Genomic DNA, 57671 nt, shown 5'->3' on the forward strand with positions numbered 1-57671 from the left:
CCCGAGTCCCCCCTGCCCCCCTGCTCCCTTGCCTCGACCGAAGGGGTTGGGGATGAATTTCTGTTGTGTCAACTCAGGACGGTTGAGGTAGCCTCGCGCCAACCCTGCACCACCGATATGTAATTCTCCTGGGACACCTACGGGAACTGGTTGCAGGTATTGGTCTAGGATGTAAATCTGCGTGTTGGCTATGGGTCGCCCGATAGAAGTTTTGTTGTCGCTATCTGTGCATTTTGCCACTGTAGCACAGACGGTGGCTTCTGTTGGGCCATAGGCGTTGAAGAAGTTCCTGCCAGCAGACCATTGCTTTATGAGTTCTAAAGAACAAGCTTCTCCTGCCACAATCATGGTTTGTAGTGCCGGGAGTTCCTCAACAGGCAGGACTGCTAACGCCGATGGTGGTAAGGTGATATGGGTGATGCCATAATTGCGTAATAACTCAATTAACTGCATCCCAGGTAGTAGAGAGTCTTTTGTTGCTAAGTAAAGTGTTGCCCCTGATGCCAGACTCATGACAACTTCCGAAATGGAAGCATCAAAACTCAAGGAAGCAAATTGCAGAATATGACTGAAGTTCTGCACACCAAAAGTCTCAATCTGAGCTAAAGCTAAGTTACATAGTCCGCTATGGGCAACCATCACACCCTTTGGTTTGCCTGTGGAGCCGGAAGTGTAAATAATATAAGCTAAATTGTTAGGCGTAACTTGCAATATAGGATTTTCTTGTTTTTGGCGTGTAAATATTTGAGCGTCGCTATCTAAACAGATGAGCTTTGCTTGATGCTGTGGTAGCCTGTCAATGAGTTTTTGTTGGGTCAACAGTATACCAACTTGAGCATCTTCTAACATGAAGTTCAAGCGCTCGGTGGGATAATCTGGGTCAAGCGGCACGTAAGCACCACCCGCCTTGAGAATTCCCAGTAGTCCTACCACCATTTCTAGTGAACGTTCTACACACAACCCGACTAGCACATCTGCTTTTACACCCACAGACTGCAAGTAATGTGCTAATTGATTCGCGCAACTATTTAACTCATCATAGGTGAGTTGTTCTTTCTCATACACCACTGCCACTGCATCTGGGGTGCGCTGTACCTGCGCCTCAAACAACTCATGGATACACTGATCAAAGGGATAGTCTGTTTGGGTATTGTTCCACTCGACGAGTAACTGTTGTTGCTCAGGTTTTGTCAGCAAGGGTAATTGGGAAATCGACTGGTATGGGTTTGCTACAATCCCCTCAAGTAATGTGACAAAATGATTTGCCATCTGCTCAATGGTACTGCCGTCAAACAAATCGGTGTTATATTTCCAGATTCCTTGGAGCGCTTCTGTTGTATCAAAAAATGTCAAAATTAAATCAAAAGAAGTCGCTTTTGACTCTGGAGTTAGTGTCTTGACAATTAACCCATCACTATCGGTTATTGATACTTGTCCCTCATTTTGGTGGGAGCGATCCCAAACGATCGCTACCTGATAAAGTGGAGAACGGCTAGGGTCGCGTAATGGTTGCAGTCGCTCTACTAATAAAGGAAAGGGATAGTCTTGATTTTCTAGCGCACCTAACACACAAGAGCGCACTCGCCTCAGCAACTCTCTAAAGGTAGGATTTCCAGACAAGTCGGCTCGTAAAACAACTGGACTGGTAAAGTAACCAATAATCTTTTCAAATTCTTCAAGGCTGCGTCCAGCCATTGCAGAGCCAATTAGAATATCTTCTTGATTTGTGTAGCGTAGTAATAGTACCTGAAATACTGCCAGCATAACTGTGTAAACAGTTACACCTTCGGCTATTGCTAATTCTGTGAGCTTGTGGCTCAGTTTTTCGTCTAAAACGAAAGGAAAGGAAGCACCTTCATAAGTTTGTACTGGTGGTCTTGGTCGATCTGTTGGTAAATTTAGTATCGGTAACTCCCCAGCTAACTGCTCGCGCCAGTAATGCCACAGGCGTTCACCTTGCTGGCTTGCTAACATACGGGTTTCCCACTGTACATAATCTATGTATTGCAGGTTTTGGGGTGGGAGTGTTACTTCTAAGCCGTTGTTGATGGCTTGATAAATCAGCCTCAGTTCACCCGTCAGCAATTCCAAAGACCAGAAATCCACGACTATGTGATGTGCCGTGATTAGCAAAATCACTTCTTTTGCCGTCGATGCATCTGTTATAATTTCTCGAATTAACAGATGAAAGCGGATTACAGGCCCGTTGCTGAGGTCGAAGGGGCGATCGCTCTCACTCAAGAGCCAGTTTTGCAAGTCTTCTTGGCTCCAGTTAGCCGCTGTTTGCACAGTCAAGCAGACTTGTTGATTTTCTTGAATCGTTTGTACTGGTTCACCGTACTCCACGGTGTAGATAGTTCTCAAAACTGCATGGCGCTCAATTAAGGCTTGAGCTGCCTGTTGCAATGCTGCAATGTTGACATTAGATACCAATTGTGCTGCATAGGCAACATTGTAAGCTGCACTATCGGGTGCTAGTTGGTATAAAAACCAAAGTGCTTTTTGCCTATGGCAGAGAGGATAAGTTTGCTTTTGCAGCAGGGAAATAATTTCTGGCTTATATTGCTTAATTTCCGCCAACAACTCAGGGGTTAATGCATCTTCTGGAGCATCGTAGCAGAGTTTACCGTCCTCAACCCACAATTCTATACCTGCTACCAAAAGATTTTGAAGGAACTTGATTAAATTCATAACTCACCTCTAATCCTGGTCTGGTTTGTAGATGTGGTAGGTACAACAAAGGTTTTGGAAATGGAATTAACCTCGAAAAGTTGCTCGCTGACAATTTTTGTTAAACTAACGACACTGAGATTATCCAAGAATTTAGCGATCGCAATATCCACTCCTAAATCTGCTCTGAGCCGATTTCTGAGTTCGATTACTATTAAAGAATCCAGCCCCATTTGGTTTAAAGGCTCATCAATATTGAGCATCGATGCACTTGTTCCTAAAGCTTTGGCGATTTGCTGTTGCAGATAAGCAATTAACAGCGATTGACGTTTCTCTGTTGGAGCTATCTTTAACTGGTTTAAAATCTGAGGCTGTTGGACTACTTTCTGCTCAGTTAGTGTTTGTTTCTGGACTTTTGCCGCTAATTCAGTAAGCAACGCAGGGTAGTCACCCAATGGAAATTGCTCAAGCAGTTTCGACCAGTTAATCTGAATTACTCCAACTTGAGTGATATCTTGCTGCACTACTTGTTCGAGGATTTGTAACACCTGTGGCGCTGAGAACGGCTCTACTCCTTGAGCCATCAACTGGGCAAAGCGTCTGTCACCGACAACACGCGTCATACCCACCGTAGACCAAGGCCCCCAGTTTATACTTAGCGCTGGTAAACCGAGTACCTGGCGATGGTGTGCCAAAGCATCTAAAAATGTGTTTGCTGCTGCATAACTGCCTGAGCCGGAAGAACTAAATATAGAGATAGCTGAAGAAAAAAGTACAAACAAGTCCAAAGGTATATCTTTGGTTAGGGTATGTAAATTCCATGTACCGCTCACTTTGGGTGCAAAAACTTTAGTAAATCGTTGCCATTGCTGTTCTTGTAACAAGCGAGCTTCATAGATACCTGCGGCATGGATAACACCCCGCAACGGCGGTAAAGATGTTTTGATTTGAGTTAATAAACTAGCGACTTGCTCTTTTACAGATACATCAACTTGGACTACTACAACCTCAGTTCCAGTTTCTTCTAGTGTCCTTAAAGTTGCTTGAGCAGTTTCATCAGGGTGACTACGCCCTACTAAAACTAGATGCTTTGCTCCATGCTCTACCATCCATTGAGCTATCAGTAAACCAATTCCACCAAAACCACCCGTGATTAAATAGGTAGCATCAGCTTTGAGGCGCAAAGAGTTTTTGACAATTTTATTATTACGTACTAATCGCTGAACATACCTTTGTCCGTTGCGAAAAGCTATATGAGTTTCATTAACAGTTGGCTTGTGTGAAAAAATTTCGGCAAATAATGCTTGTGCATTGTTATTTCCTACAGGGTCTAGATCTACCAGAGTACAGTTAAATTCTGGATGCTCATCTTTAATTACTTTTCCTAGTCCCCACATAGGTGATTGCGCTACTCCCCCAAGTGTAGCTTCTTCACTCACTCGTTGTGCGCCTTGCGTCACCAGCCACAATGTAGGAGACGGTGAAAATCTTTGATTAATCAAAGACTGCACTAGGGATAAGACACCACCACATCCTATTTGTGAAGCAACCTCTAAGTCTGTTACTGTCAGAGCGTCTGCTGCAACTGTATTTAAGCCCCATAAATAAACTACTCCACGCCAGGCAGTTTTATCTTTTGCCGCTTGTTCAAGTAGTAGCTGAAAGTCTTTTGGTGATGTAGGGTTGATGCTGAACTCTTGGGCTGTTTTCTGTTTATATTCCTCACCAGGGAAGACGAGAGTAGCAGCTTGTTGTTGCGAGCATAAAAGTTCACTTAACTGCTGACCAATACCTTGATTGTCAGCAAAAATTAGCCAATTTTCTAGTGCTATTTTGCTTTGGTTTGGTTTAGCTGATTGAGCAATAATGACCGCTTGTTGTGATACAATTCCCTGATAACTTGGAGCAATGACAGTTGCATTTTGAAAGCCATTACTATGCAGTAACTTCTGCCAATTGTCAGTTGTCAGCAATGGGTAGTTGGGACGTAACTGCAAATCAGTAAATTTCCACCATCCATCTGTTAGCCCAAAAATTAAATCTAAACAGCGTGCTTTACTAGTTCCTTCTAATAGCAATAACATTCCTTGAGGAGCTAATAATTTGTGTACGTGCTGCAAAGAGACTTGCAAATCTTGAGTAGCGTGCAACACGTTAGCTGCTACAATTAAATCGTACTGATGTTCACTAAATCCTTGTAATTGTGGGTCTTTTTCGATGTCTAATAACTGATAGTTGACAAAGGAATAATTTTGAAACTTTTGTTTTGCCTGAGCAAGGAATAAAGGAGATAAATCAGTAAAGACATATTCTGTTTGCTGGGCATTAAAAGATGGCAATAGGTAGGAGGTGGTTCCGCCGGTGCCGCCACCAATTTCTAATACTCGCAGTTTACACCCTGGTGGCAAATCTTTTACTACTGATACAATGGCCTGCTGCATCAGGGTATTCATCACTTTTGCCACTGGTGAATCCTGATATAGCTGGGTTGCTGTAGTTAAATCACCTTCGGGAAATAGCAAATCTAGCGGATTAAGTTCTCCTCGCAGCACTTGTGCTAGATTCGACCCGCATCGCTGCAATAGGGTAAGTGCAGCAAAGGCATCTGGGTATTGAGATAAAAGGCTAGTTATCTGCGAGTCAGGATGCTGTATCTTTGGCAGTTTTACTACATACCATTGTTCGCCCTGGCGCTGGAGGATTTCAACTTCTACAAGCATCTCCAACAGCCGAGCCATTAGCCGCGAATGTTGGTTAACTACACCCAATTGTTGTGTGATGTCTGCAAGACAAAATTGTTGCCCCAACTGAAAGTTGAATCCCATTTCTTGGAATGCTGTGATGACATAGGCAATACTCAAAGCTTCCAGTTGAACTAATGCTTCTTGATATAGTTGATTTTCTGCCGATATTAACTGCTGTGTTTGAGGTAAGAGGCGATCGCCTATTTCTTTGGCAGTAGGTATATAATCTGCAATTGACTGCTGGATACTACCTTGCGATCGCCACACTATTTCGTAACAGCAATCTCGGATAAAATCTGGTATTTGGTATTGTTTGTGTTCTCTGATTAAAACTGCTAATAGTTCAGGTAATAATTTTAGTTGTTCTTGTGAGAAATTCCCTGCTTTCTGTACTAGCTGAGTTAACTGTTCAGTATCTCCTTGTTCAAGAAAGTTAGTAATCGGAGTCTGGATATTTTCTGGCAATAAAGACTCTGCTTGTTGATATCTTTGTGCGGAAGTTGGAATCCAGTAGCGTTGCCTTTGCCAGGGGTAAGTTGGCAGGCTGATCAGCTGTCGCGCATAACCTCTTTCCAAGCCAGACCAGTCTACAGCTACTCCACAGACATATAATTTTCCTAAACTCTGGAGTATTTGCTGCCAATCATTTTGTCCTTGACGCAGACTAGGAAGCCAAACACCTTCTTTTTCAGGAAAACAGTTGCGCCCCATTCCTAACAAGGTAGGTTTTGGCCCAATCTCCACAAAAATTTCATAACCATCAGTATGAAGTGTTTTTAAGCTATCGGCAAATTGCACACAACAACGTAAGTGTTTCACCCAGTATTCAGGGGTAATATCTGCTTGAGTTAATCGTTTTCCTGTCAGGTTAGAAATTAAGTCAACTTGAGGTGCATTATATGTGATACTAGCTGCAAATTGATGGAATTCTGTTAGGATTGGCTCTATTAAGGGTGAGTGAAAGGCATGGGAAACTTGTAGTTTTTTTGTCTTAATTCCCTCTGCTTCTAGGGCAGTACAAATTGACTGAATTGCCTGCTGTTCGCCAGAAATTACAGTATTTTGTGGTGAGTTTTTAGCAGCAAATACGACTTTTGTATAGTCTATTTTAGTAATTGCACGTATAGTGTCTGCCGCCGCAAACACTACAGCCATCTCTCCCCCTGGCGGTAATGTCTGCATCAAACGGCTTCTTGTGGCAATCAGCTTTAGTCCATCTTCTAGGCTGAAGACTCCCGCCACACAAGCAGCAACATATTCTCCTAAACTATGACCCATGACGGCGTTGGGTACGACACCCCAAGATTGCCAAAGTTTGAAGAGTGCATATTCAATGGCAAATAAAGCAGGTTGGGTATAGGCGGTCTGGTCTAGTGGCGAAGTCTTTGTTGGTTCGGGGTAAAGAACTTTAATTAATGACTTGTCTAAATAGTTATGTAAAATTTCCTCACAACGGTCTAGGGTTTGCCGAAAGACGGGCGCTGTTTCGTATAGTTGGCGTGCCATGCCAATATATTGCGAGCCTTGTCCAGTAAATAGAAATGCCACTTTCGGAGGCTTCTTATTCTTTACTTGACCACTAACAACTGTGACAGTCTCTTGTGAAGTCGTAAAGGCATTTAGTTCCTTTTGCAACTGCACAATAGAATCAGCGACAACAGCGAGACGGTAGTTAAAGTGAAATCGCTTTGTATTAGCAGTAAAACAAACATCTGCTAACGATATCTCAGGGTGGTTGTTCAAGAACTCCTGATAACGATGTGCCAGTTCCAAGAGAGCATCTTCACTTTTAGCTGACAGGGTAAGAAGTTGTACAGGATGTTCAATGACGTTATTCTTGGGAATTTCTGGGGGTGCTTCTGTTAACACTACATGAGCATTTGTGCCGCCAAATCCAAAGGAACTAACCCCAGCTATTGCCAAATCATTTCCTTGGGGCCACGGTTCTAAGGTTTGTTGAACTCGTAGGGGCAGTTTATCAAAGGGAATATAAGGATTTGGCTTTTGAAAATGCAGGTTTGGGGGAATTTTTCGATGTTTGAGAGACAACGCTACTTTAATTAACCCAGCAATTCCGGCTGCTGCTTCTAAATGTCCAATGTTGGTTTTTACTGAACCTACACGACAATAATTTCCAGGGTGTCGGCCTTGTGTTAGTACCTTTCCCAGAGCTTTCATTTCTAGAGGATCGCCTAAGCTCGTACCTGTACCATGAGCTTCAATGTACTGCACCTGACCTGGTGAGATGCCTGAGTTTTGGTAGGCAGAGCGCACAACGGCTTCCTGTGCCTGGGGATTGGGGGCTGTAAGTCCATTGCTACGCCCATCTTGGTTAATAGCACTTCCCTTAATGACAGCGTAAATGCGATCGCCATCAGCCACAGCTTGCGATAGAGGCTTTAAAATCACTACACCTGCCCCCTCGCCACGAACGTAGCCATCTGCTCGTTCATCAAAGGTTTTGCAACGTCCATCACAAGCCATGAACCCTGCTTTGGCAAAGTTAACGGTAGCTTCAGGTAACAATAAGGCATTCACTCCTCCAGCCACAGCCAAGGTAGACTCTTGATTCCATAAGCTCTGACATGCATAGTGAATCGCAACGAGTGAAGAGGAGCAAGCCGTATCAAATGCTACGCTTGGCCCCATAAAATTAAACAAGTAGGAAATGCGGTTAGCGGCGATGGAATGAGAAGCCCCAGTACTCATATACATGTCTTCGGTGGCATTATCCCAGGTCAATACAGAAAAATCTTGTGATGATATTCCTATAAAGACACCTGTGTGGGTACCTTGGAGATGCTCTGGTATTTGCCCAGCATCTTCTAATGCTTCCCATGTGACCTCCAGCAACAATCGCTGTTGGGGATCTATGCTCATCGCTTCCCGTGCAGAAATACCAAAAAATTTAGGGTCAAATTGATCTATCTGTTCTATAAAACCACCCCAATAAGTTTTTGTTTTATCTAATTTTTTTGTATTTGGATCTAAGTGCCATCGAGAAGCAGGCATTTCTGTAATGGCATCTACACCGTTGCATAGCAACTGCCAAAAAGCTTCCGGATGATTGGCTTGAGGAAAACGACAGCCTATGCCTATGATTGCAATTTCTTCTTTATTCATTGTTAAGTATATGTTTTAAAATAAGAATTATTTATGAATTATTTACAACTGAAAGTTACAGGCAGAGATTTTAAGCCCCGCAAGGCTAAATTCTTTCGCCACTCTAAGTTGTCTGAAGCTAACTGTAAATCAGGAAATTGTTGCAGCAGTGTGTTAATAGCAATTTGAGCCTGAACGCGTGCAAGGGTGGCTCCTAAACAGTAATGAATACCATCTCCAAAAGCAAGGTGATTATTCTCAGTTCGATTAATATTTAACCGATCTGGGTCAGGAAATTGGGCTGGATCTCGGTTAGCTGCTCCTAAGCAAAGAAGTATTTTTTCACCTGCTTGAATTGTTTGGTTGCCTATTTCTATGTTTGCGATCGCAATCCGGTTTGTGAGTTGAACTGGGCTATCGTAGCGAAGTATTTCTTCAACAGCATTTTGAATCAGTGTTGGTTGCTGTTTGAGCTTTTCCATTTCTTCTGGATGGCGAAGCAATGCCAGCATTCCGTTACCTATTGTGTTGACTGTGGTTTCTTCACCTGTTGCAAATAACAATATACAAGTTGACAATAGTTCTTCTTCGCTGAGCTTGTCACTTTGCTCTCTAGCTGCAATCAAGGCACTGATTAAGTCTGGTTGTGGATTTTTTTCTCGTTCGGCAACAAGAGTGCGTAAATACTCTTGAAACTCATTGATAGCCTGATTCATGGCTTCATATTCTTCTAATGACACCAGTGCATCTAATATGCGAGACAAAACATTAGACCACTGATGAAGCTGGTCTTGAGCTTCATTCGGTATTCCCAACATGCTACCAATTACAGTTACAGGCAGTGGACTAGCAAGGTCGGCAATAATATCTATATTTCCTGTGTTCTGAACTTTGCCCAGCAACTCATTCACAATTTGCTGGATACGGGGACGCATTTGTTCAACTACTGTAAAAGAAAAGGCTTTTGTGACTAAACTGCGTAATCTCGTATGATCCGGCGGATTCATATAAAATAAGAATCTATTGCTGATAGAAGCTAGAGCATTTAAATTCCTGCCTTTGTCTTGGAGGTATTGGTTTTTTTCTTTAATTAATTCTGGCTTGTCATGGCTACAAACACGACCACTTTTTAAAATTGCTTTCACATCAGCGTAGCGGGTCAGTACCCAATCACCATCAACAAAGTATCGGTGTAAAGGTTCTTCACTGCGGAGGTGATGGTAAGTTGGATAAGGATTAGCGCGAAATTCTCTGTTCAAAGGATTGAATTTGAATCTTTTGACGGGACTGAGTTTTTTTGTCTGATTATTTGTGTTGGAAGTTACGTTCATTGAATGCATCTTTCTAAACTGCAACTGGAAAAGTTGTTGATTGCAATAATTGATATTCCGCTGCTAAATACTGGGCTAGCACTTCAATGTTGGGGTACTCCCAAAAAAGAGTAGGTTCAAGTTCACAGCCAAGCCATTGTGCTAATTCACCTGTTAAGCTAACTGCTACTGCGGAATCTAAGCCATATGTAGCAAAAGGCTCTTGAATGTCTATTTCATCGGGGGACACTTTCAAAGACAAGGCCAAATGAGAAACTAGCCAAGTGGCGATCGCTTCTTCTGTAAAAGCTGGTGAGAAGGATTCGCCATCGGCTGGCGATTCTTGTGAATTTTGCACTTCTTCCCACAGGGCTTCTACTTCTTGTTGGAGTTGTAGTGAGTCTATTTGTTGAAGATTTGTTGTCCAATCTCCGACGACATCCAAACTTCCATTCAAAAAACCATCCCGACAAGCATGGCGCTGAATCTTACCGCTGGATGTTTTCGGGATACTGGCTGGCTTCACTAGTACAACAGCATAGACTTGTAGCTCGTGCTGCTGGAATATTGCTTGACAAATTGTCTTAGCTACTTCATCCACATCTAGCTTTTGTAAGTAACTTCGCTCTATTTCTTGAACAATGACTAGCCTTTCAATACCTTCTACCTGCACAGAAAATGCTGCACCGCAATTCAAACGCAGTGCTGGATGGCTCTTGTGGACTGTCAATTCAATATCTTGAGGATAATGATTTTGCCCTCGAATAATAATCATGTCTTTGATGCGACCTGTGAAGAATAACTCGCCATCAAGCAAAAATCCTAAATCTCCAGTGCGAAGAAATGGCCCTTCTTTTGTGTCTTGCAGTTGTGCATTAAAGGTATGTTGAGTTTCTTGAGGTCTTTGCCAATAGCCACCAGCCACACTCGGCCCACAAACCCAGATTTCTCCTATTTGTCCATCTGGACACTTAGTTAATGACTCAGGGTTAACAATGAGGATTTTTTGGTCTAACCAACTCTTACCCACACCAACAATTGCTCTAGTATCCTTTTGCTCTGTTGCGGCAATTTCTACTAGGTTTTGCTGCAAAGCTTTTTCTTTCACAAACTTAGTAACTGGTGGAGCTATTTTTAAACCCCCAGACACTATTAAAGTTGCTTCCGCCATTCCATAACAGGGGTAAAAAGCACTTCTTCTAAAGCCACAATCTTTAAAGGTGGCTGAAAACTTTTCAATAGTTTCCGCACGCACAGGTTCCGAACCGTTGAAAGCAACTTCCCAACTGCTTAAATCAAGCTGCGATCGCTGTTCTTTCGTAATTTTGTCAACACACAAATCATAAGCAAAATTAGGCCCGCCGCTAGTCGTTGCTTGATAGCGAGAAATTGCCATTAACCACCGTAAAGGTTTCTGAAGAAATGCCGTAGGTGAAATCAAAAAGCTTGGCATGCCTAAATACAATGGCTGTAGTACATTCCCAATCAGTCCCATGTCATGAAATAAGGGCAACCAACCAACAAATATAGTTTCTTGTGTATGTTGAAATGCTGTCTTAATCATTTCCTGGTTGTGCAGCAAATTCTCATGACTTACCATCACTCCTTTCGGTGTCCCTGTAGAACCTGAGGTGTACTGGAGAAATGCCAAAGTGTCGCTAGTTATTTTTAAGGGTTGCCAATTTTGTCCAAAGTTGTCGTTAAGCTTTTCGGTAGCTATGTAATTCAAACCTGCTAGGTCTGGTTCTTGTTTTAAGCTGTGTTCAATATTAGTCAGAACAGATGTTGTTGTAAGGGCGAAACTAGCCTGGGCATCTTTCACAATCGCTTGCAACCTTATCATACGTTGATTACGACGCGGTGGATATACGGGAACTGCTGTAACACCTGCGTATAAACACCCGAAAAAAGCGATAATGAAGTCTAATCCGGGTGGGTATAAAAGCAGCGCTCTTTCTCCAATAGCTTTCATGCTCTGTAACTTGGCAGCAAGCGATCGCGCTTTTTGGTCTAATGCTTGATAAGTTAAGCTAACTTCTTCTGTTTCCCCATCTACCAAAAACGTATATGCTATTTGCCTTGGTTGCTGTAGCGCTCTTTTGTGTAATAGGTCAACCAAAGTAGCTTCAGCAAGAGTAGGCTGTAAAAATAAATTGTTGTTCATCAGCTCCCCTGTCTCATTATAAGTACGCAACAGTAAATTGAGAATAATTTTATATAGAAGCAAGTTTATGTTGATAAACTTGAACTTGTATAGCGTTTCCTAGTCTGGTGAGCTACAGTAGCAATGGATAAACCAATTGCGAATATCATTTCAAGAGACTTTACTAAAGGCTATTTCAATCATTTTGCTATAGAGAAGGATAATTTATAGCACCGAGAACCGTAGTACATTCTTAATGTTTGACCAGCAATTTCCGCGCTTATGAAAAATCAGGATAATATGGCAGTCAATAAAAAATTAATTTAGCTTTGGCAGCCTCAATTAAACTTTTAATTTCTTTTCCTTGATGATGGAACAATTATTTAGAACAACATAAGCACCTTACTAAAGCAGTTAGTAACAAAGTTTTAATGGTTAACTTTGTCTATTAATTATGAGTGTTCCTCAAGTTGATAAACTCAATTATCCTAAATGTAAATTCCTTAATAGAAATCTTTGCTGAGCAATTTACTGGTTGTTTAAATTATTGTAGTGGATTCCCGCACTTACATCAACTTACATGATAATAAGCAAACAATCAAGTAGTTTGATAAAATATTTTGCTTTTCCTACTTTCCCAAAAATATTAATCTTAAAAGTAAGAAAAGTGGGAAAAGTAGGAAAAACTGAAAAAATCAATCTATACCATATTCCACCACTCATGAAAGGTTCACGGTAGGGGCTTCAAAAGTACGCTTTTACAATACAAATAGTCACATCCTGAATATTGACATGCTGTATTATTTCTTAACATAATAAATTTAAATACTACTTCTAGTAGTTGACAAATTCTCTAGAGAAGATTGCAACTATCGCAGTGCAGAGATTCGCTCTTGTGGTTTATTCATAAGTTTTTGAAGGATTGATACAAAGCATCCCACTTTTCCTACTTTCTTACTTAATTTAATAAGTCCTTTTCTAAATCAATATTGACATACTGTATTATTTCTTAACATAATAAATTTAAATACTACTTCTAGTAGTTGACAAATTCTCTAGAGAAGATTACAACTATCGCAGTGCAAAGATCCGCTCTTGTGGTTTATTCATAAGTTTTTGTTAGTTTCACTCTTCCACGCGGATATCTCTGCATCATCTCCCTCACCGCCACCGCCTCACCAGGAGCCGTATACACAACCCCAAGAGACATCGCCAGCGCAATACGCTGCTTCCTGAACCAGCGCTTATACGCGTTACTTTTCGTTATAACGATATTCTTTACCTTTGCCCCGCTCTTGCACGAATTGATAAATAACCCCGTTGGATTCTGACACCATCCCTCCGTAAGCGCCTTTTTCACCCGTGCGATCGCTTCACTGTACTCAGCTGGTAAAATCCGTTCTTTGGGGAATGGAGCGCTCTTGGCATCCAAATCGAATGGCACTAAGTTTATTTTTATCTGTTAAGGCAAGCTGGGGGTGCTGGGGGAGACAAAAAACAAGTAATTTTTATGAGATTTTAGTGTTAAAGAATACTTTATTTTCCTCTTTTCTCCCCCAGCTTCCCCAGCTTTTCTTAGTAACATTCGCATCCAAATCATTGTCAGGACTTACGCAACTGGCACAAGCGATCGCTAATTACTGGTACTTTAGTACTACAGAACTGACGCAACTGACACAGGCGATCGCTAATTACTGATACTTTAGTACTATAAAAAGGGGTTTTTGAAATCAGCCCTTTTTGGAATTGTTGATAGTAACTAATCAAGTAGATTCCGAAAAAGATTTTCAAACTATTTATAAAATCAAGCATAGTTTGCTTTCTAATTATTTAATCGAGCAACTAAAACGTCCAGATGTTGCTATGTCGATAGCTTAGTTTTTTTAGGCGCTCCGCACGCCATTGCTTATGCCAGTTGCGTAAGTCCTGATTAGATAGTATTAGTCGAGACATTGGTTTGAAGGCAAAAGACGAATGCTATGCGTAATGGGAGCAAGCGTGAATAAAAGTGCTTTTGCCCTCCCCCAACAGTCAATGGTCTATTGAACAGTACCGATAGCAGATTTAAGTTGAAGTTTAATATTTGTACCCTTTTTGAGGACAACTTCTCCACCAGGGCTAGATAAAACGAAAGCAGCCGCAGCCGCACCACCTGCTAGTCCACCATGCTTGAACTTGGCTTTATCACCAAGAAAATGACCTGCAACTGCACCACCTAAAATAATTCCTGCATTTTGAATGAATTTACCTTTAGTTTTTGTTTCGAGTTGAGTGTTTATTAAAGTTGCGTCAATGGGATAAGATGAGCCATCTTTAAGTGAAACATCGTCAAAAACCAAATGCAAACTAGCCTTCTTGCCTTTAGCAGCTTTGACTACATCTTCTAAATGTCCTTGAATTTGACCATCTTTAAGAATTGGATTGCCTTTGAGTAAGGAATTCTTAATTTTTAAGACAAAACGGTCATTATTTTGGTTTTTACCTGTAGATATTTCTTGTTGAAGAACAGTATCAAAACTCGTTCCAGCAGGTACGGTTATTTTTTGATTGTTAGGCTGACTAGACGCACTATCAACTATTGCAGTTTTATTGTTAGTAGAAGTAACGTTAGTCTGGCTACTTGTTTTATTACAAGCTACCGTAGTACTTAAGAGAACAGCACTCAATAGTAATGGGAACAGATTTTTCATGACTGCGTTGTTGATGAAATGGATGAGAAGAATACAATCTTTTGATAAAGACAAAAACTACACAAGCTGAAACTTTGCAATCAAAATATCCTCAATTTCAAACTGAAAATACCAAAAATAAATAAAAATTAACACATCAAAGAGGATAGTGAAGAAAAATAAGTATTTGGGTTTGGTGCTGACTTGAGGGTGAAAATTGGGTGCGATCGCTGTTTTGTATTTTATGTGGTACACCTTTACGGATGTGCTAATTGCAACGAACCTATCACCTCATTGAAGTTTCGTTTTTGTCCTTACTGTGGAACTTCATACAAGGAATCTAAAGATTCTCTGGCTTCTACTAAAACTCAATAATTTTAGTAGTATTTAATACTTTTCATTTCAATCATTACGGTGAAATTTTACGAAGTTTTTAAACTAAGGGATTTACCTTTAACAAGCGTGCCATTCGGGTAGAACCAAGCGCAACTATTTTTGATAAAGTGATGCTTTGTCAAACGCTGTTGGCCTATGTCCCCAGTATCGCTTCCCCAATCGCTGAACAAGGATTTACCTCTCACTGCTCTTGCACCCATGCAAGACGTGACCAACCTCAAGTTTATGAAAGTGGTTGCTGATTACGGCGGCCCTGACTACTTCTTTACCGAATATTTTCGCGTCAATGAAACATCACGGCTAAATCCTGACATTCTGGCAGCAATCACCGAAAACGACACGGGTCGCCCCGTTTTTGCTCAAATGATTGGTGAAAGCATTCCCGACTTGGTAAGAACAGCACAAGAACTCTGCACTTATAATATCGCAGGCATTGACTTAAATATGGGTTGTCCAGCACCGAGAATCTATCGTAAAAAAGCTGGGGGTGGATTGCTAAAAGAGCCAGAAAAAGTCGAACGGATTTTGGCAGAATTACGGCAAGCAGTCAATGATCGCCCTTTAACCGTCAAGATGCGTTTAGGCTTTGAAAATACCGATACCTTTTACACCATACTAGACATCATCAATCGCCACAGTATTGATTTGCTCTCTTTGCATGGTCGCACAGTTCTAGATCGCTATCACGGGCCAGTGAATTATGATTTGATTGCCCAAGCGGTTAAACGAGTCAATTGTCCAGTGCTTGCTAACGGAAATATCTACTCGGCTCCTAAAGCATTATCGGTGCTTTCTCAAACAGGGGCGGCTGGTGTGATGATAGGACGTTGGGCCATTGGCAATCCTTGGATTTTTCATCAAATTCGGCAAGCATTGCGATTTGAGCCGATCATGCCTGTTCCTTTAGTAGAAGTACGCAGCTACATTGATCGCTTATGGCAAACTCCAGAAGCACCCAATATCCCAGAACGAGCGCGTCTAGGTTACCTCAAACTATTCCTCAACTACATAGCTTTAAGTGTTGATGCCCAAGGGCATTTCCTACGCTTGATGCGACAGGCCCAGACTGAGGTTGAATTTTTTCAGATCTGTGATCGCTTTCTTTTGGCTGATACTACGCAGACTTTAGCCTTAACACCTTACTCTGGTATTTAGTTATAGCCGAATGGTTGAGGGTTGAGAAGATTATTTCTTCTCCACAAGTTTAGTTTTAACAGATACAATGGCTCACAAGATCCGTTTGCTCAGGTTGCATTCAACTCTTGCTGCATTGTCCGGGTGGTTATGACTTTAAGGTACGAAGCAGACTGTGTTGTTCAACCTCACCCCCAAGCACTGCGACTAAAAGTGGATTTTTGCTTCTCAAGTGAATAATGGCGCAGTGAGAACAACACAGCCATGAGATAATGCTCTTTTGAAGAAAACTATGACTGCCATTTATATTCAAGACGAAACCGAGTTAGATACCCTACTTGCAACCGAAGCATTATTTGTAGTAGATTGCACGGCTGCTTGGTGTGGCCCATGCAAACTCATTGCTCCGTTGATAGATAAACTGGCATTGGAGTACAGCGATCGCGTCAAAGTCTTTAAGCTAGACCTCGATGCCAACCAAGCTGTCGCTAAACGATTTGGCATTCGTAGCATTCCTGCTGTCATGTTCTTTCAGCAAGGCACGTTGGCACAAACAATGGTCGGTGTTAAATCTTACGAAGAATTTAGCAGCGCCCTCGAACAGTATTTGGGATAATTATATTTAAGCGTTTGCGCGAATAAAAAAATGCTTAGAATCTTCTTTTTCAAAGTTATTTAAACTTGTTTTGGAGAAATCATTGATGACTATTTCCATGTATCAAGCTTCAATCCCTGTTTTTATTCACACACTCAATAATCTCATAGCTATTCTCGAAAAAGGTGCTTCATATGCAGAAACCAAAAAGATAGATCCTTTTGTATTGCTCAATAGCCATTTACACCCAGAAGAAAGCAATAGTAGACAATTTTGGTCATTATCATAACAACAAATCACAAACTGTATAATTAGCCATGTGGCTCATAATCATCGGAAGAGATCACAATGATTGCCCTGCCTGGAGTTGCCATTCAACGCAAAATCTATGAGAGTTCGGCATCTCTGGTGTATCGGGGACTCGGAGTGCAAGATAATCGATCGCTCATCGTCAAGATGCTTAAGCAAGATTATCCCTCTCCTCAAGAACTGACCCGCTACAAACAAGAATACGAAATTACCCGATCTCTGAACATAGCAGGAGTAATCAAGGCTTACAGCCAGCAGGACTATCAACGCACCCTCGTTATTCTTCTAGAAGACTTTGGCGGAGAGTCCCTAGAGCAATGGATGCAAAAATTTCCAGATTTCTGCCCCATACCTTTATCCACTTTTTTAAGTCTAGCAATCAACCTTACTGATATTCTAGGCAGAATCCATGCAGCCAATGTCATTCATAAGGATATCAATCCTGGAAACATTGTTCTCAATCTGGATACAGGCGTTGTTAAAATTATTGACTTTGGAATTGCCACCCAATTTAACCGCACGAATCCGACTTTCAAAAGTCACTATGTTTTAGAAGGCACACTCGCCTACTTGTCTCCAGAGCAAACAGGACGCATGAACCGTTTGCTTGACTATCGCACAGATTTTTACTCGCTGGGTGTCACATTCTACGAATTGCTTACTGGACACCTGCCCTTTACCACAAAGGACACACTTGAGCTAGTTCATTGTCATATTGCCAAACAGCCACCTCCACCTCATGAGTTGAATGCAACAATCCCCAAAGCGGTTTCAGATATCATTATGAAACTGATGGAGAAAAATGCAGAAGATCGCTATCAAAGTGCTTGGGGAATCAAGGCAGATTTAGAATGCTGTGCTAATAAATTAAAAGAAATCGGTCAAATTGATAGCATTCAATTGGGTTTGCAAGACGTTTGGGATCAGTTTCAAATTCCTCAAAAATTGTATGGAAGAGACAAGGAAGTTGCAATGTTACTAGAAGCTTTTGACCGCGTTGCTTCTTCAAACAACCATACACAAAAAACTTCACAACACGAACAAAAAGACAACTCAACCTTCAAAGTTGAAATGATGTTAGTATCTGGCTATGCTGGAATTGGGAAATCAGCATTAGTGCAGGAAATCTATAAACCAATCACCCAAAAGCGCGGTTATTTCATCTGGGGTAAATTCGATCAATTTCAACGCAGTATTCCCTACAGTGCGATCGCCGATGCTCTGCAAAAATTGGTGCAGCAACTACTGGGCGAACCAGAGGAGCGGTTACAACAGTGGCGATCGCAACTTCTAAAAGCTTTAGGAAGCAATGGCCAAATCATCATTGACGTGATTCCGGAAGTTGAGTTAATTATTGGCAAGCAGCCGCCCGTACCGGAAGTTGGTGCAACGGAAGCTCAGAACCGCTTTAATCGCATCTTTCAAATGTTTGTGCGGGTATTTTGTTCAAAGGAACACCCGCTTGTCATCTTTTTAGATGATTTGCAGTGGATAGACTCAGCAACGCTGAAGTTAATTGAGTTGATGCTGCTTGATGAGCAAACCCAATTTCTATTTTTAATTGGAGCCTATCGAAATAATGAAGTAAATCTAACGCATCCGCTAGTATTAACTTTGGAAAGACTGCGAAAACAAGGAGCAGGGCTTCAGGAGATAATCCTGGCACCATTAACGCTGGAGCCGTTAAGTCAGTTAATTGCCGAGACGCTGCATCGGGATGTAGACACCGTTAGTTCTTTAGCCCAGTTGGTGTTGCGTAAAACCGAGGGCAATCCTTTGTTTGTCAATGAATTTTTGAGGACACTGTATAGCGAAAATCTGTTGACCTTTGATGTTGAAAATTTAAGCTGGCAGTGGAATATTGCTCAAATTCAAGCTCAAAATATCACTGATAATGTTGTGGAGTTGATGCTTCACAAGTTGAAGAAACTGCCAGATGTCACACAGCAAATTCTTCGGTTAGCTGCTTGCATTGGTGCTGAATTTAATTTAGATACTCTATCGATTGTTTGTGATAAAGCACCTGAAACGGTTTTTCAAGATTTACTAGCAGTAATACAAGTTGGATTAATTCAACCCCTATCTGAATTAGATGAAAACTTGTTAGTTCAGGAATATAAGTTTTTGCACGATCGCGTACAACAAGCTGCCTACGAATTGATTGATGAGGCGTATAAACAAATTGTTCATTTACAAATTGGGCGCAATCTGCTAGAAAAAAGATTACCACAGCGACTATCAGATAGGCTATTTGAAATTGTCGATCATTTGAATCACGGGATTGAGCTTGTCAGCAATCAACCAGAAAGAAATGAAATTGCCAAATTGAATTTGATGGCAGGTCAGAAAGCAAAAGCTGCGATCGCTTATAGTATGGCGAAAAAATATTTAGCCACAGCAAGAGTTTGGCTAGCAGCTTCTAGCTGGCAAACCAACTATGACTTGACCTTAGATTTATATTTAGAAACAACAGAAGTTGAGTACTTGTGTGGCGATTTTGAGCAGGTAGAATCCTGGGTGGCGATCGTTGTGCAAGAAGCCAAAAATATTCTTGACATCGTTAAAGCTTATGAAGTCAAAATTCAAACTGACATGGCACAAAGTCAGCCATTAAAAGCGATCGATACTGCATTGCAAGTTTTACAGCAATTTGGCATCAGTTTTCCCAAACAGCCAAGTCAGTCAGATATTCAGATAGAGCTAGACACAATTACATCACTTGTTGGCAATCAGCCGATTGCAGACTTGAGCCATTTACCTGAAATGACTGAGCCGGAAAAGTTGGCGGCGATGCGAATTCTATCAAGCATCATGATTGCTGCTCAAATAGCTGCTCCTGAATTGATGCCGCTATTAGCAGCGAAACAGGTCAACTTGTCAATCCAGTATGGCAATGCGTTTACCTCTGGTTTTGCCTATGCCAACTTTGGGTTAATTCTTTGTGGGATGGTCGGGAATATCGAGTCTGGCTACCAATTTGGACAACTTGCTTTGAGGCTGTTGTCACAGTCTCATACTCATTCACTCACAGCTAAGACATTTTTCATTGTATATGTCTTCATTATCCACTGGAAAGAACATATTAAAGAAACATCCCAGCAATTACCAGAAGGTTATCAAAGTGGTCTAGAAACTGGAGATTTAGAGTTTGCCGCCTATTGCGCTCACACTTATAATCTACAATCCTTTATTGCTGGTAAGGAACTCGTGGAACTTGAACACGAATTGAGAACTTATGGTGAAGCAATTCATCAAATTAAACAAGAAACTCCACTTGCTTGGAATGAAATATTTCACCAGTCCGTCTTAAATTTCATGGGACGTTCTGTCAGTCTCACTCGTCTAATTGGTGAAGCTTACAATGAGGAGACTAGACTGCCACAGCATGAAACAGATGGAGCCGTAATTTTTCTCGTACATTTCAATAAACTTTTCCTCTGCTATCTATTTTCTGATTATTCTCAGGCACTTGAAAACGGGAGGAAAGCCAAAAGACATTTACTCAAAGCAAGAGGGACAGCCCTTTATCCTTTGTATTACTTTTATGACTCTCTGGCAAAGCTCGCAACATACCCCGAAAGCAGCGATCAAACGCAGGCGGAAATTATCAAAAACGTTAGTGCTAACCAAGAGAAAATAAAACACTGGGCAAGTTATGCGCCAATGAATCATTTGCATAAATATCATTTGGTACAAGCAGAGACGGCAAGAATTGTAGGTCAGTTTTTTGAGGCAGAAGAATTTTACGAACAAGCTATCCAAGGAGCCAGAGAAAATGGATATATCCAAGAAGAAGCGTTAGCTTATGAATTGGCTGCAAAACATTATTTGGCGCGAGGTCGGGAAAAGTTTGCCCAAACCTACATGAAAGAAGCTCACTACTGCTATGAGCGTTGGGGAGCGATCGCAAAGGTCAAAGATTTAGAAACTCGCTATCCGCAGCTATTTCCTCAGTCATCAAGTATGACTTACACGTCAATTACTAAAGGTTCTAAAACTACTTCTAACAGTTCATTCATTCCGTTTGATTTAGCAGCAGTACTAAAAGCATCACAGGCGATTTCGAGTGAAATCGAACTAGACAAATTACTCAACTCCTTGATGAAAATCCTAATTGAAAATGCTGGCGCACAAACCGGATTTATAATTTTGGAAAACTCAGGAGAATGGGTAATTGAAGCTGCTTGTGAACTCAATGATAGTGATGGATTGAATGTTTATAATACACAAGTGTTGCAATTTATCCCGTCTGCAAATCATCTACCTGAATCAATTATTAATTATGTGATTCGTACTCATGAATGTGTCATTTTAAATGATGCTACTCGTGAAGGTAATTTTATTAATGAGCCATATATTCAACACAATCAAACTCAATCAATCTTATGTTTACCTATGCTCAATCAAGGTAAGCTAGTGGGCGTGTTGTATCTAGAAAATAAATTAGCGGCTGGGGCATTTACATCAGAGCGATTTTCCGAAGGAGACGCTACGCGAACGCAAGTTTTGAATTTTTTATCGACACAGGCAGCGATCGCAATTGAAAATGCCAAACTTTACTCAAAGCTACGGGCAAGCGAAAGTCAGATGGCTCAATTTCTAGAAGCGGTTCCGGTGGGAGTAGGAGTTGTAGATACGCTAGGTCGCCCTTGCTACGCCAATCAACAGGCAATTCAGCTATTGGGCAAAGGGATTGTGCCTTCCGCAACACCGGATCAACTTGCAGAAGTTTATCAACTTTATCTGGCGGGAACAGATCAACCATATCCAATTGAGAACCTGCCAGTGATGCGTGCATTGAGCGGTGAACGCAGTAGAATTGACGATTTAGAAATTCGCCAAAACAACGTCACCATTCCAGTTGAAGGGTGGGGAACTCCCATTTTTGATGAACAGGGAAATGTGATTTATGCGATCTCAGCTTTTCAAGACATCACAGAGCGCAAACAAACAGAACGACTGCTAGCCGATTACAACCGCACCTTAGAGCAACAGGTAGCAGAGCGAACGGCGGCTTTACAAGAAAGCGAAGCCACACTGCGCGAGCGAGAACAGGAATTACGACTGATCACCGACGCTCTACCCGTATGTATCTTTTATACAGATTCCAATCAGCGCTATCGGTTTGTCAACCAGACCTGTGAGGTATGGTTTGAGCGTAGTCGAGATGAAATTCTCGGCAAGAGTAACTGTGAAATCTTGGGTGAAGCGGCTTATCAAGTTGTTGAGCCGTATATCAAGCAAGCACTGGAAGGGCAGACCATAACCTATGAGGCAGAACTTTCCTATCCGTCTGGCAAAAAACATATCAGTGCTACTTATATTCCCGATTGCGATCGCAATGCTCAAGTGAAAGGATACTATGGACTGATCACAGATATTAGCGAACAGCGAAACGCTGCATTGCGCGAACGTAAACGTGCTGAAGAAGCGTTAATTTTAGATGAACGCAACCGCATGGCACGGGAAATTCATGATACGCTGGCTCAAGCGTTCACCAGCATCATCGTTCATTTAGATGCCGCCTCCCAACGCCTCAAGCTCGATCCAGATGCCGCCCAGTCACACTTAAAAACCGGGCGGATCTTGGCGCGTTCTGGGCTTGCGGATGCGCGTCGCTCGGTAGAAGCACTCCGCCCGCAGATCCTAGAAGAAGGAGATTTGTATAGCGCACTCAATCGTCTCGCTGCTCAGATGTTTTCCCATACCTCAGTGCAGGTAGTCTGCGAAGTTATTGGTGAACCCTATGCTTTACCGAACGAGGTGGAAATGAATTTGCTTCGCATCGGCCAAGAAGCGTTAACCAATGCGTTTAAGTATGCGAATGCAAGCGAAATTCGCGTTGAGTTGCGCTATGAGCGATGCCTGCGGCGGACTACGCCAACGCAGTTCATCTTGGAAATCAAAGACAATGGGCAAGGCTTTGAAAGCAGCAATTTGTCGGTCAGTCGAGGCTTTGGGTTACTCGGAATGACCGAACGTGCTGAACGGATTAGAGCAGGATTGACGATTCATAGCAACCTTGGACGAGGGACAGAAATTGTAGTGAGAGTCCAAACGCCATGACGCAGCCGCACCGCTCACCCACTCTACCTGACTCCTCTGTGATCCGCGTCTTGATCAGCGACGATCATCCATTTATGCGAGAAGGTCTAGCAGCCGTACTCGAATATAAACCGGATATGACCGTAGTTGGACAAGCCTGCAACGGGTACGAAGCCGTAGAATTGTTCCGCCAACATCAACCCGATGTCACATTGATGGATTTGCGGATGCCGGAGATGGACGGCGTTGAAGCGATCGCTACCATTTGTGCTGAGTTTGCCGATGCCAGAATTATTGTCCTCACAACCTACGACGGCGACGAAGACATCTATCGGGGATTGCGAGCAGGCGCAAAAGGCTATGTCTTAAAAGATGCAGAACCAGAGGAACTACTGACAGCGATTCGGGTAGTTCATAACAGCCAACAGTACATCCCCCCTGCCGTGGGCGCAAAACTAGCAGAGCGGTTGCGGAGTCCAGAATTGAGCGATCGCGAGTTGGAGGTGCTGCGCCTGATGGCAACGGGCAAGAGCAACTTAGAGATTAGTACTGCCTTAGCGATCGCTGAGGGAACTGTCAAATTTCATGTTAAAAATATTTTGAGTAAATTGGGAGTGAGCGATCGCACTCAAGCCATGATTGTTGCTCTCAAGCGCGGTATCATCACACTTTGAATATGCTCAAAACAATTCACCTGCGGGTGTAGCCGTTCGTTAGCAAAGAACAACCTGGCGTTAAAAATATCGTTTTGCTCACACACTTATTGCCAAAATTTTGGAATTACTCGCCCGGTTCGAGTTGCGTATTCTTGATACTGCTCTCCAAAAGTATCTATCATCATCTGTTCTTCTTGAGGTACTCGTACCAGATACATTGATAAAAATGCTAGCAGATAGGACAATCCACACAACCAATTTTGTAATAGCAGCACTTGAGCCATTCCCCAAAGCCAAAATGCTGCATAATGATAATATTTATGAATATTAAAAAATTATTAAATAGTGTACTTGTCTAACTAATTTATCCACCTATTACCTGCTCTTAAGGATAGGTTATTCCTAGCCCTGAGAGTATGTTAATCCCTATCCCTATTGCTAGTGAAAAAACTTCTCGCAGGGGATGTGACAAAGGGGGAGCAATTTACATATTCTCAAAATTAAGAAACGATATTCAATTTCTTACTGTTCTTTCTAGCATTTTCATCGCCAAGATGCTATCCACAGACCGCATAAAAAACGATGAGTCAGACAAGCGATGGTGACAGGCTGCTCATACCAGTTTCAGAACACGACCATACCCAAGGAGGAATGAATGCGTCAGTCATATTGGTGGAATACGGTGACTATCAATGTCTTTCCTGTGGTGAGGTTAACAGGATGATTCAAGAGATTCAACAACAGATCCAATTGTGCCTTGTATTCCGTCATTTCCCCCGCACACACCTTCATCCCCAAGCACAAAAGGCAGCACAAGCAGCAGAAGCCGCCGCCGCACAAAACAAGTTTTGGCAGATGCACAATCTTTTATTTGCGAATCAATCCGCACTTGACAATGGACATCTTCTAGAGTATGCAAATCAAATACAGCTTGACATCGATCAATTCCTTCAGGACATGACAGACCATGTTCATGCTGAACGGGTTACTCAAGACATCCAAAGTGGTAGACAAAGTGGTGTCAGTAGTACGCCAGCTTTATTTGTCAACGAAATTCGCTACAGGGATGCCTGGGATATAGAGAGACTACTCACAGCGATTCTCTAAAAGAGAGGCTACGCCAACGCCCAAGCTAGAAATTCTCACTTAAAGTGAGCAGTCCGTTGCGGGGGTTCCCACGCCACTTGCTCCACTTGGGGAAACCCCAAGACCGCAGTGGCTCCCCGTTGAAGGAACTGCGAACCCGGAGGGTGAAACGGCATAACAGCTAACCAGGCTGACTTAATGAGGAAAAGATGCCAATGAACGCTCTAGAAATTGTCAAGCAGGCTTACATTTACCTAAACGAAAAAGATATTCTTCATTATTTTTCTCTGATGTCTCCTAATGTCGAGTTCTATCAAACAGAAGAACTTCCTTGGGGCGGTCACTATCATGGCTTTGATGAGAGCAAGATTTTTTTCTCCAAGTTTTCGCCACTGATTGATTCGACCGTCGAAATATCTCACTACATTCAAGCTGGCGAGCAAATAGTTGCGATTGGCAAGACGGGTGGCGTAGCAAAGCTAACTGGGAAAGAGTTTAGTTGTAACCTGGTTCACATTTGGACAGTCAAGGAGGAAAAAATTGTTCGATTAGAAGTTTACATCGATACTGATGTGATGAAAGCCGCACTAACATCAGCCTAACCAGTCGTTTTAATTCGTCTTAAAAATGTTTCACTTGAAGCGGGAGGTTCACAGATGAGGATTTTTGTTGCAGGGGCAACGGGAGCGATCGGTCGTCCGCTCATCGCGCAATTGCTGGCGCAAGGACATGATGTAGTTGCGTTGACCCGTTCTTTAGAAAACGCGCAAACTTTAACCGAACAAGGTGTAGAACCAGCGATCGCAGATGTATTCGATGCAGATGCTGTCAAAGCGGCTATCATTGGCGCTCATCCGGAAGTAGTGATTGAACAACTCACCGCTTTACCCAAAACCTACACCGCCGAATCTATGAGTGCAGCCGCACCATTCAACCAGCGTATTCGTCTAGAAGGGGGTGCTAATGTGCTAGCAGCAGCCCAAGCAGCAGGTGTGCGCCGTTATCTCAGACAGTCGATCGCATTCTGGGCAGTTCCTGGTACTGGATTGGCAGATGAAGAAACACCGCTATCCTTGGATGCTTCACCCGCAGTTGCAGCAGATGCTCGCACAGTAACTGAGATTGAGCGTCGTCTGCTCGAAACGCCTAATCTAGAGGGGATTGTCCTGCGTTATGGCTTCTTCTACGGGCCTGGCACTTGGTTTGCTGCCGATGGCGACGTTGCAAACCAAGTACGACAGCAACAATTCCCGATTGTTGGGAATGGGGAAGGTGTGTGGTCGTGGGTTCATGTTGAGGATGTGGCGATCGCTACAGTGGCGGCCGCAGAACAAGGCAATCCTGGCATTTACCTAATTACCAACGATCGCCCCTTAGAAGTGCGCGAGTGGCTCTGTGCCTATGCCCAATGGCTGAATGCGCCACCACCGCCGCAGGTATCAGTTGAAGAGGCGTTGCGAATCGGTGGTGCAGATGCCGTCTACTATGGTACGCAAATGCGCGGCGCATCAAATGCTAAGGCAAAACGCGAACTAAATTTTCAGCCTCGACCGTTGGAATGGATGGTTGACAGCGCCGTAGCTCATGCCGGTTAACAATTTGAGGGAGAAGCAAGATGAAAATTGCTCAATATGGAACAGCAATCGTGGTCATCCACGCGATCGCTAATGGACTACATGGTTTAGCGCATATAGAAATCCCAGTTGCCCTCTGTGTGCTTCAGAGTTCGTTTGTGGGAATTGTGATTTTTCTCGTTCCCATCATTGCAGCCGTTTTACTTTGGACACAGTTCTACCGCATTGGTAGCTGGCTCTTGCTGGGTTCAATAGCAGGATCGCTCCTGTTTGGAATCTACAATCATTTCCTCGTGGTTAGTCCCGATCACGTTTCTCAAGTTTCCTTAGCAGGCTGGGGTCTGTTTTTCCAAGTTACAGCCATCCTGATATTAATTGTGGATGGATTCGGTTGTTGGATTGGTATCTGGGCATTGAAAGCGATTCAGCAACCAGAGAAAGTTATCAGCTAATTATCCAATTTCTTATCACACGGTATCGAACATGAACCACACACTTAAGAATAAACGCGCGCTCATTACCGGAGGCAGTCGCGGCATCGGAGCCGCCATCGTCAGACGTTTAGCCAGTGAAGGCGTTGATGTCGCCTTTACCTATAGTAGCTCGCCCGATCGCGCTAACGAAATTGTACAAGCAGCCCAGGCGCTAGGTGTCCAAGCTCTTGCCATCCAAGCCGACAGTGCCGAAGCCAGTCAGGTGATTGCCGCTGTTGAGCAAACAGTGGAAAAATTGGGCGGCATTGATATCCTCGTCAATAATGCGGGCGTGCTAGCGATCGCCCCAATCGATGATTTCACCCTCGCAGACTTCGATCGCACCATTGCTGTTAACGTGCGCGCCGTGTTTGTGGCAACGCAAGCCGCAGTCAAGCACATGAAAGAGGGCGGACGCATCATCAACATCGGCAGCGCCAACGCCGAACGGATGCCCTTTGCTGGCGGTAGCGTTTATGCCATGAGTAAATCTGCGCTGCAAGGGCTTGTGCAAGGACTAGCGCGTGACCTCGGCCCACGCGGAATTACGATTAATAATGTGCAGCCTGGGCCGATCGCTACAGAGATGAATCCCCCAGAAGGTGAGTTTGCAGAAATGCTTAAAAAGCTGATGGCGCTACCTCGCTACGGTTCCGTCGAGGAAATTGCAGGGATGGTCGCTTATCTAGCTGGGCCGGAAGCTGGTTACATCACTGGTGCAAACTTAATGATTGATGGAGGGTTCAGCGCATAACTGCCCAAGTTAATGCCTAAGTACAGCCCACCATATTTTGGAATAAGTAGCGTACCTCCTGCCATTTTTTAGTTCTGTCGAACTCACGTTAATCACAGGGCATACGAACGCACCTACCATCATGATCGGCGAAAAAGCAGCTGATTTAATTAAAGCCGCAGGTAGCGTTTCTTTGCGATTACAGGAAGCTTCAAGGGGCGATAATAATCACTAAAGCAAGGTTTGGGAGGTACAGACCCCTTGAAGGCGACTTGCATAAAATTGGACTGCAACCTTCTGTTGAGCGCTAATCACTTCCTCAGTAATTGGTTTCATGTCATATTTTCTTCTCGTCAGCGTCAACTCCATAGTATCCACATCAGTAAACAATCTAGCTGCGTAAGTCCTGTCAGATACGGCAAACCTATTATTTATAAGGCTTTTGTGAATTGGTATGATGGGGTGATGGGGAGCAATTTTTTGTGCCAATTCCCAATGCCCAATTCCCAAACTAAAAAGTATCTTGAGAAATATAGCCAGTTCGCAACCATTCATCCATTTCTGGGGGAGGTTGGACGCGGTGGAGTTGCGATCGCAATTCTTCTCCTTCTAAAACTTCTTTCTCCAATAGAGATTCTGCTGTTTCTACTAACAGTTCCCGATTATTTTCGAGAATTGTGAGGGCAATATGATGTGCGCCATCGACAATTTCTTTAACCTCTTTGTCGATTTGTTCGGCAATTGTGGGACTAACTACACGTCGAGGATTGGTTAACCCTTCCAAAAACTGTTGTTGAATCTTCTCAAAGGCAATAGGGCCAAGTTTATTACTCATACCATAAAGCGTCACAAATCTATCTGCCAGTTCTGTGGCTGTTTGAATATCATCACTGGCACCAGTGGAAGTCCTACCAAAAATTAACTCTTCTGCCGATCGCCCTCCCAAAAGTGTAACGATGCGACCGCGAATTTCATCTTCTGTCATCAAAAAGCGGTCTTCTTCTGGTAGTTGTAATGTGTAGCCCAAAGCACCTATACCACGAGGCACAACGGAGATTTTTTCCACGTTTCCAGCACCAGGCATCAGTGTCCCAATCAATGCATGTCCAACTTCGTGATAGGCGACTGTCTTTTTCTCAGTTTCATTTAGCACCCGTGACTTCTTCTCTAGTCCTGTTAAGACTCGCTCAATAGCTTCGTTAAAATCAGTCATTGTTACAGCTTCACGGTTGCTTCTAGCTGCCAAAAGTGCTGCCTCGTTCACTAGGTTGGCTAAATCTGCGCCCGCAAACCCAGGAGTTCGGGCTGCCAACTTCGATAAATCTACATTAGATGCTAGTATCACATTTTTAGCGTGGATTTTCAGAATCGCTTCCCGACCAATTTTATCTGGGCGGTCTACCACAACTTGACGGTCAAACCGACCAGGACGCAACAAGGCTCGGTCTAAAACTTCAGGACGGTTGGTAGCAGCCAGGAGAATTACACCAGTGTTGGCATTAAAACCATCCATCTCAGAGAGTAACTGGTTGAGTGTCTGTTCTCGCTCATCATTGCCACTCATGATTGGGCCGCCGCCAGCTCGTGATTTTCCCAAAGCATCCAATTCATCAATGAAAACGATGCAAGGCGCTTGCTGCTTGGCTTGCTCAAACAAATCGCGTACCCTAGCTGCACCAAGACCGACAAATAACTCAATAAACTCCGAACCAGAAATACTAAAGAAAGGAACTCCCGCTTCGCCTGCGATCGCTTTTGCCAATAATGTCTTTCCTGTTCCCGGAGGCCCCACCAGCAACACGCCTTTAGGAATTTTTGCTCCTAAGCGAGTATACTTGCTAGCATTTTTCAAAAAATCCACAATCTCTTGTAATTCTACTTTGGCTTCATCTACTCCGGCCACATCGTCAAATTTAACGTGCATAGTTCCTTGTGAGTAAATGCGAGCATTGCTCTTACCAATTTTCAACGCTGCGGGGCCACCTATCTGACTGCGACTGAGCAAAAAGCCCCAAACAGCAAAGAAAATCAGCGGTGGCAAAATCCAGCTGAGTAAAGTGGCAAACCAACCCATATTACTGGGAGCTGGCGCAGAAAATTCTACTTGATGCTGTCGCAGAAGCTTTGGTAAATCTGAATCACCAGTCACTGGTATGGTAACAAACGTGCGTAGACGCTTTGCGTCTTGTCGTAAGACATCGCGTTGATTGTCTGGTTTGGCTGTTTGTTCTGGTTTTATTTCATACTCAATACGTTCAGAACTGATGACAGCCCGGCTAACCTTACCAGCTTCTACCTGAGAAACAAATTCACTATAGGGTACTCTGGGATAAAGAGGTTCTCCGAAGAGAAACAAATTCAAAAATATTAGTAATGCGAACCAGAGTATTAAACTAGCCCCAAGCTGTCTAGATTCAGTTGGTTTCACGTCGCGATCGCCATCAGTGTCAACTGGCATAATTGCTCCTATTAATTATTCAGTTAACAGTCAGTAGTCAGTGGTCAGTGGTCAGTGGTCAGTGGTCAGTGGTCAGTGGTCAGTGGTCAGTGGTCAGTGGTCAGTGGTCAGTGGTCAGTGGTCAGTGGTCATGAGAAAATTACTTACTTACTGATCACAGTTGATCGCTTTGCCAATAAATCGCGTACTTCTTGGTCGCTGGTTTGCGAGAAGTCTTCATACCAAAGACCGATCGCATACATTGGTTCGGGTGTTGTCAAACAAATCACTTCGTCTACTTCGGCTCGTAATTGTTCGCAAGTTGTGGCGGGTGCGACTGGAACTGCTACAACAATTCGCTGGGTTTGCTGCGATTGTAATACGGCAATGGCAGCACGCATGGTTGAACTAGTGGCAATACCATCATCTATTAAAATCACGGTGCGATTTTTGACTTCAGCATGGGGGCGATCGCCACCATAGGCGCGATCGCGACGCTGTAATTCCCGCAATTCTTTAGCAGCCACTTCCTCAATGGTACGGTGGTCGATGCCCAAGGAATCCACAACTTCAGAATTTAACACCCTAGCGCCAAAAGAGGCGATTGCACCCATTGCCAGTTCTTCATGAGCGGGAACGCCAAGTTTTCTCACCAAACAAATGTCTAATGGTACATTCAGTGCCTTTGCTACTTCAAAGGCTACTGGCACACCACCACGGGGTAAACCTAACACCAATACATCTGTACGGTTGGCGTAGGCTGTTAGATGCTTTGCTAACATTTGACCAGCTTCAGTGCGATTGCGGAATTTAATAGTCATAATTAACACCTGTTGAGGATGAAGGCAAAGTGAATCCAAATACTTTGCGGTTAACTATGTTCATCCGTTCTGTAAAACCTACCCAAAGCTATACACTGTTTCCTATTCCCTATTCCCTACCCCGTTGGGCGAAGCCGTTCCCGTTCGCGCAGCGTCTTTGTTAGGAGAAGAGTAGGGGTTTGTTGATAGCTCTAGGTCGTTATGATTACTTTTGAGAGGTTAATCTCCTTAAAACAATGACATAGCAGTATCTCTATGTCTAACTTAAAATATAATTTTGAGTAACTTGTGAGTCTTGGTGGCAATGTCCTGTTAATTGCAACAAAAATTAATTAAGCTGTCGCGCCTACAAGTTGCACCATTTTTATTGTAGATAAAAGCTTCACACCCTCTCCCTTTCTCCCCTGCTCCCCTGCTGTCTCAATGTGCAAATTAAATGCTTAACAGCTTATAATTTTTGCGTTATGGTCAAGACTCAGGTCTTGTAAAAGCTGCTCCTCCTGGCAAAGACTGTGGGGCCAAGGTCATTACCGACATGAGAGTTAACTGCATCAGTTCCACATACGCCTCGATGTCAACTTGATCAGACAAAAGCATATCTCGATAATCTTGCTTAATCTGACGCAATTTCTGGAGAGCAACATCTGGATCGGTCTGCAAGGTTGCCTGCCATTCATCTAGCAGCAATAAGGTATCCATGACAAACTTTCTGCGCTGCTTTTCTAAAATCAAGCGGCACTCGTCAGCAAATGTCTGCGTTTTTTGTTGCAGTTGCTCGTAAATTTCTGTTGTCACTGCTCCATCGATAAACCTTAATCGATGCTCCTGTCTTAAATCTTCTATTCCTTTCAATGCCTCTTGAGGATTTTCTGCCAACAATTTCTTAAGTTCAGCAACTCGGTTAACAGTTGTCCCCAGCAACTTTTGAGAACTTTGCTTGCGCCACTGTCTGACTACTAATCCCATAGCACTGGTGAACAGTAAAATAAACACCCCAGATTGCAGGTCACTATTTTTTTGCCAATAACGAATAAAAGCTGCACGCGGGTCTCCATCCTCAAATACCTCCTGTGCTGCTGGGTGAACGTAAAATAATCCCTTTCGTAGCGGTTCGGAAGATTCTGTATTCTGAAGTTCTGGATAAAACTCTGAGTAAGTTCGAGCTGTGGAGATAATTGACCAAGTAACCAGTCCTACCTTATGTCCATCCATATTAGGACGAGTGACCAGAACTGCAGCTGTTGAAATAGTTGATACGTCCTGTTCTGGAACAGATGGCCGTGAAGCGTAAGTTCCCATCGGCAATGTTGCGGTTTGATAGGAACCAGGCTCAAGAACGATCAAGTTATTGATTAAACTTTGTTGAATAGGGATTATCCTGAGATTAGGATTATTTATAAATTGTTGCCGCAGCTTTTGATTCGCACCGAGACTTCCTACGTAGGCGATCGCATCTAGCTGACTAGCGTTCAATTTCTTAAACGCTGTATCAAAGTCCGAAGCATCCTCTTGAATTTTCAACTTGTCGGCTTTGATCAGTTGGCTGGTAGTAAAGCTAATGCCGCTACCAGGTGTACCAATAGCCACTCGCTTACCTTCAAGATCAGCAAAACTCCTCAGCCCTGAGTCCTTTCGGGCGATAATATGTACATACTCATTAGCTAAAATTGCTACTGCTTGGATTTTTCCCTGCCGCATTGCCTGGCTTGCAATATCCAACTGCACCAGAGCAAAATCCACTTGACCTGACAGCAGACGTTGTAGATTTTCACGGGAACCCTGCGAGTCGAGATTGCGAACTTTTAATCCTACCGTTGTCTGAGTAGAATGGCTAATTTGTTCGCCTACGCGGTTATAAAAGCCACCAGCAGTGCCACTGGACAATGAAACACTATCCGGCTGAACACTACAACTGCTCAAAACCGATATCACAGTGCCACTTGCTAAACCACCGAAAATTATAACAATTGCTCTAGGACAACGCCTAGATTTCAATAATGAGCCAAAAGAACTAACTAATTGCTTTGACCAGCTTTGCTTACCAGACAGTTCGGACACTTTTCTCCTGCGGTCTACACCGACCGCTTTCTCTTAATGAAAAAAATTTCAGGGTTACACTTCAGCAATATCATTTATTTGTTGTGTATCCTTACTTTCATAGAGTTTAATTTAGGCAGTTGGAAATTTGCAATACAATGATTGGAAATTGGTGATTGGGAATTGGATTCTACTAGCCTGCCAAAAAGATTTTGACAGGCACAGGGATTGGGTAAGGGGAAAAGGGGCGCATGTTTTTAATTTCTTTCCCTTTCCCCTTTTCCCTTTAAGCGGTCTCCAAGAGTCAAAATTTGCGTGGTGAACTACTACTATTAGTCTCACATCTGGCCCACTACCCATCACCCACTACCCATTACCCATTACCCAGTCCCCAGTCCCTTGATTACAAATTTGGCAAATCTACTGTTTGAAGTACAGTGGTGCAACGGGCATTATAGTCTGAGAAATTCTAAATTTTGCACGAATGTTCATACCTTCCACTGCTTTGACAGAAGCTGAGTTGGAATCAGCAATTGTTCGTAACCCACTGATTGTGTCACCTGATACATCAGTGATGGCAGCAATCGCCCAGATGAGTGGCATTCGTGCTATGTGTTCATCTTCAAGAGAGGCAGATACTGAAATTGCAGCCCTACACCTGGAAGCACGTTCGAGTTGTGTATTGATTGTGGATAACAATGAATTATTAGGTATTTTTACTGAAAGAGATGTGGTTCGCCTCAGTTATCAGAAGCGATCGCTAGACAATCTGGCAATCAGTGAGGTAATGGCACATCCAGTTATTACTTTACAGCAATCTGCATTTACCAATCTCTTTCTGGTGGTGAATCTGCTCCAGCAATATCAAATTCGCCATTTGCCTCTGCTCAATGAGCAAAACGAAATTGTTGGGCTACTGACCCATGAGAGTTTGCGACAAGTATCACGTCCAATAGATTTGCTACATCTACGCCTTGTAGCAGATGTAATGACCTCTCAAGTAATTTGTGCTGCTCCCAGTGTTTCGATGCTGACGATTACTCACCTCATGGCGGAATATCGGGTGAGTTCAGTAGTGCTGGTGGAAGAACGTGTACAACAGACACAAGGAAAACTTTTACAAATACCAATTGGCATTGTCACAGAGCGAGATATCGTACAATTTCAAGCATTGCAACTAGATTTTGAGCATCAAAAAGCACAGGCTGTCATGAGTACACCAGTTTTCTCAGTCAGTCCTAATGACTCTCTGTGGATGGTTCAACAGGTGATGCGGCAATACTTGGTGAAGCGAGTAGTGGTAGTTGGTAGGCAAGGAGAGTTGTTGGGGATTGTAACTCAAACTAGTATTCTCAAAGTACTCAATCCTCTGGAGTTAACTTACTTAATTGAAGCATTAGAACATCGGGTGTGTCGATTAGAAGCGGAGAAACTAGAACTGTTGCAAAATCGCAATGCCGAATTAGAAAAGCAAGTTCAAGAGCGTACAGCTACCCTCAAAGCAAAAGCAGAACGGGAGCGATTAATTACAAAGATTGCTACGCAAATCCGTTCTTCGTTGAACCTACAGAATATTCTCGAAACTACAGTTGCGGAAGTGCGATCGCTCTTAAAGTGCGATCGCGCTGCCATCTGGCAATTCCAAGTTGACTGGAGCTTAGTTGTGGTTGCTGAATCCGTGAATCATGGTTATGTTTCTTACTTGGGTAAATTAATTGACGATACTTGTTTTGGGTCTAATTGGGCTGCGACTTATCGTCCTGAACGGACTCGTGTTGTCTGTGATATCTACACCACACAGATGAGCGATTGTCACCGCCAACTCCTAGAAAAATTGCAAACTCGCGCCAAAATTTTGGTGCCAATTATCGAAGGTAACAATTTGTGGGGATTGTTGAACGTTGTTGAAAGCCATGCACCTCGACAGTGGCAAGTTGAAGAAATCACTTTATTACAACAGCTTTCGACTCAACTGGCGATCGCTATCCAACAAGCTACTGCATATGAAAAACTGCAAACAGAACTAGCAGAACGACAACGAACAGAAGCACATCTACGGCAAAGCGAACAACGATATGCTTCTTTAGCCGCCGCCGCTCCAGTAGGTATTTTCCGCACCGATGCTCAAGGAAACTGTGTTTACGTTAATGAACGCTGGTGTAAGATTACTGGACTGACTCCCGAAGAAGCCAACGCAAATGGATGGGTTAAAGGACTTCACCCCAATGACCGAGAACAAGTTTCAACTGAGTGGTATTCTGCTGCTTTGGAAAATCGTCCTTTTCAGCTAGAGTATCGATTTCAACAACCTAACGGCACGGTGAGTTGGGTATTTGGACAGGCTGTTGCGGAGTATGATGTAGCAGGAAACATTACAGGCTATGTGGGCACAATCACTGATATTAGCGATCGCAAACATGCAGAACAACAACTCATCTACAACGCGCTGCATGATGCTCTCACAGACTTACCCAACCGTAACCTGCTAATGGAACGGCTGGAATTAGCTATTAACCGAGCCAAGCGAATTGAAAATTATCATTTCGCAGTTTTGTTTCTCGATATGGATCGGTTCAAAATCATTAATGATAGCTTGGGACATTTAGCAGGAGATCAATTACTAACTATCATTGCCCAAAAGCTAAAATCTAAAATTCGTGCAGTCGATTTAGCAGCTCGCTTGGGTGGCGATGAATTTGTAATTTTGCTGGAAAACCTAGCAGGAATTGAAGAAGCAATTGTAGTTGCTGAGAGGATTTTAGCAGAATTTCAAGCTCCATTAATGCTCAATGGCTATGAAGTTTTTATTACTACGAGTATTGGTATTGTTTTCGGAAAAGATAATTATCATCAAGCCTCGGATTTACTGCGAGATTCAGATATTGCCATGTATCGAGCCAAAGCTCAAGGTAAAAGCTGCTATAAAATCTTTGATAGTCAGATGCACACTCAAGCACTCATCCGACTCAATTTAGAAAATGACTTGCGTAAGGCTTTGGAACGACAGGAGTTTATTGTCTACTATCAGCCAATTATTGATATCAATCATAACCATCTGATTGGGTTTGAGGCGTTGGCGCGTTGGCAACATCCTACCCTCGGATTTATGACTCCAGGAGAATTTATGCCCATAGCTGAAGAAACAGGGCTGATTGTGCTTTTAGATAGCTTGATACTCTACACTGCTTGTCAGCAAATTGTAACCTGGCAAACTCAGTTTTGTAATCAATTTCGGCTCAAGCTGAGCGTTAATCTTTCAGTTCAAGACCTTCGCCAACCCTCTTTAGTTAAGGATATAAAACACATTCTGACTCAGACAGGCTTAGATGGTCACTGTTTAACTATCGAAATTACGGAGGGTATACTAATTGAGAATATTATTGAAACACTCAAAATCTTAGAGCAGTTAAAAGCACTAGGAATCCAAATCAGCATTGATGATTTTGGTACTGGTTATTCATCGCTCAATTATCTACATCGATTCCCTGTTGATACCTTAAAAATTGATCGTTCTTTTATTCATCACATGCAGGAAGGTAGCCGGAATTATCAAGTTGTCAAAACTATAATCACACTCAGCAATCAACTCGGATTAGAAGTTGTGGCAGAAGGTATTGAAACACAACAGCAGCTTCAATGGTTACAGGAGTTAGGATGTGAATTTGGTCAAGGTTTTTTGTTTTCTCGACCTCGAGCAGCTGATGAGATTGAAGCAATATTTTTGACAGAAAAAATGGAAAAACTATAATAATTTAAATTTTTTAAAACTTCCTGATGAAAGTAATCAAATAATGACACAGAACGACCAGACAAATAAAGTGATTGTGCAAATTGAATGTGTTTTAGCTGAATTGAAATTATTTTTTATTGGACTGGCGCCCTGCTTGAATAAACATTCGAGTAGATAGCGATAAAAAAACATGGGGCCAAATGTACCAAAAAAAGCCCCACCAATAAATTACCCCACACCCCACACCCTACCCCCCACACCCTGTTGATGAATTCTTCACTGGCTGAGGGTCTTTTCAATGCGGCGGTCAGGAATCAGCCACATAACTGCAACCATAATGTACAATGCACAGGCAAACCACGAGTTGACAAAGGCACACGGAATTGCTATGGCATAGAATACCACCGATACCTTTCCTTTGAAGTCTGCACCTAGTGCGATCGCTAGAACAGAATCTTTACCGTGGTGAGAAATCAGGCTCCGGGTCAGAATGAAGTAAGCTATTGCAGCACACAATAGTACGATACCATAAAGTGCAACTGGCAAGGCGCTAAAGTGGTTCTCACCCATCCAGCCTGTGACAAAAGGAATTAACGACAACCAGAACAGCAAATGCAGATTAGCCCAAAGGATACGACCATTAACATGGCGGATCGCCTGTAGCAAGTGATGGTGATTGTTCCAGTAGATACCAAGAAAAACAAAACTCAGCACATAGCTGAGCAATACCGGAATCAGCGGACGCAGTGCAGCCAAATCAGACCCATGCGGTACCTTCAGTTCCAGCACCATGATAGTAATGATGATAGCGAGTACGCCATCGCTAAATGCTTCTAACCTGCCTTTCCCCATCTGTGTACGTACTCCTTCTCTGCTTACTTGAGAGCAAATAAGCATAGCTTAAATTAAAAGCGATCGCTTCGCCAATGGCAAAAGCGATCGCTTGAACTGGGGACTGAGGATATAGAATTTAAACCAGTACACAGTTAACACTTATGAAGCTGATAACTGTTTGTAAACTTTAGTGGGTTGTTGCAGCAGCTCAGTGTATAGTTCGCTTAACTGTTGAGCGACACCATCCCAACTAAACTTTGTAATCACCCGTTGTCTAGCTGCTTTGCCTAGTTGGTTTCTGTAAGCATTGTCACAGAGAATTCGGTCAATTGCTTGTGCAAAGGCTACTTCATCTTTCGCTGGAGCAAGTAAGCCAGTTTTTTCTGGTACAACAGTAAATTGCAGACCACCTACATCACTAGCAACCACCGGAGTTCCACTGGCCATTGCTTCAATTGCCACCAAACCAAAGGGTTCATAGTGGCTAGGAACAACGCAGACATCAGCAGCGGCGTAGTAAGTCGGCAATATTTCATGATCAAGGTTGCCAGGAAAAGTAGTAAATGAACTCATTCCTAGTTCGTTGACAATACTTTCAATGCGATCGCGTTCTATGCCATCACTCTGACCTGGACGACTACCACCGCCAATAATTAGTTGCAAAGGCGCTTTGCCACGTAATTGTGACTGACTCACAGCACGTACTAAGGTTTCAATACCTTTGCGTTGGTCAAACCTGCCTACGTAAAATACTACTTTCGTTTCGGGGTCTATTCCTAATTTCTGTCTGGCTGCTTGCCGTGCAATTGAGCCAAATCTTTTAACATCAGTACCACAGGGAATGATATCAATATTACCTTTAGAAGAAACAAGCGATCGCATGTGTTCTTTTTCTTGCGGACTGGTCGCAACAATTCGTTCAGCTGTCTCTAAAACTTCTTTTTCAACTGCTAGACGAGTCTTAGAAATTAGCGGAATTGTAGATACTGACTTATATTTCACTGCTCCTAAAGAGTGGTAGGTATGAACTTGCTTTGTATCTTGAATTTTCTTGAGTTGCATTCCTACCCAGCTAGAAATCCAGTAATTTGTGTGTACCAATGAATAATGAATACCTGATTGGTTCTGGAATTTTAGCAGTTTTTCAACAAACTCTGGCGCATATCCAAAAATATTATCTCTAGGCACAAACTCAGTAGGGCCAGCTGTTAACCTAATCGTGCGACAATTTTCACTATGTTCAACTACCGTTGCTTGTTCACTACTTGCTCTGCGAGTGAACATATCTACTTTCCACCCCTGTTTGGCTAATGCCTCACCTACCTGACGCACATAAACATTTTGTCCCCCAGCCTCTTCTTTACCAATTTCGATCGCAGGATCGCCGTGAACAGAAATTAAGGCAATGTGCTTACTAATTGTAGAGTTCATAAATGTGTTAGAGCGCTAATTTTAATAAATAGATGTGGGGTGCGGCAGAGGTTAACATTAAGTTACTACCTCGATGCATCCCAAAATTGATAACTAAACTATAATTGATGAAATAGTTGCTCAAATCTATTCTAGGAATGAGTTTGAAGGGTAAAAAGCTTCATTCTTGAGAATTATATTTTTCGCAATTATGCATTTTTTGTGATTTTTTGCCTCTAACTAGAGGTATTTTCATCCTTGGTTGTGGACGAACTAGATGAGTAGCTGACTTGAAATTGCTGAAGAGCAATTGGCTTTATCTTAGCCGAGAGAACGGCATCAAAGCCTTAACAATAGTGTGCTACTCTCGGCTAACGCTACTACAAAGACCTAATTTTATTCCAAAATCAAACCTAATTCCTATATTTGGCAAAAAAAACCAGAATAGGGATTGCATTTGTGAAGCATCTGGATTAATAATATGGATGCGATCGCCAAATTCCTAATGTCTAAGTTAATTGATTTGTATGACAGAAGTCAATCGAAGAGCTTTTTTGAGCAGAGGGAGAATAGAGACTTTTTTTGCGGCTATTAACTTAGCAAAGTTACTTTAGATTTATATATTGTACCAGTTGGGTTATTGACATTTTTCTGGGGTGGGCACTGCTAGCAGCCGCACAGGCGGCGCGCCAATCGCTACGAATCAAACAAACAAGTCAAATCTTCTTCCCTTTTGCCTCCTACCCCCTGCCTGGTGAAAAAAAATTCACTAATTGCTTCGTGAGCGTAGGTTTTTACGCGATCGCCACAAATTACTCACACTTTATACACATTTTTCCTCCTATGTGTTTATAATGCAAGCAGCTACTTGCATAATTCTCATGACAAATTTAGCATCAAGGACTGGACAAACTCGTGCCAGGTTGATTAAGGCAGCAACAGAGGTGTTTGCCAATGCAGGTTTAACTAAAGCTACAACGCGTGAAATTGCTCGTGTTGCTGGAGTCAATGAGGTGACTCTGTTTCGCCATTTCCAGTGTAAAGAGCAACTACTAGCAGCTGTCATCCAGCAGGCTGTAGCTTTACAGGCCGAGTCTTTAGCTCATCAGGATGAATGGACTCAGAATCTATATATTGACTTGAGAGATTATGCAAGGCTTTGCAGCCGGGTAATGGAGGAGCATGAAGCTTTAACTCGGACATTTATTGGAGAAGCGAAGCGATATCCAGATGCAGCTCGTCAGATTGTCTACGAGACTGATAAATTGCTGCGCCAACAGATGGTTGCCTATTTACAGAAGGCTCAAGAGAAGGATGATGAACAGGGTGTGGCGCAACGGGTCTGGGGTGCAGTGAACCCCATACTTAAAAGCAGGGGTTTCAAACAAGGACTTCGTGTTTCTCATACTACGTCAAGCGAAACACATTTTGAGAAAGATTTTCATACTTAAAAGTAGTTGCTCTGTCCCAGGAGTTGGGGCTATTCTTTTCCCCACACCCCACATCCCACACCCCACACCCCGCCCCAACGGGGCTTGGTCAAGTCCGCCGAGATATAGATCTAAGAGCATCTGTGGATAGTTTCGCTGGTATGCTGCTTCATGGGATGCTGCGTTGTAGCGATACCCCGACTAAATTATTGGGCTATAGTCACGAATGCTACATCGACACTTGTGTTGAGGTGTTTGTGCGGGGTATTGGCACTTCGCTAATTAATAAAGAAGATTCCTGACCAACATCAAGCACAATGATGATTACACTCAAAATTGAGTTTTACAAATCATAGGTAGAGAAAACATAGAAAAAAACGACTGAAATATCTTTTATATAAAGCTTTTTCAGTCAAACGTAGATTGCTAAAGTCTAAATCTAAAAGACGAGACAACGAAAGATGCCCGACTCTCAACTCCCTGATTCCCCAGTTTCTATTGAAACAGAACAGCCTTCTGTTACTGATTCCAATCAAGTTCAACAACAACCACCTCAGCCAAAAAAAAAGCGACCTTGGTCTTTAATATTGGGAATTATTTTGTTACTGGTAGGTGGTGGTTTGGGTTGGCGCTGGTGGCAAAATAGCCTTGCCAGTAATCCACCCCAAGGCGCTGGCGCAGCTAGTAAACCAATGGGGATTCCCGTCAAGCTAGCCACAGTGGAGACTGGAACTATACAAGAGACTACCGAGTTAGTTGGCTCTTTGGAGGCTAAGCGCTCAGTGGCACTCAAGCCACGGGTTGAGGGGCGAATTAGTGAAATTGCATTCAAAGAAGGCGATCGCATCCAAAAAGGGCAAGTCGTGATTCGCCTGCAAAGTGATGATGTCCAAGCCCAGCTATTACAAGCAAAAGCCACACTAGAACAATCCCAAGCACGTCTTGCCGAACTCAAAGCAGGTACGCGCACTGAAGAAATTGCCCAAGCCAAAGCTACCTTAGCTCAAGCCAAAGCTCGCCTATCTGATGCTCAAGCCGGAGCGCAACCAGAAGAAATTGCTCAGGCTCAAGCTCAAATTGATTCAGCTAAATCTGATTTAGATTTAGCAAAGGCACGAGCCAGGCGATACCAACAATTGAGACAAGATGGCGCAATTTCTCAAGATACTCTAGAAGGATATCTTAAAGAACAGCGTAGTGCTGAAGCTGCACTGGTTGTAGTCGAGCGACGCTTAGAACAACTCAAAAAAGGCAGACGCTCTGATATTGATGAGCTAGCCGCTGCTGTGGAACAACAGCAACAAAACTTGAGGCAATTAGAAAACGGTTCCCGCCCAGAAGAAATTGCTCAAGCTCGTTCTCAAGTATCTCAAGCAGCCGCCCAAGTCAAAGCCGCCCAAGTCCAATTGCAATATACAAACGTCATAGCTCCTTTTACTGGCATTGTTGGTGATATCCCAGTCAGGGTAGGAGAGTATGTCAACAAGGGAGATGAACTCACCACACTGACCAAAAACGACTCTTTGGAACTTAATCTAGCCATTCCACTAACCCAAGCAAAACAGTTGCGTTTGGGATTACCTGTGGAAATGTTGGATGCTCAAGGCAAAGCAACAGCTACGGGTAAGGTGAGTTTTATCTCCCCAGATGCCAATACAAATTCTCAGTCAGTTTTAGCTAAAGCCTCCTTTATCAATTTCGGAAACCAACTGCTCAATCGTCAGTTAGTACCAACCAAATTGATTTGGGACGAACGTCCAGGAATTTTAATTCCAGTTACAGCAGTATCTCGTTTGGGTGGACAGACTTTTGTCTTTGTTGCTGAAGCCCCAGAAAAACCTCAACCTGGAGGGCCATCTTTAGTAGCTCAACAAAAGCTGGTGAAATTGGGAAGCATTCAGGGAAATAATTATCAAGTACTCGAAGGACTCAAGGCTGGTAACAAAATCGTTGTTTCCGGTATTCTCAACCTCACTAATGGTGCGCCTATCATACCTACATCTGAAGGAAGGGGTGATGCAAAGCCATAACTGTTACAAGGGGTGTGAGAAATAAATTATCCTGAGTTCGACGGAACCTAACCCCAACCCCTCCCCTACAAGGGAAGGGGCAAAAAATCTAGACATTGATACAGAAGAATAAGGTTTTGAAGCCTCTCCCCGCTTCGGGGAGCCAGTGGGGTCTTGGGGTTTCCCCCTTCGGGTTCGGCAGTGACGCTCCTGCGTCGCTAACGCTTCGCTAACGCAATCGGCAAAAGCCGCCAAGACTGCGACTGCCTCACCAAGTGGAGCATCTGGCCTGGTCTCCCCCATGAGCAACTGGCGTTGAGAGGTTTGGAGAGGGGTCTTTTAAATCTGTCGAACTCACGTTCAATTATCGTGGTTGTATTTGTTGACTGATGAACGCCAGTTGCAAAGGCTGCCGGCAAAGCCGTCCAACGCACTGGCTCCTGATGACTGTGAGTCCCTAGTCCCCATTACCCCTAATCCCCACTCCCTCCGGTCGTGGGGGCCCCGAGTTCCCCAGTCCCTAGTCCCCAGTCCCTAGTTCTCTTTATAGCCTCCAGCATAGTTAATTACACAAATTGTTTTATAGACTTTGTGAGTCCCATAAGCAACACCAGCGACTTTGAAGGCACCGTTAAAGATGTTTTTTCGATGACCTCGTGATGGTACTCCGTCATCAATAATTAATTGCATAACAATATCTTGGGCTGTGTTTGGGCCATAGCTGATATTTTCGCCTGCGGTGGTTTGCCATTTACCGTAGCGGTTGATGCGATTAAAGGGGTCACTGCCATCGCTGCCATTGTGACCCGTTATACCCTTTGGGCCCTGGTCTAGGACATGATCTCTAGCGCCCAAAGACATGCCCCTAGATGCAGTTAATCCACCCACTGGACGAACTGTCTTGAGAAATGCGATCGCCTCATCAACTGGTTTTACCCCTTCAGTAGTTAGCAAATAGGTATTACTGGATAATCTGACGCGGTTGCCCTGGAAGCGCTTTCTATAATTTTCCAGGATGGGAATATATGCTTTGGGATTTGTCCGCACCTTGGACATTTCATCAATCACCTGTTGCTCTAACGGCGAGAGATAACTTCCCTTTGCCAATACAGTTGGACTAGCTGTTTGGACAATATCCCGCCTAGATTTTGCTACAGATGAGTTAGGGGGAAGCAATTGATAAGAACAGTTAGTTATTAGGAAACTAGCGATAAATACGTAAGGTTTAACGCAGTGCATTCACTATCTCTCATTCTTGTACTTAGATTTTTGTTGGGCTAAATAAATGCACCACGCATTTGCAAATGATGCTTTAAGCTCACCATTAAGATGAGCAGGCAAAAGTAGTTACAAAAATTATTGTAATATTTACAACAACTTAATGTAAAGATCATTTTTTTAAAAAAAGTATAATTATTTTTAAGTAGAGAAATAATTATCAATAAACAGTGGGTAGCAGGGCATAATAAACCCTTTGGGGATTAGAGGCAGCAGGGTGGTTTCATACAACGAGAGAAAAATTAGAACCAGGTATCAAAGCCTCTGCCCTCGTAGGGGCTAAGGTGTACACACAAGTTGGAAATAATTGACAAATTAGGGTTTTACCCCACCCTAACCCTCCCCTTGTCAAGGGGAGGGAACTTTGTGTGGACACCGTAGATGCTTGAGCCACGGGGAGGACAAGGTTAGAGCGAAAGCCCCGTGTATTTAAACCAGGATAAGCTTACAGAGCAACTATCTAGATGCAGCAAAAAAGATTATAATTCTCTTGGATAAAAGATAAATATAAAAGCATTAACACAAATTTATACTTTTCGTACTTATCAAAATATATAAATCGAAAAAACCTGACTACAGCCGATTTTCTATCTAGGCTCTAGATAATCTAGATAAATAGTCGCAATAGCAACAGAAATGATTTCAAAAACTCTCAATGTTGAAACGTTTGAAGATTGGAACCAAAATAGGATTCGGTTTTGCCATCAGTGTAGCGCTTTTAACCACGATTGGTCTAATCTCCTACCAAAGCACCAACGAACTGATTAAAACTTCGGGCCGAGAACAACACACCTACCAAGTGCTAAGTCAGCTCGAGGAACTTGGCTCTCAAGTGACAAATGCTGAGACTGGGCAACGTGGTTACATTATTACTGGAGAACAGCGTTATCTAGAACCTTATCAAGCTGCTATTCAAGTTATAGAGCCAAAAGTCAAGGAACTGAGGCGGTTAACGGCGGATAACCCCAATCAACAGCGTCAACTTGATATTTTAGAGCCATTAGTTAACAAGAAGCTGGCTGAACTTCAACAAACCATCGATTTGCGTCAAAACCAAGGCTTTGAAACTGCCCAGAAGGTGATTCAAACAGGAGAAGGCAAGGAACTGATGGGTGAGATTCGCAAGACTATTCGATCGATGCAAGTTGAGGAAGATAGGCTGTTAAAGGAGCGATCGCAAAAGTCACAAGTAGCTACTCAGCAAACCATCGCTACCATTACTTACAGTATCCCCATATTATCTTTAATTTTAGCTTTAATTGGATTTATTTTAACGCGACATATTTCAAGACCGCTGAAAAAGTTTTCTGATGTGGCAGAAAATATTGCAGATAGCAACTTATTGGTGAGCTTACCAAATAGCGATCGCCAAGATGAAATTGGCGTGTTAGCGCGAACATTCAACGAGATGATTGTTCATCTGCGAAACACAACTCAAAAAAACGACGAGCAAATTTGGCTCAATTCTAATTTAGCCAGGTTTACTCAGATGCTCCAAGGACAGCGGGATTTATCAAGTGTATCTCGTTTAATCATGTCAAATCTCGCACCATTGGTTGACGCACAACAAGGCGTTTTTTATGTGATGGATAGCATTGATAACCAACCTGTGCTGAAATTATTAAATAGCTATGCTTACCAAGAACGCAAACACCTAGCAAATCAGTTTCGCTTGGGTGAGGGACTAGTAGGGCAATGTGCTTTAGAAAAACAAAGAATTCTGTTAACTGAAGTTCCCAGTGATTACATCCGCATCAGTTCCGGCTTGGGAGAAGCGACACCAATTAATATTATTGTGTTGCCCGTGCTATTTGAGACAGAAGTCAAAGCTGTAATTGAACTTGCTTCATTTCACCGCTTTAGGGAGATGCATCTGGCATTTTTAGAGCAATTCAGTGAAATTATTGGTGTATTTTTGAATAATATCGCTTCCAGTTGGCAAACTCAACAATTACTAGAAGAATCTCAAGCTTTAACAGAAGAATTACAACTCCAGCAAGAAGAACTCAAACAAAGCAATCAACGTCTAGAAGAGCAAACACACGAGTTAGAACAATCTCAAATACTGCAAAAGCAACAGCAAGAACAGTTACAGCAATCCAACGAAGAATTACAGCAACTGAATGAAGAGCTAGAAGAAAAAGCAGAATTGTTAGCACAGCAAAATCGAGAAGTTGCTCGCAAGAACCAAGAAATTGAGTTGGCAAGGCAGTCTTTAGAAGAAAAAGCAGAACAACTGATGTTGTCTTCTAAATACAAATCAGAATTTCTAGCCAACATGTCCCATGAATTAAGAACGCCGCTTAACAGCTTGTTAATTTTAGCAAGGTTGCTCTCAGATAATTTGACGGGTAACTTGACTGAAAAACAGGTAGAGTATAGCCAGACAATTTACTCTGCTGGTACAGATTTATTGGAATTAATTAATGATATTTTAGATTTAGCAAAAATTGAATCTGGAACTGTTTCAATAGAAGTTGAAGAAATTAGTTTTGAAGATTTACGGCAATCTTTAGAGCGGACTTTCTGTGGACTTGCAGAGAATAAAGGTTTGAGTTTTGCAATTGAACTAAATGAAGATTTGCCCCCAACAATTTCTCACGACCCCAAACGCCTGCAACAAGTATTGAAAAATCTGCTAGCTAACGCTTTTAAGTTTACTGAACAGGGAAGTGTGAAGTTACAAATAGGCATGGCTACAGAAACAGCCCCAGGCGATAATCCGATGATTGCCTTTGCAGTTAGGGATACTGGTATTGGGATTCCCGCCGAGAAACAGAAGATTATTTTTGAGGCATTTCAGCAAGCAGATGGTACCACTAGCCGCAAATATGGGGGAACTGGCTTAGGCTTATCCATTAGCCGTGAGTTGGCTCAACTGCTAGGAGGGAGAATTGAATTAGTTAGCCAACCAGAACAGGGAAGTATTTTCACCCTCTACCTACCCCAGACTTATGCTTTATTACCCACTCCCAACTCCCCACTCTCAACTCTACTCTCAACTCCACTCCCAACTCCCCATCGCCCCTTATCCCCTCCAGGGGCCCCGAGTTCCCCACTCCCCACACTTCCTAGTGAAATTGCAGACGATCGCGATAGAATTCAAAGTGGCGATCGCATCCTACTAATCGTAGATGATGATGACAAGTTTGCCCGCATTTTACTAGACATGGCGCGTCAGCAAGGCTTTAAAGTCATCGTTGCTTTACAAAGCAAACAAGGTCTAACACTAGCACAACAGTTTAAACCCGATGCAATCACTTTAGATATCCATATGCCGGGGATGGATGGCTGGACAATGTTAGATCGTCTCAAGCGTGATCATGAAACTAGACACATTCCCGTACATATATTTTCAGTTGACGACAGAGAACAACGAGGATTACAGCAAGGAGCAGTCACTTACCTGCAAAAACCTGTATCTCCAGAAGCGCTGACTCAGGTATTCACTGAGATTAACAGCTTTATTGAGCGTAAGGTGAAAAATCTGCTAATTATAGAAGATAATGCTGTGCAAGCCCAAAGTATTATCGAACTGATTGGTAATGGCGATGTTCAGAGTACAGCAGTAAGTACAGGAGCAGAAGCAATCCAGATTTTGCAATCTCAGCGATTTGATTGTATCGTGCTGGATTTAGGTTTACCTGATATGAGTGGGTTAGAACTGATTGAGCAAATCAAGCAAAAACCCAACCTTTTGAAACTGCCAATCATAGTTTACACCGGCAAAGAACTGACTCGACAAGAAGAAACTCAACTCAGGCGACTAGCAGAGACAATTATCATAAAGAATGTGCGATCGCCAGAACGTTTGTTAGATGAAACTGCCTTATTTTTACATCGAGTACAGGCTAATTTACCCCAACCTAAACGTCAAATATTAGAGCAACTGCACCAAAGCGATCCTATCCTTGCTCATAAAAAAATTCTGATTGTCGATGACGACTTGCGAAATATCTTTGCCCTCACCAGTTTTTTAGAAGGATATCAAATGCAAGTGCTGTTTGCTGAAAATGGTAGAGCTGGTATTGAGGTACTGCAAGCAAATCCTGATACTAACATTGTTCTCATGGACGTGATGATGCCAGAAATGGATGGTTATGAGACTACCCGCGCCATCCGCCAGCAACAGGAATTTCGCTCACTACCAATTATTGCCTTAACAGCCAAAGCCATGCCAGGCGATCGTGAAAAGTGCATCGAAGCAGGCGCTTCCGATTATATTACCAAACCCGTAGATACTGAGCAACTGCTGTCACTGCTGCGAGTTTGGCTGTATCGATAGCCAGGAGTGCTAAGAGGTTGTTTGAAAAGTATTATTAACGCCTTGCGCTGATTCTTTGATGTTTGTTATGGGTTGGCTTCAGCCAAAAATGTCAAAGTGGGAGCGACTAAAGCCTAGGGGAAACACCTAAAGATGAAAGAGAAAGCTGTTGCAGCCTGCGCGTAACCCTAAAACGTGAAGACGGAAGCTGTTGCAGGGACGACGGAAGCTTTTGCAGCCTGCGCGTAACCTAACCCTTTTTGCTAGTATTAACTAAGTTGAGCAAAGTTTTACTGTAAAAAGTTACATATAGTTCATAAAAGCTCGACAATCACAAACAATCATTTTATGATTATGTAATAAGCTTGATGTTTGGCAGGGCGAAGCGGGGGCAAAATCCCTGGAGTCCCGCCAAAATCGCCAGAACCTTGACAAATCAATAATTACAGCGTTTTAATAGTTAGGGTAAATGCAACTATTTTGCAATAAGAGCGGCTGAAATTAACCAAAATTTCTCCCCCGCCAAAAACCCTCCCAGGAACCTTGTTTTGTAACGGTTTCAGACTGAAGTGTTTCACATTCCTACTACCCCGCAAGGGGATTGAAACAAGCTATCGTATTAACTATTTCTTCAAGAGTCGTTAGGTTTCACATTCCTACTACCCCGCAAGGGGATTGAAACGGCTCATCTATGTTAAGTTCATCAGCAATTGTGTTGGTTTCACATTCCTACTACCCCGCAAGGGGATTGAAACCCAAGCATACTGATGTATGCATCAGTTTTTTTGAAGTTTCACATTCCTACTACCCCGCAAGGGGATTGAAACAATTCTTCAAAAAAAGACATAATTCAACTCCTTTTTGTTTCACATTCCTACTACCCCGCAAGGGGATTGAAACAGCTTCAAAGCCGCTTCACTGCCACCGACAGCGGCAAGTTTCACATTCCTACTACCCCGCAAGGGGATTGAAACTAACTTTTACTGACGGCATGATGCGCCTCGTCAATAGTTTCACATTCCTACTACCCCGCAAGGGGATTGAAACAAATCGGGGTGTGGAATCCAGGGATAACAAAAGACCAAGTTTCACATTCCTACTACCCCGCAAGGGGATTGAAACGTTTGTGAATTGCCCAAGAGTGTTATTTATTCTGTTCGTTTCACATTCCTACTACCCCGCAAGGGGATTGAAACACTTCAACCAGTCTGGGACTGCTAGCAAGAATGTGGTTTCACATTCCTACTACCCCGCAAGGGGATTGAAACCTAATAGATATACGCTTACCACCAAAAAAGTTAGGTTTCACATTCCTACTACCCCGCAAGGGGATTGAAACCTACCATTAACTGAATAATTATCAACTCCAAATAATGTGTTTCACATTCCTACTACCCCGCAAGGGGATTGAAACTTAGAGAAAGTGCTGGATCAAGGAGATATGGCGATCGCGTTTCACATTCCTACTACCCCGCAAGGGGATTGAAACGTATGTCCATTGCTGGACACCAACTCGGCACAATTGGTTTCACATTCCTACTACCCCGCAAGGGGATTGAAACACTTCTAAGCATTCTGCTATTAGCTTCAGGGTCTTTATGTTTCACATTCCTACTACCCCGCAAGGGGATTGAAACTAAATCTTGCATAAGAAAAATTAATGCAAGGAGGTGTTTCACATTCCTACTACCCCGCAAGGGGATTGAAACCTCTCGGTATGTCATCTGGGACATGAGGGCTAGCGTTTCACATTCCTACTACCCCGCAAGGGGATTGAAACTTAATACGAGTGGAGGGACGGGCGATTGCTAATAATTAAGTTTCACATTCCTACTACCCCGCAAGGGGATTGAAACAAGAATGAGAATCATTATCTATCTTATCCCCTATCCCGTTTCACATTCCTACTACCCCGCAAGGGGATTGAAACCGTGTAAATCTGATTTGGAGCTTTATAAAGATGTAGCGTTTCACATTCCTACTACCCCGCAAGGGGATTGAAACTTTAATCTTATTTCTGGTTGCTTTAGACTTTTGAGCGTTTCACATTCCTACTACCCCGCAAGGGGATTGAAACCTCCCCATTAAGGAAATAATCAAAGCGATCGCCTTGTTTCACATTCCTACTACCCCGCAAGGGGATTGAAACAATTCTTTCGCAAGCAAATTCGTAGAAGTCTTTGTCAGATGTTTCACATTCCTACTACCCCGCAAGGGGATTGAAACTAGGTCATGACCATATTAACAGCAGACAGGGATATATGTTTCACATTCCTACTACCCCGCAAGGGGATTGAAACGCGATTTGAATGTTGTTGGCTTTGGCGAATAAATTTTGTTTCACATTCCTACTACCCCGCAAGGGGATTGAAACATATATATAGCTTGCTATTTCTAACTCCAGGTCAACGTTTCACATTCCTACTACCCCGCAAGGGGATTGAAACTGACCAGCTGCTTTTAGTCGAAAAGGCTCAATTGCAGGTTTCACATTTCTACTACCCCGCAAGGGGATTGAAACAATTGATGGTGCGTTGCGCTTGGCGACAACACACCTTATACCAATTCTCTCAAATCCAGCAACACATCCAAACCCCAAAACCCAGACCATATCTGAGTAAAGACGATTCGCCGAATCGTCTCTACAATTACGAATTACGAATTGGTATTACCGATGGAGGATTTGGGTGAGGAACTGATCACAAGTATCAAAGCCTCATTAGCAATTTGATTTTCCCCTGCTCCCTTGCTCCCCTGCCTCATTCCGGTACAGACACAGGCACCCCGTTATCCGTGGGTTGCAATTGCAGGATAAAGGGAACTGCTTTTTTTACCCACTCGGAAGCAGATGGGTAATCAGCCGCTTCTTTTCCAAAACCGATTTGCAACATATCAGTATTAATGATTCCAGGATTGAGGGGAACAGCAGCCATCCCAGGGGGTAATTCTTGAGCTAGAGAACGAGTTAACCCTTCAATTGCCCACTTGGAAGCGCAGTATGGTGCAACTTCAGGGGATGTAGAACGCCCCCAGCCAGAACTAAAGTTAACTATGATGCCGTGTTTGTTTGCTACCATTGCTGGGACAAAGTGGCGAATTACATGAAAAACTCCTTTGATATTGATATCAATTAGCTGGGAAAACTCCTCAGTAGGAACTTCCCACAGAGGTGCTAAATAATTAATAATTGCCGCATTGTTAATCAGCAAATCTGGTGGTTGATATTGGCTGAGTAAATGCTGTGCCCAAGTTTGGACTTGCTGTTCATTGGTGACATCTACCACAGCAAAATCGTGGGGCGAACCAAACTGTTGGCGTAGTTTTTCCACAGCAATTTCTGAACGAACGCAACCATAAACAGTGTGTCCCTGATGAATAAACTGCTCAGCCATAGCATAACCAAGACCTCGGCTGATACCAGTGATAACGATGCGCTTGACCATATTTTCCTTATTTGATTGAGATAGCATCCACTCGATCCCATGTCACACCCTGGCAAAATTCATCTACCCAAGACGCTAGACTACGGGCATTAGTGCTAGCAGATAAATTTACTTTCTTGGGAATGTCTGGTGGTTGCGCCTTCACATTGCCGTTGGTGTGAACATCTTTAACTACGGTGAATTCGGTAGCTAATGCCGATGTTGGCAGGGTTTTGGCTATGACAGGAACCTCGGTGGTAATTTCTAGCGATCGCACTGATTTGCGATTAATGGTAATATCGTTAGTCACTTCTAGCAATGCTGCTGTTGATCTCATTAGTTGATTTTGATCTACTAAACTAGAAGCCTGCTTGTTGGAGTGTGGCGTCCTTCCAAGAGACTGGGGAGCAATCTTAGTTACAATAGCCATCGCTGGCACTGGTTTTTGAGTGCGAGTAACCCCAGCGTTAGTTGTAAATGATACTACTGGCTTATACGCCCTTGCCAATTCCAAAGGCTGTTTTTGGGTATGTAACGCCGAAGTTGGAGATTGGTGAGTAATTTGAGTCACAGCAACCGATGCTACATGTTTATCCTCACAAGGTTTCTCTTGTAGAGACTCACTTTCAACTTGGTTAGCAGCTAGAGAATGCTTTAAATTGATTAAATCTAATTCTTCATCGGGATTAAAGTTGAGGCCTAAAGCCGCAACTATTTCATCAGGATTATTATTTAGCTCCATAATAAAAGCTAGTATTTCATCAAACTGAGCTTCTAAAACAGACATAGTAGCCAAAATAAAACCAGACGAAGGACGCCGCAGACCATCGTACGTCCCCCAAACTCGCATTTTGACCAACCAAGAACGATTTTGTTCGTAGTAACTCAGCCACTTCAGTTTTAAAGATTGTCGTAGCTGCTGAATGTTCATCGGATGCCTCACTTCAGACAACAATAGTGCAGACCTGTATATTTTTAATTAACTTTATCCGTGCGGATGAGACCGATGGTAAAGCATCTGTTTGACTCTTTGACCACCTAATAAGTGTTGTTCTACCACTAGAGGTACTTCTTCGGGTAGAACGCCGCTATACCAAACCATATCAGGCAATACTAAAAGCATCGGCCCATTACCGCATTGTCCCAAACAGCTACTAGCCATCACTGTCACACCTGGGATTGGCAAAGCTGCAAAAGCTACTAATACCTTTGCAGCACCTTGCTTTTTACAAGTGCGATTTTGGCAAACCCGCACACACTTAGGAAAAGTTGGTTGGTCTGTTTGTGGAAAGTTAGATGTTTTCGTAATGTCAGTCATTTGTCATTTGTCAGTTGTCAGTTGTCAGTTGTCAGTTGTCAGTTGTCAGTTGTCAAAAGTCTGAGTGTATGACTAATGTCCAAGCCCGCAATGGGAGCGGGAACAGGCAACAGTTTTTTCTTCCCAATTCCCAATTCCCAATTCCCAATTCCCAATTCCCAATTCCCTCTTAACATTGATGACTAATCTATTGACAGTCCTTTTGAGGCCAGCCATTCACGGTTGAATATCCGCGATTGATAGCGCGAACCACTATCACATAAGATGGTAACAATGGTGTGTCCTGGCCCTAATTGCTTTGCCAAGGCAACAGCAGCCGCAACATTAATACCCGTCGAACCACCCATTAATAAACCATCTTTTTGCAGTAGTTGGTAAACAACCCGCAAAGCTTCCTTGTCATCTATCTGGATGGCATCATCAGCGGGTGCGCCTTCCATGTTGGCTGTGACGCGACTGTTACCGATTCCTTCGGTGATGGAATTTCCTTCTATCTTGATTTCGCCAGTTTTGATATAACTATAAAGTCCGCTACCCAGTGGATCGGCGACAACGCATTTAATCGCCGGATTTTGTTCTTTGAGGTACAACGCCACCCCGGCAAAAGTACCACCAGTACCGGTTGCAGCTGTCCATGCATCAATTTTACCATCTGTCTGGGCCCAAATTTCTGGGCCTGTGGTTTCGTAATGAGCGCGACGATTGGCTAAATTATCAAACTGATTCGCCCAAATAGCGTTTTCTAATTCAGCGGCAACTCTGCCAGATAGCTTGACATAGTTGTTTGGATCTCTGTAAGGTACAGCAGGGACGGGACGAACTTCTGCCCCTAATGCTGTCAATGCATCTATTTTTTCTTGTGATTGGGTATCGGGAATAATAATTAGGCATTTGTAGCCTTTGGCGTTGCAAATATGGGCTAATCCAATGCCAGTATTACCAGCGGTTCCTTCTACGACGGTGCCACCAGGCTTGAGCAAACCTTTTTCTTCGGCGTCTTGGATAATGTAAAGTGCGGCGCGGTCTTTGACTGAACCGCCAGGATTGAGAAATTCGGCTTTAGCGAGGATTTCGCAGCCTGTTTCTTCACTAAAGCTGTTTAAACGAATGAGGGGTGTATTACCAACTGTGCCAACAAAGCCATTTTTAATATCCATTCTGACTCTACCTGTGTTCTTACCTATAAAAATTTTGGCTGATAGCGGTGGCATGATTTACAGCCTGATGCTGATCGCCTATTTCTATTCTCAACACAAGTGCGTAGAAATGTAGCGGTTTGTTGTGAAAAATTGCTGTTACACTTGACTGCTATTCAAAACTAAGTCTGGTATCAAGCGATCGCATCTAGTAGCCTGCCAAAAAGATTTTGACAGGCACAGGGATTGGGTAAGGGGAAAAGGGGCGCATGTTTTTAATTTCTTTCCCTTTCCCCTTTTCCCTTTAAGCGGTCTCCAAGAGTCAAAATTTGCGTGGTGAACTACTAGATCATCCTTGGTGGAAGTTTTGGTAGCAATAGCAACATGAGATCTGATCTGCATTTCATATTGATTTCATTTCTGAGTGGCAAGCTAAGAAGTGAATATTGAATTAGGAAACTGTGAGATCAGACTCATGCAATTTTGTCTATTGAAAAATGGCTTTTTGGCGTTGACATTTGTAGCGATCGCCTCAACCAACGGCTTAATAACAGCCTGTTCCAATACCGCTTCCCAGAACCAAAGCCAAGCGCCAAACACAACCACTACCAATACTAGCGACAAGCAGGTGCTAAACCACAGCATGGGAATGGATTTAGGCCCAGCTGATGCTAACTTCGATTTACGGTTTATCGACGCTATGATACCGCATCATCAAGGGGCTGTGGAAATGGCTAAAGAAGCGCAGACAAAATCTAAACGTCCTGAAATCAAAAAGCTAGCAGACAATATCATCAAATCCCAAAATCAGGAAATTACTCGGATGAAGCAGTGGCGACAAGCTTGGTATCCCAAAGCCGGAAATCAACCAATGGCTTATCACAGTAAAATGGGTCACATGATGGCAATGTCATCTGAGCAAATGAAAGCCATGATGATGACTCAGGACTTGGGTGCAGCCGATGCTCAGTTTGATTTGCGCTTTATTAATGCTATGATTCCTCACCATCAAGGGGCTGTAACAATGGCACAAGATGCCTTGAAAAACTCCAAACGCCCTGAAATCAAGAAATTAGCTCAAGAAATTATCAAAGCACAAGATACAGAAATTAACCAAATGCAGCAGTGGCGAAAAGCCTGGTACAGTCAGTAATACCGTTTTACTTTAATGTTGATACAAATAGGGAGCAGGGGCGCGGGGGAGCAGGGGTGAAAGAATTTGTATCAGTGATTGAGTAAAATGGTATAACCTAAAATCCATTGGCTGCTATGCAGCATTCTCAATTAACCCTGCGGTGGGCACTGCCGAAAACCTCAAAATAAGGGTTTGCGCGAACCAATATATAGTGCCCACCATTGCAATAAAGCAAATGGTACAATATTTTAGCTACCAAACTTTACTCATATTTAGGACAAACCCAGGCAGTACAGGGTCACCGCTAACAGTAGCAGGATTATCCAAACATTCTTCTGGCAATCCAGGACGATAAATATAGACTTGATGTTGCTTGCGGTCAATTAACAAGCCTAACTGTATTCCTGGCTCTTTGATGTATTCTGCCATTTTTTCCTTCAAAGGTTGAAGGTTGTCGCTGGGGGATCTGAGTTCGACTACAAAATCTGGACAAATGGGTGCAAATGTTTCTTGTTGTTCTGAAGACAAAGCATTCCACCGTTCCAGCTTCATCCAGGAAGCATCAGGCGATCTGTTAGCACCAGTTGATAGCTGAAATCCTGTACTAGAGTCAAAAGTTATACCTGTACCATCTTGTTCTGACCACACCCACAACTGACCAAATATGTGACCTCCCCGATTCCCTGTCGTCCCACCTGTGGGTGACATAATTGATATCTCTCCAAATTGATTCCGCTCAATGCGTAAGTCCCGATTAATCTGGCAGAACTCAAAGAACTGTTCGTCTGTCATTTGCATTGATGGCGGAATTTGCAACACCAAGGGAGATGAAAGCATAATACCTAACCAACTGGCTTTTATTTTTATTCTCGTGCAAAAACCCAGGTGTAGCCACCTTCTAGTGGGAAGACACAAACCTCAGTCCTACAACGCCTGCCACAATCAAGCTAATACACATCATGCGCCCCAAAGTAGCAGGTTCTCTAAACAGAACTATACCTAGCACAGCTGTCCCAATAGCTCCGATACCTGTCCAGACAGCGTAGGCAGTGCCCACTGGCAAGGTACGAAGTGATAGTGATAACAAGGAGAAACTTAATATCACACAAACAATAGTAGTGATGCTTGGAACTAGTTTAGTAAAGCCCTGTGTATACTTTAAACCGATCGCCCATGCAATCTCAAGCAAACCAGCAATCACAAGATAAACCCATGCCATATTTGCTTCTCCTGCATGTTGCAAAACTTGAAGCTGTTAGTGGAGTTGCGATCGCTTCCTCGTCGCTAATATCAAGGCAGCATGAATACTACACGCTGTAAACTTTGCAGTGCAGATTACTGGTGATTTTTCCATGAATCTTTTCATGCCAAGCAAGCAGTATTTTTTGATTGTTGGTGTCTTGGATAGTAATCTGTTGATTTCAAGTGTTGTTAGAAAGACTAAGGTTGTTAACGTGGCGTCTTTGAAAAAGAATTGCAGCCAAATTTGATAGTAAACAGGTGATTGCTAGGCACAGCAAGATATATGTGGGAGCCATCACTACACCAATGATAAACCACGTATATACATGCAATACCATCACCACTGCGAAAATACTGGCAATTCCAACAGCTTGCCATACCTGATATGTTGGCCGACCTATTGCTGTCAGGATGATTGTCAACAATGTGGCAAGCAAGTTGGCTGGGACAAGAAATGCACAAATGCTTACACAGTTGGTACGGGAGAACTCAGCTAAAGTTTGGAAATCGAGCATCAATTTGTGGGGTTAATGTCAACATTCAAAAATAATAAATTCAATATATTTATATTTTTCTCAACTGAGATTAGCATATATCTAAAGTAGTTACTTTCAGTATATAACATAAATTTAATTATATGATGAATTGTTCATCAGGTATTATGCTTTAAAATTGCATAGTTACTCGTGAACGTCGTCAAGAGTCAAAAGTCAAGGTTAATCGGGGCTTTGGACTGTTGACTATTGAATGCCGCGCACCAAAATATGTGTAAATTAAGTACACGATATACTACTAATAGTTAATCCTTAACAATCAGGCAAAAAGAAGGTGGGTGTTACCCACCTTCAGAAAATTAACCCATCAAAATCACCGTATCGATAACGTGAATTACACCGTTATCAGCTTCGATGTCTGCTGCTAAAACAGTGGCATTCTTGACTTCAAAACCATCAGAAGTATTAATTTTAATCGTTGAGCCTTCAACAGAAGTTACTGTACCGAGTTTTGCTAAATCAGCCTGTAACAGCTTTCCAGAAACGACATGATACTTTAAAATTCGTGTTAGTTGAGGAATATTCTGTAACAGAGTTTGTATAGTTCCCGGTGGTAACTTGGCAAATGCATCATCAGTTGGTGCAAAGACAGTGAATGGCCCTGGACTTTTTAATGTTTCTACTAAACCAGCAGCTTGTACAGCCGCTACCAGCGTTTTGAAAGAATCGTTGCTTACTGCAATATCGACAATATCAGCCATATATTTCACTTAAACTCTGTCAAAAATTTTAAATTAAAGTGAAGCAAGTTTAATTTTTATGACAAAAAATCAAGTGTCAATGTAAACAGGTTGGTGAATAAACTACGCACAAGTTTATGATCATCCTGAGAAAATCCTTTTGTCAAACAAATGCGCGATCGCAAGTATGCCATCCTGGGAACTGGTGCATTAGGCGGGTTTTATGGTGCCAGATTGCAAAAAGCTGGTTTGGATACCCACTTTTTGCTCAAGAGTGATTACCAACACGTCAACG

General features: G+C 42.9%; 39 protein-coding genes and 1 CRISPR repeat array (1 of these 40 running past the window's edge). Of the genes, 18 read left to right on the plus strand and 21 right to left on the minus strand.

Going from position 1 to position 57671, the window contains the following annotated elements; genetic code table 11:
* From I8748_RS17370 to I8748_RS17395, 6 genes are all read right to left on the minus strand, one after another.
* Window positions 1–2691 (minus strand): non-ribosomal peptide synthetase (locus tag I8748_RS17370; RefSeq protein WP_198125824.1); only part of this gene is annotated, 2691 nt, incomplete at its 3' end.
* Window positions 2688–8537, minus strand: a complete 5850-nt coding sequence (locus tag I8748_RS35160) for a type I polyketide synthase (RefSeq protein ID WP_225896456.1) — start codon at window positions 8535–8537, stop codon at window positions 2688–2690. The genes I8748_RS35160 and I8748_RS17370, both read right to left, overlap by 4 nt.
* A 38-nt stretch (window positions 8538–8575) precedes the next feature.
* Window positions 8576–9847 (minus strand): cytochrome P450, encoded by a 1272-nt coding sequence (locus I8748_RS17385; RefSeq protein ID WP_198125825.1) that lies wholly within the window; start codon window positions 9845–9847, stop codon window positions 8576–8578.
* Window positions 9848–9860: 13 nt separating this feature from the next.
* Window positions 9861–11990: an AMP-binding protein gene (locus tag I8748_RS17390; protein ID WP_198125826.1), complete on the minus strand. Its 2130-nt coding sequence runs from the start codon at window positions 11988–11990 to the stop codon at window positions 9861–9863.
* 1081 nt (window positions 11991–13071) lie between these two features.
* Window positions 13072–13413 (minus strand): hypothetical protein, encoded by a 342-nt coding sequence (locus I8748_RS34630; protein ID WP_214662623.1) that lies wholly within the window; start codon window positions 13411–13413, stop codon window positions 13072–13074.
* Between the two features lie 595 nt (window positions 13414–14008).
* Window positions 14009–14659, minus strand: a complete 651-nt coding sequence (locus tag I8748_RS17395) for a hypothetical protein (RefSeq protein ID WP_198125827.1) — start codon at window positions 14657–14659, stop codon at window positions 14009–14011.
* A gap of 510 nt (window positions 14660–15169) precedes the next feature.
* On the opposite strand from I8748_RS17395, the gene I8748_RS17400 reads away from it, so the two are divergent.
* From I8748_RS17400 to I8748_RS17420, 5 genes are all read left to right on the plus strand, one after another.
* On the plus strand, window positions 15170–16189 hold the full coding sequence (locus tag I8748_RS17400) for a tRNA-dihydrouridine synthase family protein (protein ID WP_198125828.1): 1020 nt from the start codon (window positions 15170–15172) through the stop codon (window positions 16187–16189).
* Between the two features lie 271 nt (window positions 16190–16460).
* The gene (gene trxA, locus I8748_RS17405) at window positions 16461–16784 is read left to right on the plus strand and encodes a thioredoxin (protein WP_198125829.1); all 324 of its coding nucleotides are present in this window, start codon (window positions 16461–16463) and stop codon (window positions 16782–16784) included.
* A gap of 85 nt (window positions 16785–16869) precedes the next feature.
* The gene (locus I8748_RS17410) at window positions 16870–17052 is read left to right on the plus strand and encodes a DUF1993 family protein (protein WP_198125830.1); all 183 of its coding nucleotides are present in this window, start codon (window positions 16870–16872) and stop codon (window positions 17050–17052) included.
* Between the two features lie 59 nt (window positions 17053–17111).
* Entirely contained in the window at window positions 17112–23138 is a 6027-nt protein-coding gene (locus I8748_RS17415; RefSeq protein WP_198125831.1) for an AAA family ATPase, read from the plus strand.
* Window positions 23135–23791, plus strand: coding sequence for a response regulator (locus I8748_RS17420; RefSeq protein WP_198125832.1), 657 nt, complete (start codon window positions 23135–23137; stop codon window positions 23789–23791). Before I8748_RS17415 ends, I8748_RS17420 begins: the two co-directional genes overlap by 4 nt.
* 86 nt (window positions 23792–23877) lie before the next feature.
* Here the strand turns inward: I8748_RS17420 and I8748_RS17425 are convergent, their stop codons facing one another.
* Window positions 23878–24048: a hypothetical protein gene (locus tag I8748_RS17425; protein WP_318781235.1), complete on the minus strand. Its 171-nt coding sequence runs from the start codon at window positions 24046–24048 to the stop codon at window positions 23878–23880.
* 307 nt (window positions 24049–24355) lie between these two features.
* Here I8748_RS17425 and I8748_RS17430 point away from each other — a divergent pair, with 307 nt between their 5' ends.
* From I8748_RS17430 to I8748_RS17450, 5 genes are all read left to right on the plus strand, one after another.
* Window positions 24356–24880 (plus strand): DsbA family protein, encoded by a 525-nt coding sequence (locus I8748_RS17430; RefSeq protein WP_198125834.1) that lies wholly within the window; start codon window positions 24356–24358, stop codon window positions 24878–24880.
* A gap of 194 nt (window positions 24881–25074) precedes the next feature.
* Window positions 25075–25461, plus strand: a complete 387-nt coding sequence (locus tag I8748_RS17435) for a nuclear transport factor 2 family protein (RefSeq protein WP_198125835.1) — start codon at window positions 25075–25077, stop codon at window positions 25459–25461.
* 54 nt (window positions 25462–25515) lie between these two features.
* A complete protein-coding gene (locus I8748_RS17440) occupies window positions 25516–26454 on the plus strand; it encodes an NAD-dependent epimerase/dehydratase family protein (RefSeq protein ID WP_198125836.1) in 939 nt (312 codons plus the stop codon).
* 20 nt (window positions 26455–26474) lie between these two features.
* Window positions 26475–26885 carry a hypothetical protein gene (locus I8748_RS17445; RefSeq protein ID WP_198125837.1) on the plus strand — a complete coding sequence of 137 codons (411 nt, stop codon included), beginning with the start codon at window positions 26475–26477 and terminating at the stop codon, window positions 26883–26885.
* Between the two features lie 31 nt (window positions 26886–26916).
* Window positions 26917–27660: a 3-oxoacyl-ACP reductase family protein gene (locus tag I8748_RS17450; RefSeq protein ID WP_198125838.1), complete on the plus strand. Its 744-nt coding sequence runs from the start codon at window positions 26917–26919 to the stop codon at window positions 27658–27660.
* Window positions 27661–28150: 490 nt separating this feature from the next.
* Here I8748_RS17450 and ftsH read toward each other — a convergent pair whose 3' ends face one another.
* From ftsH to I8748_RS17465, 3 genes are all read right to left on the minus strand, one after another.
* Window positions 28151–30097: an ATP-dependent zinc metalloprotease FtsH gene (gene ftsH, locus I8748_RS17455; RefSeq protein ID WP_198125839.1), complete on the minus strand. Its 1947-nt coding sequence runs from the start codon at window positions 30095–30097 to the stop codon at window positions 28151–28153.
* Between the two features lie 143 nt (window positions 30098–30240).
* The gene (locus I8748_RS17460) at window positions 30241–30897 is read right to left on the minus strand and encodes a phosphoribosyltransferase (protein WP_198125840.1); all 657 of its coding nucleotides are present in this window, start codon (window positions 30895–30897) and stop codon (window positions 30241–30243) included.
* A 468-nt stretch (window positions 30898–31365) separates the two neighbouring features.
* On the minus strand, window positions 31366–32955 hold the full coding sequence (locus tag I8748_RS17465; RefSeq protein WP_198125841.1) for a TAXI family TRAP transporter solute-binding subunit: 1590 nt from the start codon (window positions 32953–32955) through the stop codon (window positions 31366–31368).
* A 463-nt stretch (window positions 32956–33418) separates the two neighbouring features.
* On the opposite strand from I8748_RS17465, the gene I8748_RS17470 reads away from it, so the two are divergent.
* Window positions 33419–36682: an EAL domain-containing protein gene (locus I8748_RS17470; protein WP_198125842.1), complete on the plus strand. Its 3264-nt coding sequence runs from the start codon at window positions 33419–33421 to the stop codon at window positions 36680–36682.
* 258 nt (window positions 36683–36940) lie between these two features.
* Here the strand turns inward: I8748_RS17470 and I8748_RS17475 are convergent, their stop codons facing one another.
* Window positions 36941–37561, minus strand: a complete 621-nt coding sequence (locus tag I8748_RS17475) for a TMEM175 family protein (RefSeq protein WP_225896457.1) — start codon at window positions 37559–37561, stop codon at window positions 36941–36943.
* A 96-nt stretch (window positions 37562–37657) separates the two neighbouring features.
* Complete coding sequence (locus I8748_RS17480) at window positions 37658–38929, minus strand: glycosyltransferase family 4 protein (RefSeq protein WP_198125843.1); 1272 nt, start codon at window positions 38927–38929, stop codon at window positions 37658–37660.
* Between the two features lie 860 nt (window positions 38930–39789).
* Between I8748_RS17480 and I8748_RS17485 the strand changes: the two genes are divergently transcribed.
* The 3 genes from I8748_RS17485 (at window position 39790) to I8748_RS17490 (ending at window position 42368) form a co-directional block, all read left to right on the plus strand.
* Window positions 39790–40359, plus strand: coding sequence for a TetR/AcrR family transcriptional regulator (locus I8748_RS17485; RefSeq protein WP_225896458.1), 570 nt, complete (start codon window positions 39790–39792; stop codon window positions 40357–40359).
* 122 nt (window positions 40360–40481) lie between these two features.
* Window positions 40482–40640, plus strand: a complete 159-nt coding sequence (locus I8748_RS34635) for a hypothetical protein (protein WP_214662620.1) — start codon at window positions 40482–40484, stop codon at window positions 40638–40640.
* A 159-nt stretch (window positions 40641–40799) separates the two neighbouring features.
* The gene (locus I8748_RS17490; RefSeq protein WP_198125844.1) at window positions 40800–42368 is read left to right on the plus strand and encodes an efflux RND transporter periplasmic adaptor subunit; all 1569 of its coding nucleotides are present in this window, start codon (window positions 40800–40802) and stop codon (window positions 42366–42368) included.
* Between the two features lie 513 nt (window positions 42369–42881).
* Here the strand turns inward: I8748_RS17490 and I8748_RS17495 are convergent.
* Window positions 42882–43586, minus strand: coding sequence for a CAP domain-containing protein (locus tag I8748_RS17495; protein WP_198125845.1), 705 nt, complete (start codon window positions 43584–43586; stop codon window positions 42882–42884).
* Between the two features lie 694 nt (window positions 43587–44280).
* Between I8748_RS17495 and I8748_RS17500 the strand changes: the two genes are divergently transcribed.
* Together I8748_RS17500 and I8748_RS17505 are read left to right on the plus strand one after the other, a co-directional pair.
* Complete coding sequence (locus I8748_RS17500; protein WP_198125846.1) at window positions 44281–47910, plus strand: response regulator; 3630 nt, start codon at window positions 44281–44283, stop codon at window positions 47908–47910.
* A gap of 550 nt (window positions 47911–48460) precedes the next feature.
* Window positions 48461–50410: a CRISPR direct-repeat array (repeat unit 37 nt; unit sequence GTTTCACATTCCTACTACCCCGCAAGGGGATTGAAAC).
* Between the two features lie 5 nt (window positions 50411–50415).
* Window positions 50416–50580, plus strand: a complete 165-nt coding sequence (locus tag I8748_RS17505) for a hypothetical protein (protein ID WP_198125847.1) — start codon at window positions 50416–50418, stop codon at window positions 50578–50580.
* A 68-nt stretch (window positions 50581–50648) separates the two neighbouring features.
* On the opposite strand, the gene I8748_RS17510 is transcribed toward I8748_RS17505, so the two are convergent.
* From I8748_RS17510 to I8748_RS17525, 4 genes are all read right to left on the minus strand, one after another.
* Window positions 50649–51359, minus strand: a complete 711-nt coding sequence (locus tag I8748_RS17510) for an SDR family oxidoreductase (protein WP_225896459.1) — start codon at window positions 51357–51359, stop codon at window positions 50649–50651.
* Window positions 51340–52242, minus strand: a complete 903-nt coding sequence (locus tag I8748_RS17515; RefSeq protein ID WP_198125848.1) for a DUF5331 domain-containing protein — start codon at window positions 52240–52242, stop codon at window positions 51340–51342. The genes I8748_RS17510 and I8748_RS17515 overlap by 20 nt, the downstream gene beginning before the upstream one ends.
* A gap of 54 nt (window positions 52243–52296) precedes the next feature.
* Window positions 52297–52629, minus strand: coding sequence for a (2Fe-2S) ferredoxin domain-containing protein (locus tag I8748_RS17520; protein WP_198125849.1), 333 nt, complete (start codon window positions 52627–52629; stop codon window positions 52297–52299).
* 182 nt (window positions 52630–52811) lie between these two features.
* Window positions 52812–53786, minus strand: a complete 975-nt coding sequence (locus I8748_RS17525) for a cysteine synthase A (protein ID WP_198125863.1) — start codon at window positions 53784–53786, stop codon at window positions 52812–52814.
* Between the two features lie 454 nt (window positions 53787–54240).
* On the opposite strand from I8748_RS17525, the gene I8748_RS17530 reads away from it, so the two are divergent.
* On the plus strand, window positions 54241–54918 hold the full coding sequence (locus tag I8748_RS17530; protein ID WP_198125850.1) for a DUF305 domain-containing protein: 678 nt from the start codon (window positions 54241–54243) through the stop codon (window positions 54916–54918).
* A 234-nt stretch (window positions 54919–55152) separates the two neighbouring features.
* On the opposite strand, the gene I8748_RS17535 is transcribed toward I8748_RS17530, so the two are convergent.
* The 4 genes from I8748_RS17535 to I8748_RS17550 form a co-directional block, all read right to left on the minus strand.
* Window positions 55153–55737 (minus strand): Uma2 family endonuclease, encoded by a 585-nt coding sequence (locus tag I8748_RS17535; RefSeq protein ID WP_198125851.1) that lies wholly within the window; start codon window positions 55735–55737, stop codon window positions 55153–55155.
* Between the two features lie 61 nt (window positions 55738–55798).
* Entirely contained in the window at window positions 55799–56119 is a 321-nt protein-coding gene (gene sugE, locus I8748_RS17540) for a quaternary ammonium compound efflux SMR transporter SugE (RefSeq protein ID WP_198125852.1), read from the minus strand.
* Window positions 56120–56321: 202 nt separating this feature from the next.
* On the minus strand, window positions 56322–56657 hold the full coding sequence (locus tag I8748_RS17545) for a hypothetical protein (RefSeq protein WP_198125853.1): 336 nt from the start codon (window positions 56655–56657) through the stop codon (window positions 56322–56324).
* A gap of 338 nt (window positions 56658–56995) precedes the next feature.
* Entirely contained in the window at window positions 56996–57397 is a 402-nt protein-coding gene (locus tag I8748_RS17550) for a fasciclin domain-containing protein (protein WP_198125854.1), read from the minus strand.
* A 150-nt stretch (window positions 57398–57547) separates the two neighbouring features.
* Between I8748_RS17550 and I8748_RS17555 the strand changes: the two genes are divergently transcribed.
* A protein-coding gene (locus I8748_RS17555; protein ID WP_198125855.1) for a putative 2-dehydropantoate 2-reductase crosses the window boundary here: on the plus strand, window positions 57548–57671 show its 5' end (the start). 821 nt of this gene lie beyond the right edge of the window; 124 of the gene's 945 nt are visible here — the first part of the coding sequence; its start codon is at window positions 57548–57550; its stop codon lies beyond the right edge, outside the window.

This window comes from Amazonocrinis nigriterrae CENA67, assembly GCF_016056305.1.
Lineage (GTDB): Bacteria > Cyanobacteriota > Cyanobacteriia > Cyanobacteriales > Nostocaceae > Amazonocrinis > Amazonocrinis nigriterrae.

Bases quoted from the DNA above. Each gene is read 5' to 3' on its own strand.
- I8748_RS17550 (WP_198125854.1), bottom strand. From the start codon at position 57,397: ATGGCTGATATTGTCGATATTGCAGTAAGCAACGATTCTTTCAAAACG.
- I8748_RS17530 (WP_198125850.1), top strand. From the start codon at position 54,241: ATGCAATTTTGTCTATTGAAAAATGGCTTTTTGGCGTTGACATTTGTA.
- I8748_RS17515 (WP_198125848.1), bottom strand. From the start codon at position 52,242: ATGAACATTCAGCAGCTACGACAATCTTTAAAACTGAAGTGGCTGAGT.
- I8748_RS17420 (WP_198125832.1), top strand. From the start codon at position 23,135: ATGACGCAGCCGCACCGCTCACCCACTCTACCTGACTCCTCTGTGATC.
- I8748_RS17480 (WP_198125843.1), bottom strand. From the start codon at position 38,929: ATGAACTCTACAATTAGTAAGCACATTGCCTTAATTTCTGTTCACGGC.
- I8748_RS17445 (WP_198125837.1), top strand. From the start codon at position 26,475: ATGAAAATTGCTCAATATGGAACAGCAATCGTGGTCATCCACGCGATC.
- I8748_RS17545 (WP_198125853.1), bottom strand. From the start codon at position 56,657: ATGCTCGATTTCCAAACTTTAGCTGAGTTCTCCCGTACCAACTGTGTA.
- I8748_RS17390 (WP_198125826.1), bottom strand. From the start codon at position 11,990: ATGAACAACAATTTATTTTTACAGCCTACTCTTGCTGAAGCTACTTTG.
- I8748_RS17475 (WP_225896457.1), bottom strand. From the start codon at position 37,561: ATGCTTATTTGCTCTCAAGTAAGCAGAGAAGGAGTACGTACACAGATG.
- I8748_RS17535 (WP_198125851.1), bottom strand. From the start codon at position 55,737: ATGCTTTCATCTCCCTTGGTGTTGCAAATTCCGCCATCAATGCAAATG.
- I8748_RS17500 (WP_198125846.1), top strand. From the start codon at position 44,281: ATGTTGAAACGTTTGAAGATTGGAACCAAAATAGGATTCGGTTTTGCC.
- I8748_RS17415 (WP_198125831.1), top strand. From the start codon at position 17,112: ATGATTGCCCTGCCTGGAGTTGCCATTCAACGCAAAATCTATGAGAGT.
- I8748_RS17520 (WP_198125849.1), bottom strand. From the start codon at position 52,629: ATGACTGACATTACGAAAACATCTAACTTTCCACAAACAGACCAACCA.
- I8748_RS17525 (WP_198125863.1), bottom strand. From the start codon at position 53,786: ATGGATATTAAAAATGGCTTTGTTGGCACAGTTGGTAATACACCCCTC.
- sugE (WP_198125852.1), bottom strand. From the start codon at position 56,119: ATGGCATGGGTTTATCTTGTGATTGCTGGTTTGCTTGAGATTGCATGG.
- I8748_RS17470 (WP_198125842.1), top strand. From the start codon at position 33,419: ATGTTCATACCTTCCACTGCTTTGACAGAAGCTGAGTTGGAATCAGCA.
- I8748_RS17400 (WP_198125828.1), top strand. From the start codon at position 15,170: ATGTCCCCAGTATCGCTTCCCCAATCGCTGAACAAGGATTTACCTCTC.
- I8748_RS17485 (WP_225896458.1), top strand. From the start codon at position 39,790: ATGACAAATTTAGCATCAAGGACTGGACAAACTCGTGCCAGGTTGATT.
- I8748_RS17450 (WP_198125838.1), top strand. From the start codon at position 26,917: ATGAACCACACACTTAAGAATAAACGCGCGCTCATTACCGGAGGCAGT.
- I8748_RS17410 (WP_198125830.1), top strand. From the start codon at position 16,870: ATGACTATTTCCATGTATCAAGCTTCAATCCCTGTTTTTATTCACACA.
- I8748_RS17395 (WP_198125827.1), bottom strand. From the start codon at position 14,659: ATGAAAAATCTGTTCCCATTACTATTGAGTGCTGTTCTCTTAAGTACT.
- I8748_RS17430 (WP_198125834.1), top strand. From the start codon at position 24,356: ATGAGTCAGACAAGCGATGGTGACAGGCTGCTCATACCAGTTTCAGAA.
- I8748_RS17440 (WP_198125836.1), top strand. From the start codon at position 25,516: ATGAGGATTTTTGTTGCAGGGGCAACGGGAGCGATCGGTCGTCCGCTC.
- I8748_RS17490 (WP_198125844.1), top strand. From the start codon at position 40,800: ATGCCCGACTCTCAACTCCCTGATTCCCCAGTTTCTATTGAAACAGAA.
- I8748_RS35160 (WP_225896456.1), bottom strand. From the start codon at position 8,537: ATGAATAAAGAAGAAATTGCAATCATAGGCATAGGCTGTCGTTTTCCT.
- I8748_RS17505 (WP_198125847.1), top strand. From the start codon at position 50,416: ATGGTGCGTTGCGCTTGGCGACAACACACCTTATACCAATTCTCTCAA.
- I8748_RS17435 (WP_198125835.1), top strand. From the start codon at position 25,075: ATGAACGCTCTAGAAATTGTCAAGCAGGCTTACATTTACCTAAACGAA.
- ftsH (WP_198125839.1), bottom strand. From the start codon at position 30,097: ATGCCAGTTGACACTGATGGCGATCGCGACGTGAAACCAACTGAATCT.
- trxA (WP_198125829.1), top strand. From the start codon at position 16,461: ATGACTGCCATTTATATTCAAGACGAAACCGAGTTAGATACCCTACTT.
- I8748_RS17385 (WP_198125825.1), bottom strand. From the start codon at position 9,847: ATGAACGTAACTTCCAACACAAATAATCAGACAAAAAAACTCAGTCCC.
- I8748_RS17460 (WP_198125840.1), bottom strand. From the start codon at position 30,897: ATGACTATTAAATTCCGCAATCGCACTGAAGCTGGTCAAATGTTAGCA.
- I8748_RS17510 (WP_225896459.1), bottom strand. From the start codon at position 51,359: ATGCTATCTCAATCAAATAAGGAAAATATGGTCAAGCGCATCGTTATC.
- I8748_RS17495 (WP_198125845.1), bottom strand. From the start codon at position 43,586: ATGCACTGCGTTAAACCTTACGTATTTATCGCTAGTTTCCTAATAACT.